General features: G+C 64.6%; 53 protein-coding genes (1 of these 53 running past the window's edge). 14 read left to right on the top strand and 39 right to left on the bottom strand.

All coding sequences use genetic code 11. The annotated features are described in order from the left end of the window. Window positions 1–376, bottom strand: the beginning of a protein-coding gene (locus tag K359_RS0128925; protein ID WP_029082454.1) for a serine protease. The gene continues 995 nt to the left of window position 1, outside the view; 376 of the gene's 1371 nt are visible here — the first part of the coding sequence; the start codon lies at window positions 374–376; the stop codon falls past the left edge of the window. A gap of 111 nt (window positions 377–487) precedes the next feature. On the opposite strand from K359_RS0128925, the gene K359_RS0128920 reads away from it, so the two are divergent. Then, window positions 488–1288, top strand: a complete 801-nt coding sequence (locus K359_RS0128920; RefSeq protein ID WP_029082453.1) for a molybdopterin-synthase adenylyltransferase MoeB — start codon at window positions 488–490, stop codon at window positions 1286–1288. A 241-nt stretch (window positions 1289–1529) separates the two neighbouring features. Here K359_RS0128920 and K359_RS0128915 read toward each other — a convergent pair whose 3' ends face one another. Further along, entirely contained in the window at window positions 1530–2537 is a 1008-nt protein-coding gene (locus tag K359_RS0128915) for an aldo/keto reductase (protein WP_029082452.1), read from the bottom strand. Between the two features lie 120 nt (window positions 2538–2657). Between K359_RS0128915 and K359_RS0128910 the strand changes: the two genes are divergently transcribed. Next, complete coding sequence (locus tag K359_RS0128910) at window positions 2658–3569, top strand: LysR family transcriptional regulator (protein WP_029082451.1); 912 nt, start codon at window positions 2658–2660, stop codon at window positions 3567–3569. A gap of 453 nt (window positions 3570–4022) precedes the next feature. Here the strand turns inward: K359_RS0128910 and K359_RS0128905 are convergent, their stop codons facing one another. Continuing rightward, complete coding sequence (locus tag K359_RS0128905; RefSeq protein WP_029082450.1) at window positions 4023–5027, bottom strand: D-glycerate dehydrogenase; 1005 nt, start codon at window positions 5025–5027, stop codon at window positions 4023–4025. 337 nt (window positions 5028–5364) lie between these two features. Between K359_RS0128905 and K359_RS0128900 the strand changes: the two genes are divergently transcribed. Further along, window positions 5365–5892, top strand: a complete 528-nt coding sequence (locus tag K359_RS0128900; RefSeq protein WP_029082449.1) for an SH3 domain-containing protein — start codon at window positions 5365–5367, stop codon at window positions 5890–5892. A gap of 73 nt (window positions 5893–5965) precedes the next feature. On the opposite strand, the gene irrA is transcribed toward K359_RS0128900, so the two are convergent. Next, entirely contained in the window at window positions 5966–6457 is a 492-nt protein-coding gene (gene irrA / locus K359_RS53255; RefSeq protein ID WP_029082448.1) for an iron response transcriptional regulator IrrA, read from the bottom strand. A 331-nt stretch (window positions 6458–6788) separates the two neighbouring features. Between irrA and fabA the strand changes: the two genes are divergently transcribed. The 3 genes from fabA to fabV all read left to right on the top strand — a co-directional run bounded on the left by fabA (window position 6789) and on the right by fabV (window position 9816). Then, window positions 6789–7310 (top strand): bifunctional 3-hydroxydecanoyl-ACP dehydratase/trans-2-decenoyl-ACP isomerase, encoded by a 522-nt coding sequence (fabA, locus tag K359_RS0128890; protein WP_029082447.1) that lies wholly within the window; start codon window positions 6789–6791, stop codon window positions 7308–7310. Between the two features lie 43 nt (window positions 7311–7353). Further along, window positions 7354–8577 carry a beta-ketoacyl-ACP synthase I gene (fabB, locus tag K359_RS0128885; protein WP_029082446.1) on the top strand — a complete coding sequence of 408 codons (1224 nt, stop codon included), beginning with the start codon at window positions 7354–7356 and terminating at the stop codon, window positions 8575–8577. Window positions 8578–8643: 66 nt separating this feature from the next. Continuing rightward, entirely contained in the window at window positions 8644–9816 is a 1173-nt protein-coding gene (gene fabV / locus K359_RS0128880; protein WP_029082445.1) for an enoyl-ACP reductase FabV, read from the top strand. 223 nt (window positions 9817–10039) lie between these two features. On the opposite strand, the gene K359_RS0128875 is transcribed toward fabV, so the two are convergent. From K359_RS0128875 to rimP, 11 genes are all read right to left on the bottom strand, one after another. After that, the gene (locus K359_RS0128875) at window positions 10040–10636 is read right to left on the bottom strand and encodes a glutathione S-transferase family protein (protein WP_029082444.1); all 597 of its coding nucleotides are present in this window, start codon (window positions 10634–10636) and stop codon (window positions 10040–10042) included. A gap of 122 nt (window positions 10637–10758) precedes the next feature. Continuing rightward, entirely contained in the window at window positions 10759–11211 is a 453-nt protein-coding gene (locus K359_RS0128870; protein ID WP_029082443.1) for a GNAT family N-acetyltransferase, read from the bottom strand. A gap of 126 nt (window positions 11212–11337) precedes the next feature. Beyond that, window positions 11338–12072: a superoxide dismutase gene (locus tag K359_RS0128865; RefSeq protein ID WP_029082442.1), complete on the bottom strand. Its 735-nt coding sequence runs from the start codon at window positions 12070–12072 to the stop codon at window positions 11338–11340. A 201-nt stretch (window positions 12073–12273) separates the two neighbouring features. Next, a complete protein-coding gene (pnp, locus tag K359_RS0128860) occupies window positions 12274–14430 on the bottom strand; it encodes a polyribonucleotide nucleotidyltransferase (RefSeq protein ID WP_029082441.1) in 2157 nt (718 codons plus the stop codon). Between the two features lie 317 nt (window positions 14431–14747). Further along, complete coding sequence (rpsO, locus tag K359_RS0128855; protein ID WP_016844725.1) at window positions 14748–15017, bottom strand: 30S ribosomal protein S15; 270 nt, start codon at window positions 15015–15017, stop codon at window positions 14748–14750. Window positions 15018–15019: 2 nt separating this feature from the next. Then, window positions 15020–16129, bottom strand: coding sequence for a tRNA pseudouridine(55) synthase TruB (truB, locus tag K359_RS0128850; RefSeq protein WP_029082440.1), 1110 nt, complete (start codon window positions 16127–16129; stop codon window positions 15020–15022). Continuing rightward, on the bottom strand, window positions 16129–16539 hold the full coding sequence (gene rbfA, locus K359_RS0128845) for a 30S ribosome-binding factor RbfA (protein WP_029082439.1): 411 nt from the start codon (window positions 16537–16539) through the stop codon (window positions 16129–16131). Before rbfA ends, truB begins: the two co-directional genes overlap by 1 nt. 174 nt (window positions 16540–16713) lie before the next feature. Continuing rightward, entirely contained in the window at window positions 16714–19407 is a 2694-nt protein-coding gene (infB, locus tag K359_RS0128840) for a translation initiation factor IF-2 (protein ID WP_029082438.1), read from the bottom strand. Window positions 19408–19513: 106 nt separating this feature from the next. Beyond that, window positions 19514–20200 (bottom strand): RNA-binding protein, encoded by a 687-nt coding sequence (locus K359_RS0128835; RefSeq protein ID WP_029082437.1) that lies wholly within the window; start codon window positions 20198–20200, stop codon window positions 19514–19516. A 15-nt stretch (window positions 20201–20215) separates the two neighbouring features. Continuing rightward, entirely contained in the window at window positions 20216–21835 is a 1620-nt protein-coding gene (gene nusA / locus K359_RS0128830; protein WP_029082436.1) for a transcription termination factor NusA, read from the bottom strand. A gap of 3 nt (window positions 21836–21838) precedes the next feature. Further along, window positions 21839–22615: a ribosome maturation factor RimP gene (gene rimP, locus K359_RS0128825; protein ID WP_029082435.1), complete on the bottom strand. Its 777-nt coding sequence runs from the start codon at window positions 22613–22615 to the stop codon at window positions 21839–21841. 347 nt (window positions 22616–22962) lie between these two features. Between rimP and K359_RS0128820 the strand changes: the two genes are divergently transcribed. Together K359_RS0128820 and K359_RS0128815 are read left to right on the top strand one after the other, a co-directional pair. Next, a complete protein-coding gene (locus K359_RS0128820) occupies window positions 22963–24033 on the top strand; it encodes a DUF2336 domain-containing protein (RefSeq protein WP_029082434.1) in 1071 nt (356 codons plus the stop codon). A gap of 239 nt (window positions 24034–24272) precedes the next feature. Beyond that, window positions 24273–25115, top strand: a complete 843-nt coding sequence (locus tag K359_RS0128815) for a phytanoyl-CoA dioxygenase family protein (protein WP_029082433.1) — start codon at window positions 24273–24275, stop codon at window positions 25113–25115. A gap of 111 nt (window positions 25116–25226) precedes the next feature. On the opposite strand, the gene K359_RS0128810 is transcribed toward K359_RS0128815, so the two are convergent. The 17 genes from K359_RS0128810 to murJ all read right to left on the bottom strand — a co-directional run bounded on the left by K359_RS0128810 (window position 25227) and on the right by murJ (window position 40815). Further along, on the bottom strand, window positions 25227–25964 hold the full coding sequence (locus tag K359_RS0128810; RefSeq protein WP_029082432.1) for a tRNA (guanine(46)-N(7))-methyltransferase TrmB: 738 nt from the start codon (window positions 25962–25964) through the stop codon (window positions 25227–25229). After that, window positions 25961–27085, bottom strand: a complete 1125-nt coding sequence (locus K359_RS0128805; RefSeq protein ID WP_029082431.1) for a M20 family metallopeptidase — start codon at window positions 27083–27085, stop codon at window positions 25961–25963. The genes K359_RS0128810 and K359_RS0128805 overlap by 4 nt, the downstream gene beginning before the upstream one ends. Before the next feature lie 190 nt (window positions 27086–27275). Continuing rightward, a complete protein-coding gene (locus K359_RS0128800) occupies window positions 27276–27692 on the bottom strand; it encodes a helix-turn-helix domain-containing protein (RefSeq protein WP_029082430.1) in 417 nt (138 codons plus the stop codon). Between the two features lie 261 nt (window positions 27693–27953). Beyond that, window positions 27954–29567 (bottom strand): apolipoprotein N-acyltransferase, encoded by a 1614-nt coding sequence (gene lnt / locus K359_RS0128795; protein WP_029082429.1) that lies wholly within the window; start codon window positions 29565–29567, stop codon window positions 27954–27956. Continuing rightward, a complete protein-coding gene (locus K359_RS0128790; protein ID WP_029082428.1) occupies window positions 29564–30676 on the bottom strand; it encodes a hemolysin family protein in 1113 nt (370 codons plus the stop codon). Before K359_RS0128790 ends, lnt begins: the two co-directional genes overlap by 4 nt. Before the next feature lies 1 nt (window position 30677). Beyond that, window positions 30678–31175, bottom strand: coding sequence for an rRNA maturation RNase YbeY (gene ybeY, locus K359_RS0128785; protein WP_029082427.1), 498 nt, complete (start codon window positions 31173–31175; stop codon window positions 30678–30680). Between the two features lie 68 nt (window positions 31176–31243). After that, window positions 31244–32239: a PhoH family protein gene (locus K359_RS0128780; RefSeq protein ID WP_029082426.1), complete on the bottom strand. Its 996-nt coding sequence runs from the start codon at window positions 32237–32239 to the stop codon at window positions 31244–31246. A gap of 65 nt (window positions 32240–32304) precedes the next feature. Continuing rightward, window positions 32305–33693, bottom strand: a complete 1389-nt coding sequence (gene miaB, locus K359_RS0128775; RefSeq protein WP_029082425.1) for a tRNA (N6-isopentenyl adenosine(37)-C2)-methylthiotransferase MiaB — start codon at window positions 33691–33693, stop codon at window positions 32305–32307. Window positions 33694–33895: 202 nt separating this feature from the next. Then, the gene (locus tag K359_RS0128770) at window positions 33896–34579 is read right to left on the bottom strand and encodes an HAD family hydrolase (RefSeq protein ID WP_029082424.1); all 684 of its coding nucleotides are present in this window, start codon (window positions 34577–34579) and stop codon (window positions 33896–33898) included. A 5-nt stretch (window positions 34580–34584) separates the two neighbouring features. Next, window positions 34585–35037: a Fur family transcriptional regulator gene (locus K359_RS0128765; protein WP_029082423.1), complete on the bottom strand. Its 453-nt coding sequence runs from the start codon at window positions 35035–35037 to the stop codon at window positions 34585–34587. A gap of 67 nt (window positions 35038–35104) precedes the next feature. Beyond that, window positions 35105–35590, bottom strand: coding sequence for a ribosomal protein S18-alanine N-acetyltransferase (rimI, locus tag K359_RS0128760; protein ID WP_029082422.1), 486 nt, complete (start codon window positions 35588–35590; stop codon window positions 35105–35107). Further along, the gene (gene tsaB, locus K359_RS0128755; RefSeq protein WP_029082421.1) at window positions 35587–36282 is read right to left on the bottom strand and encodes a tRNA (adenosine(37)-N6)-threonylcarbamoyltransferase complex dimerization subunit type 1 TsaB; all 696 of its coding nucleotides are present in this window, start codon (window positions 36280–36282) and stop codon (window positions 35587–35589) included. Before tsaB ends, rimI begins: the two co-directional genes overlap by 4 nt. Before the next feature lie 88 nt (window positions 36283–36370). Beyond that, the gene (locus K359_RS0128750; RefSeq protein WP_029082420.1) at window positions 36371–36940 is read right to left on the bottom strand and encodes a NifU family protein; all 570 of its coding nucleotides are present in this window, start codon (window positions 36938–36940) and stop codon (window positions 36371–36373) included. 142 nt (window positions 36941–37082) lie between these two features. Continuing rightward, window positions 37083–37577, bottom strand: a complete 495-nt coding sequence (locus K359_RS0128745) for a universal stress protein (protein ID WP_029082419.1) — start codon at window positions 37575–37577, stop codon at window positions 37083–37085. 158 nt (window positions 37578–37735) lie between these two features. After that, the gene (locus tag K359_RS57405; protein ID WP_051346467.1) at window positions 37736–38131 is read right to left on the bottom strand and encodes a hypothetical protein; all 396 of its coding nucleotides are present in this window, start codon (window positions 38129–38131) and stop codon (window positions 37736–37738) included. Window positions 38132–38160: 29 nt separating this feature from the next. Beyond that, window positions 38161–39213: a tryptophan--tRNA ligase gene (trpS, locus tag K359_RS0128735; RefSeq protein ID WP_029082418.1), complete on the bottom strand. Its 1053-nt coding sequence runs from the start codon at window positions 39211–39213 to the stop codon at window positions 38161–38163. A gap of 66 nt (window positions 39214–39279) precedes the next feature. Then, window positions 39280–40815: a murein biosynthesis integral membrane protein MurJ gene (murJ, locus tag K359_RS0128730; protein ID WP_029082417.1), complete on the bottom strand. Its 1536-nt coding sequence runs from the start codon at window positions 40813–40815 to the stop codon at window positions 39280–39282. A 298-nt stretch (window positions 40816–41113) separates the two neighbouring features. Here murJ and K359_RS0128725 point away from each other — a divergent pair, with 298 nt between their 5' ends. After that, entirely contained in the window at window positions 41114–42115 is a 1002-nt protein-coding gene (locus tag K359_RS0128725; RefSeq protein ID WP_029082416.1) for an adenosine kinase, read from the top strand. Between the two features lie 124 nt (window positions 42116–42239). Here the strand turns inward: K359_RS0128725 and K359_RS0128720 are convergent, their stop codons facing one another. After that, complete coding sequence (locus K359_RS0128720) at window positions 42240–43934, bottom strand: AMP-binding protein (protein WP_029082415.1); 1695 nt, start codon at window positions 43932–43934, stop codon at window positions 42240–42242. A gap of 163 nt (window positions 43935–44097) precedes the next feature. Beyond that, entirely contained in the window at window positions 44098–45291 is a 1194-nt protein-coding gene (locus K359_RS0128715) for a serine hydrolase (RefSeq protein ID WP_029082414.1), read from the bottom strand. A 347-nt stretch (window positions 45292–45638) separates the two neighbouring features. On the opposite strand from K359_RS0128715, the gene K359_RS0128710 reads away from it, so the two are divergent. Next, window positions 45639–45962, top strand: coding sequence for a hypothetical protein (locus tag K359_RS0128710; RefSeq protein WP_029082413.1), 324 nt, complete (start codon window positions 45639–45641; stop codon window positions 45960–45962). 170 nt (window positions 45963–46132) lie between these two features. Next, window positions 46133–47623 carry an NAD-dependent succinate-semialdehyde dehydrogenase gene (locus K359_RS0128705; RefSeq protein ID WP_029082412.1) on the top strand — a complete coding sequence of 497 codons (1491 nt, stop codon included), beginning with the start codon at window positions 46133–46135 and terminating at the stop codon, window positions 47621–47623. Window positions 47624–47718: 95 nt separating this feature from the next. On the opposite strand, the gene K359_RS0128700 is transcribed toward K359_RS0128705, so the two are convergent. Together K359_RS0128700 and K359_RS0128695 are read right to left on the bottom strand one after the other, a co-directional pair. Then, entirely contained in the window at window positions 47719–49323 is a 1605-nt protein-coding gene (locus K359_RS0128700) for a sensor domain-containing diguanylate cyclase (protein WP_035977294.1), read from the bottom strand. A 205-nt stretch (window positions 49324–49528) separates the two neighbouring features. Further along, window positions 49529–50428 (bottom strand): amino acid ABC transporter substrate-binding protein, encoded by a 900-nt coding sequence (locus K359_RS0128695; RefSeq protein ID WP_029082410.1) that lies wholly within the window; start codon window positions 50426–50428, stop codon window positions 49529–49531. 205 nt (window positions 50429–50633) lie between these two features. On the opposite strand from K359_RS0128695, the gene K359_RS0128690 reads away from it, so the two are divergent. Next, entirely contained in the window at window positions 50634–51257 is a 624-nt protein-coding gene (locus tag K359_RS0128690; RefSeq protein WP_245284747.1) for a GntR family transcriptional regulator, read from the top strand. Between the two features lie 66 nt (window positions 51258–51323). Continuing rightward, window positions 51324–52694 carry an FAD-binding oxidoreductase gene (locus K359_RS0128685; protein ID WP_029082408.1) on the top strand — a complete coding sequence of 457 codons (1371 nt, stop codon included), beginning with the start codon at window positions 51324–51326 and terminating at the stop codon, window positions 52692–52694. Between the two features lie 142 nt (window positions 52695–52836). Here the strand turns inward: K359_RS0128685 and K359_RS53245 are convergent, their stop codons facing one another. From K359_RS53245 to K359_RS0128670, 3 genes are all read right to left on the bottom strand, one after another. Next, entirely contained in the window at window positions 52837–54081 is a 1245-nt protein-coding gene (locus K359_RS53245) for a hypothetical protein (RefSeq protein WP_156928704.1), read from the bottom strand. A 135-nt stretch (window positions 54082–54216) separates the two neighbouring features. Further along, entirely contained in the window at window positions 54217–55032 is an 816-nt protein-coding gene (locus K359_RS0128675) for a hypothetical protein (RefSeq protein ID WP_156928703.1), read from the bottom strand. Window positions 55033–55273: 241 nt separating this feature from the next. Continuing rightward, window positions 55274–56068 carry a crotonase/enoyl-CoA hydratase family protein gene (locus K359_RS0128670; RefSeq protein ID WP_029082406.1) on the bottom strand — a complete coding sequence of 265 codons (795 nt, stop codon included), beginning with the start codon at window positions 56066–56068 and terminating at the stop codon, window positions 55274–55276. A gap of 406 nt (window positions 56069–56474) precedes the next feature. Here K359_RS0128670 and K359_RS61615 point away from each other — a divergent pair. Further along, on the top strand, window positions 56475–56726 hold a 252-nt coding region (locus K359_RS61615), incomplete at its 3' end, for a helix-turn-helix domain-containing protein (protein WP_029082405.1).

The following is a 56726-nucleotide window of genomic DNA, read 5'->3' as shown; positions in this document are numbered from 1 at the left end:
CGCCCTCCTGCTTCCGCCGCGCGGTGTTGGCGAGCGCGCCGCGCTCCTGCGGGTTCAGCACGCCGGTCGGCTTGCCGCCGCTTTTCTTCTGGAATTCCTTGATCGCATTGACCATGCGCTCGCTGACGTCGCCTGATATCGCGCCGTTATATTCGCCGACCCAGGCGAGGTCCGATTGCAGCGCCAGCCGCTCCGCCTGCGCCATCGCGTTGGCGGTATCCTCCGGCTTCTGCAACGCAGGGCGTATCGGCACGGTTGTCACGGTCTTCGGCTTGGCGCCTGCGGTTGACGGCGGTGTCAACTGGGCCTGCGCGGCACCCACGCCTGCGAGCATCACGCCTGCGACCATCAATGTTGCCGAAAGCACCGATCTCATGACAAATCCGCCGGGAATGACCGAAACCATTGACGTCCACGCAATTAAGCACATCTGCTTGGTCGGCAACAACCGCGCTCCGGTTCAGGGTGCAGCGCGCAGGAAGTCATCATGCTGAGTGCCGACGAACTCGAACGCTATGCCCGCCACATCGTGCTCCGCGAGGTGGGCGGCCCCGGCCAGAATGCGCTAAAGCAGGCGTCCGTGCTGGTGATCGGCGCCGGCGGTCTCGGCGCGCCGGTGCTGATGTATCTGGCGGCTGCCGGCATCGGCCGGCTCGGCGTGATCGACGACGATATTGTCTCGCTCTCCAATTTGCAGCGCCAGATCATCCATGCGACGCCTGACATCGGCAAGCGCAAGGTCGACAGCGCGGCGGCGCAGATCCACGCGCTCAATCCGCATGTGACGTTCGAGGCCCATCCGGTGCGGCTTACCGCCGACAATGCGATGGCGCTGATCGGAAATTACGATCTCGTGCTCGACGGCTCCGACAATTTCGAGACCCGTTATCTCGTCGCCGACGCCTGCTTCCTCGCGAAGCGGCCGCTGATCACGGCGGCGCTAGGGCAGTTCGACGGTTCGCTGACCACGATCCGCGCGCACGAGAAGAATGCGCAAGGCGTGTTCAACCCGACCTATCGCTGCCTGTTTCCGGAGCCGCCGCCGCCGGGCACGGTGCCGGCCTGCGCCGAGGCCGGCGTGATGGGCGCGCTCGCCGGCGTGATGGGATCGATGATGGCGCTGGAGGCGATCCGCGAGATCGTCGGCTTCGGCGAGGGCCTGGTCGGCCGCCTCCTGATGGTGGATGCGCGTGCGATGCGGTTCGAAACCTTGCGCTATGTGCGCGATCCGCAGAACCCGCTCAACGGTGATGCGCCTGGCATCACCGATCTGAGCGGGCATCGCTGATCTAGAGCGTGATGCGATTGGGTTGAATCGGCTTACCGCGATTTCGGTCCACCTCTCCCCCTTCGGGGAGAGGTCGGATTGCGCTCGGCGATGCGAAGCATCGTCCGGTACAATCCGGGTGAGGGCACTTGCTCTCTCGATAGACCGCAACCCCTCACCCGATTTGCTGCGCAAATCGACCTCTCCCAAGGGAGAGGTGAACCTTCGATGCCGCCCCAGCTCAACCTAATCTCATCATGCTTCAGGACGCTGCTGCGGGCTTCTCGCTGTCCATGTGCCGGAGGTGCTCCTCCGGATAGCGTCCGCCGGCGGCAGCGCCGGGCGGAAATGCGTCGGCCAATGCGGCAAGATGCGCCGCGGTCAGCGTCACATCGAGCGCGCCGAGCGCTTCGCTCAACCGTTCGCGCCGCCGTGCGCCGACCAGCGGCACGATGTCGTTACCCTGCGCCGCGACCCAGGCAATCGCGACCTGCGCCGGAGAAGCGCCGATCTCGGCCGCAATGACACGTAGCCGGTCCGCGAGCGCGAGGTTGGCGTCGATGTTGCCGGCCTGGAAGCGCGGGCTCAGCAAACGGAAATCCTTCGCGGCCGTACGCTCCTTCGACCAGTGCCCGCTGATCAGCCCGCGCGCCAGCACGCCGTAGGCTGATATGCCGATGCCGAGCTCGCGGCAGGTGTTCAGGATGTCGCTCTCGATGCCGCGCGACACCAGCGAGTATTCGATCTGCAGATCGGCGACCGGATGCACCTTGTGGGCGCGGCGGATGGTGTCGGAGCCAACCTCTGATAGCCCGATATGTTTGATCCAGCCGGCCTTGATCATGTCGGCCATCGCGCCGATCGTGTCCTCGATCGGCACGTTGGGATCGAGCCGCGCCGGACGGTAGATGTCGATATGATCGATGCCGAGCCGCTGCAGCGAATAGGCGGCGAAATTCTTCACCGCGGCGGGACGGCTGTCATAGCCGAGAAAGCCGTAGTTGCGATCGCGCAGCGCGCCGAACTTGACGCTGATCTGCAGATTGTCACGGCTGCCGCTCTTCAGGGCCTCGCCAATCAGCATCTCGTTATGGCCCATGCCGTAGAAGTCGCCGGTGTCGAGCAGCGTGATGCCGGCTTCGAGCGCGGCATGGATGGTCGCGATGCTCTCGCTGCGATCGGTGGGGCCGTAGAAGTCGGACATGCCCATGCAGCCGAGGCCGATCGGCGAGACGGCGGGGCCGGTAGAACCGAGTTTGCGTGTGTCCATGGTGGAACTCCCTAGACAGCGCGGCGGGTGATCCGCCGCCAATACCGCGGCTGATATGGGCCGGCTCGAGTCCGCCGATAAGCTGGACAATCCCGAATGGCTTGTTCACTATATCGAACAATGCAGGATTTCGACCTCCGCGACCTCGACGCCTTCGTGGCGGTGGCGCGCACGCGCAATTTCCGGCGCGCCGCGCTGGAGCAGCGCGTCTCGGTTTCCAGCATCAGCCAGCGCCTGCGCGACATGGAGGAGCGGCTCGGCGTCCGCCTGATGAACCGCACCACGCGGAGCGTCTCGCTGACCGAGGCCGGCGAGTTGCTGCTTGCCCGTGTCGCGCCGGCGATCGCCGATGTCGGCGACGCCATCACAGAGGTGCGCGGCCTGCGCGCCGAGCCGTCGGGGCGGCTCCGCATCAACGCGCCGCCGCCCGCGGTCGATCTGGTGCTGGCGCCGATGATTGCGCCGTTCCTCGCCAAACATCCGCAAATCGATCTCGATATCGTCGCCGAGAGTGCGTTCGTCGACATCGTCGCGCAGGGCTTCGATGCCGGCGTGCGCTATGGCGAGCATCTGGCGCAGGACATGGTGGCGGTCCCGCTCGGTGCGCAACAGCGCTACGCGGTCGTGGCCTCCAGCGACTATGTCGCGAAACATGGCCGGCCGACGCATCCGAAAGATCTGCTGAAGCACGCCTGCATCCGCACCCGCTTCGGCAGCGGCGCGATCTTTGACTGGGAGTTCGAGAAGAACGGCCGGGTGGTGAAGGTCTCGCCGCCGGCCAGGCTGATCGCGACCTATCTCGGCCTCGCGCTGCGCGCAGTCCATGACGGCGCCGGTTACTGGGCGACGTTCGAGGGTTATGTCCACTACGGCGTCAAATCAGGCGCGCTGGTCAGCGTGCTCGACGACTGGTGTCCGCCATTTGACGGACCGTTCCTCTACTATCCCAGCCGGCGCCAGCCGCCGCCCGCGCTCGCCGCGTTCGTGTCGTTCGTCGCCGACTGGCGCAAGCAGGCGCGGCGGAAGAAATAGGACGGGCCGTCACCACATCGTCGTCCCGGCCTAGTGCGCAATTGCGCACGGGAGCCGGGACCCATACTCCGCAGCGGAAGTTGGGAGCGGGACTCGTCGTTCCAGCACTGTGAAACAATGACTATCGGTGGTTATGGGTCCCGGCCTGCGCCGGGACGACAGCGAGCGTTGGTTTCAAGTTGCCTGGTCGAGCGCTGGCTGCACCGGCTACTTTGCATGGGGTTGTTTTCGATATTTTGGCAGCTCGCGCCTCATCCGGGCTACGGATTCTCTCTTCTCCTTCCCCCTGAAAGGGGGAAGGTCGGGATCCGGGTCCGGCCACAGGCGACGCTGCAAGTGGAGGGGGCAGATCCCCACCCGCTTTGCCCTGACGAGCAAAGCGACCTCCCCTTTTCAAGGGGAGGTTGGAGCTGCGTGGCTTGGATGGAGCGCGGCGTAGTCCCGGCTACGAAATCACAGCATGCTCGGCAGCACGCGATCCGGCGGCTTGTGGGCGTCGAGGAAGGTTCGGATGTTGATGATCACCTTCTCGCCCATCTCGACGCGCCCTTCGATCGTGGCCGAGCCCATGTGCGGCAGCAGCGTCACCTTGCCGGCCCTGGCAAGCCGCACCAGCTTCGGGTTCACCGCGGGCTCGTGCTCATAGACGTCGAGGCCCGCGCCGCCGACATCGCCGGCTTCGATCAGCTTGATCAGCGTGTCCTCGTCGATCACCTCGCCGCGCGCGGTGTTGACGATGTAGGCCTCTTTCCGGATCAGCTTGAGCCGCCGCGCCGAGAGCAGATGGAAGGTGGCCGGCGTGTGCGGGCAGTTCACCGAGATGATGTCCATCCGGGCCAGCATCTGGTCGAGGCTTTCCCAATAGGTTGCCCCGAGCTCTTCGGCGATCATAGGCGCCACCGGGCGGCGGTTGTGATAGTGGATCTGCAGGCCGAAGGCCCGGGCACGGCGCGCCACCGCCTGGCCGATGCGGCCCATGCCGATGATGCCGAGCCTCTTGCCCCCGATGCGGTGGCCGAGCATCCAGGTCGGCGACCAGCCCGCCCAATGCTGCTTGCCTTCGGTCAGGATCGAGGCGCCCTCGATCAGGCGCCGCGGCACCGCAAGGATCAGCGCCATGGTCATGTCGGCGGTGTCCTCGGTCAGCACCTTCGGGGTGTTGGTCACCGTGATACCGCGCGCATGCGCCGCCGTGACGTCGATATTGTCGACGCCGTTGCCGAAATTGGCGATCAGCTTCAGCTTGCAGTCAGGCTGATTGATCACGTCCTCGCGGATCATGTCGGTCACGGTCGGCACCAGCACGTCGGCGGTCCTTGCCGCCTCGGCGATCTGTTCCGGCGCCATCGGCGTGTCGTCGAGATTCAATCTGGCGTCGAACAGCTCGCGCATCCGGGTCTCGATCGAGTCCGGCAGCTTGCGGGTGACGACGACGAGAGGCTTTTTCTTCACCGACATGTCCTGCTTTCATGAGGCGCACGGCTTGCCAAAAAACAAACCGTTGAGGCCTCATTAACCCGGTTGTTCGACACTGCTGATAGCCGCGCTGTCCCGGCGTTTCCTTCGCGTTTCCTAGGGTTCCCCGATACTTGCCCCGGCTTTCGTCAGGGGAAATTCGGGTGTTCTGGCTCTTAAGGCCTTCCGTTCTCTCTAGCAGAAGGCCGGGCCAAGACAAGAACCCCTCGGACGTGGGGTGCGGGAGCGAACGGCGCAGGGGGCCCGAGTTTTTGGGCGTTTGTATCGGTTGCAACTCGCCGAATGCGGGTTGGGCATCTCGGCAGGAGACGAGTTGATGGTGGCGTTCTGGCGTTTCGGTTCGTTGGTGGCGCTGGTCGGCAGCATGCTGAGTGCGTCGGTCATGCCCGGACATTCCGCCAAGGATACCAACCCGACCACCAGCGGATTGCCGATCCCGCGCTATGTCAGCCTGAAATCCGATCATGTGAACGTCAGGGCCGGCCCGACCAAGGACAATGACGTCGCCTGGGTCTACACGAGGTCGGGACTGCCGGTCGAAATCACCGCCGAGTTCGAGAACTGGCGCCGGGTCCGCGATTCCGAGGGTGCCGAGGGCTGGGTCTATCATTCCCTGCTGTCCGGCCGCCGCACCGCCGTCGTCACGATGAAGAACAAGGACGACTTGGCCTCGCTGTACGACCGTCCCGACGCCACCACTGCGATCGCGGCCCGCCTGCAGGCCGGCGTGGTCGCGCAGGTCAAGAAATGCGCCAACAACTGGTGCCGGGTCACCGGCAACGGGTTCGACGGCTGGATCGAGCAACAGCGCCTCTGGGGCGTCTATGCCGACGAGAAGGTGGACTGACCTTCCCCATCCCCAAATGACAATGGCCGGGACGAGCCCGGCCATCACAACTCAAATCCGTCGGTAGGACGCCTCAGCGCTTCTTGCGCAGGCGCACAACCATATCGACGCGGGAAATCTCGAAGCCTTCCGGTACGTCCGGCATCTTCGTGAGCATCAGATTCGGGTCGGGAATGTCGACCAGCTCGTGGTTATGCTCGAGATAGAAGTGGTGGTGCGTCGACACGTTGGTGTCGAAATAGGTCTTGGTGCCGTCGACGCTGACCTGGCGCAGCAGGCCGGCATCGGTGAGCTGGTTGAGCGTGTTGTAGACGGTCGCCAGCGACACCGGAACCTTGGCCAGCGTGGCTTCCTCGTACAGCATTTCAGCGGTCAGGTGGCGGGCACCCTTGCCGAACAGCAGCCAGCCCAGCGCCATACGCTGGCGCGTCGGCCGGAGACCGGCAGACTGCAACATCTCGTTGACGTCATGCCACGGGCAGCCGGTCAGGGCAGGGTGGTGCCCAGTGCCCCGCGCAGCCGGGTGTACGGCGTCATCGTTCACAGCCGGTACTTCTTCGTTCATATCCACTCTATGCACCCAACTCAGGCAATATTCCTCATAAATATAAAAAGGATGCCTATCAGATGCAAGTTTTTCGCAACTAGAACGAATCCAAGCTGCGGTAGAAACCGAAGGAGAAGCGGTAATTTATCATAGGAATGCCGCTTTGCCGCCCAGTTAGCCCTATGTTAGAGCGCGCGCGGACCACATATGCGCTTTCGGCAGAGATAACAGGCCGGAAGCGTGCCCAGGTAGCGCCAAGATACGGGACAGGATATTTCCGGTTCCCGTGGGTAGATTTAAGGTCCGACCAGGCAAAAGCGCTTCATCGGGACATGAGAGGTGGAAGAGGATGCTGGATCGGCGCGGCGGTTACGAATACGAGGATTTGCTCGCTTGCGGGCGGGGTGAGCTTTTCGGTCCCGGCAACGCCCAGTTGCCGCTGCCGCCGATGCTGATGTTCGATCGCATCAGCGATATCTCGCAAACCGGCGGCGAGTACGGCAAGGGGCTGGTGCGCGCCGAGCTCGACGTGAAGCCGGATCTCTGGTTCTTCGGCTGCCATTTCAAGAACGATCCCGTGATGCCGGGCTGCCTCGGCCTCGATGCCATGTGGCAAATGGTCGGCTTTTACCTCGGCTGGATCGGTGGCGAAGGTCGTGGCCGCGCGCTCGGCCTCGGCGAGCTGAAGTTCTCCGGACAGGTGCTGCCGCAAGCGCGCAAGGTTGTGTACAACATCGACATCAAGCGCGTGATGCGGTCAAAGCTCGTGCTTGGAATTGCCGACGGGTGGCTTTCCATGGACGACGAGATTATCTATCGCGCCAAGGACTTGAAGGTCGGGTTGTTCAAGCAGGGCACGGCGCCGTCTTGAGCAGGATCATCATGCGGCAACATAAAGGCAGGGCGAGGCGAACATGAGGCGGGTTGTCATCACGGGGATGGGGATTGTCTCATCCATCGGTAACAACACCCAGGAAGTGCTTGCGAGCCTCTACGAGGCAAAGTCGGGCATTTCGCGAGCGGAGAAGGCCGCAGAGCTCGGCTTCCGTTCGCAGGTGCACGGTGCGCCGACACTTAATCCCGCAGAGGTGATCGATCGCCGCGCAATGCGGTTCCTTGCCGAAGGTGCGGCCTGGAATCACGTCGCGATGGAACAGGCGATCCGCGACGCCGGCCTCGAGGAGAACGAAGTCTCCAACATCCGCACCGGCATCATCATGGGATCCGGTGGGCCGTCGACGCGCACGCTGGTGGAAGCCGCCGATATCGCGCGCGCCAAGGGCCCGAAGCGCGTCGGTCCGTTTGCGGTGCCGAAGGGCATGTCCTCGACCGCGTCGGCGACGCTCGCGACCTGGTTCAAGATCAAGGGCGTGAACTACTCGATCTCCTCGGCCTGCGCGACGTCGAACCATTGCATCGGCAACGCCTATGAGACGATCCAGATCGGCAAGCAGGACATCATCTTCGCCGGCGGCTGCGAGGAACTCGACTGGACGCTGTCGGTGCTGTTCGACGCCATGGGCGCGATGTCCTCGAAATACAACGACACGCCGGCCACCGCGTCGCGTCCCTACGACATCAGCCGCGACGGTTTCGTGATCGCTGGCGGCGCCGGCGTCGTGGTGCTGGAAGAGCTCGAGCACGCCAAGGCGCGCGGCGCGCGCATCTATGGTGAGGTCGTCGGCTACGGCGCGACCTCGGATGGTTACGACATGGTCGCGCCGTCGGGCGAGGGCGCCGAGCGCTGCATGCGCATGGCGATGTCGACGGTGGACACGCCGGTCGATTACATCAATCCGCACGCCACCTCGACGCCGGCCGGCGATCCGCCGGAGATCGAGGCGATCCGCAAGGTGTTCGGCAGCGGCGACAAGTGCCCGCCGATCTCGGCGACCAAGGCGCTGACCGGGCATTCGCTCGGAGCTACCGGCGTGCAGGAAGCGATCTACTCGCTGCTGATGCTGAACAACGGCTTCATCTGCGAAAGCGCGCACATCACCGAGCTCGATCCGGTGTTCGCCGACATGCCGATCGTGCGCAAGCGCATCGACAACGCCAAGCTCACGACCGTGCTGTCGAATTCGTTCGGCTTCGGCGGCACCAACGCCACGCTGGTGTTCAGGCGGCTTGATGCGTGATTTCGCCTCCCCTTGCTTGCTGAGGGAGCGAATGGGGACATTGCAACGATCCGGAATGGGGTGGGAATGATTATCGAACCGCGCGTGCGAGGCTTCATCTGCACGACGGCACATCCCGTCGGCTGCGCCACCAATGTTCGCGAGCAGATCGCCTATGTTCTCCGTCAGGGCCCGGTCGCGGACTGCCCCAAGCGCGTCGCCGTGCTCGGCTGTTCGACCGGCTACGGTCTCGCGAGCCGCATCGTCGCGACCTTCGCTGGCGGCGCCGACACCATCGGCGTGTCGCTGGAGCGCGAGCCTTCGGAAAAGAGAACCGCCAGCGCCGGCTGGTACAACAACCGCGCCTTCGAGATCGAGGCCGAGAAGATCGGACGGTCTCCGCTCACGCTGGAGGGCGATGCCTTCTCCGACGAGCTGAAGCAGAACTTCATCGAGCGTGTGCGCGAAAAATTCGGCCAGCTCGACCTGCTAGTCTACAGCATGGCGGCTCCCGCCAGGACCGATCCCGACACCGGCAAGACCTATCGCTCGGTCATCAAGCCGCTCGGCGCCCCCGTCGAGATTAAGACGCTCGACACCGAGACCGGCGAGGTCTTCCAGGCCACCCTCGAGCCGGCGACCGAGGATCAAACCGCGGCCACGGTCGCGGTGATGGGCGGCGACGACTGGAAGCGCTGGATCGACCAGCTCGCGGATGCCGGCGTGCTGGCGCCGGGCTTCCGGACGCTCAACTACACCTATATCGGCAGCGAACTGACCTGGCCGATCTACTGGAACGGCACGCTCGGCCGCGCCAAGGTCGACCTCGACCGCAAGGCGGAAGCAATCCGGGGCCGGCTCGGTCCGGACGCGGCCCGCGTCGTCGCGCTGAAGGCTGTCGTCACCCAGGCGAGCTCGGCCATTCCGGTGGTGCCGCTCTATGGCACGGTGCTGTTCAAGGTCATGAAGCAGCTCGGGCTCCATGAGGGCTGCATCGAGCAGATCGACCGGCTGTTCCGCACCCGCCTAGGCAAGGGCGTGGAGCTTGATAACGAGCAGCGCATCAGGGTCGACGACTGGGAGCTTTCGCCCGAGGTGCAGACCGAGGTGTCGCGGTGCTGGCCGCTGCTCACCACCGAGACGCTCGGCGAATTGGCCGATCTCGGAGAATACAAGAGCCAGTTCCTCCGCCTGTTCGGCTTCGGCATCGACGGCGTCGACTACACGCAGGACGTCGATCCCCGCGTCGTGCCAGCGTAGGCCCGTTTGGGAGTCCACTGCTTCATTCGGCTATTCTCCTTCCCCCTGAAAGGGGGAAGGTCGGGATGGGGGCCAGCCGCAGGCGAGGCTGTCAGCGGAGAGAGCAGATCCCCACCCGCTTTGCTCTGGCGAGCAAAGCGACCTCCCCTTTTCAAGGGGAGGTTGGAGCAGCCCAACTCGAACATTCGATGATCTCGTTCATCCGGGCTATGCGACGACGTCTTCACCCCGCCGCGATCTTCTCCGCGCGCTGGAACGCCGGCCGCGCCACGCAGCGCTCGATGTAGGCCTCGAAGGACGGCCGCGGCGGCACCATCTTGAACACGCGAACTGCAAAATTCAGGCCCGCGCCGATCGCGATGTCGGCGGCCGAGAACTGATCGCCAAGGATCCACGGTCCCTTCTGCAATTCGGCATCGAGCACGTCGAACACCTGGGGTGCGCTGCCCCAGGATGCGGTGCTGGTCGGCACCTCGAGCTTGGTGAAGAGCTGGATCAGCGCCGGCTCGATGCAGCTCGGCGAGAAGAACAGCCACTGCAGATAGCGTGCGCGCTTCGGATCCGTCACGGCCGGCGCGAGCTTTGTCTCCGGATAGCGGTCGGCGATATAGGCGCAGATCGCCGCCGCCTCGGCGAGTTGCGCGTCGCCGTCGGTCAGCGCCGGCACCTTGCCCATCGGGTTGATCTTGAGGAAGTCCGGCGACTTCTGCGCGCCCGTGCTGATATCGGTCAGCACCCGTTCGTAAGCGAGGCCGGATTCCTCCAGCAGCCAGATGGCGGAGAATGAGCGCGAGCGCGGCGACCAGTACAGCTTGATCATGGTGCGAACCCTTTCTTCGGCGTGGACGAGCAGTGCCTGTTCATCGCGCGCCTCGCGCAAATTGGCAACGCAAGACGCATGAGACAAAACGCGCGTGAGTCTGGATCGATTGCCTTGGGCGCCTATCGCTTCTTCCACCGATAGTGCTTCATCATGAAACCGGTCACCGGATTGGGTGCTTCCTTCTCGAACACAAAGCCCTCGCGCTCGTACCAGCGCCAGGCCTTGTCGTTCTCGCGGACGCATTTCAGCCAGATCTCGTCGGGCAATTGCTCACGGGCGAAGGCGAGCAAATGGCGCCCCAGGCTGCAGCCTTGATGGCTTGGCGCGACCATCAGCTGGTCAAGCAGCAAGGTCGGCAGATGCAGTGCCAGCATCGCGGCGATCCCGCCGCGATCGTCGGCGACGAACAGGCTCCAGCCATTGTCGATCTCGCGGCGCAGGCGCGCGCGCAGATCGCTCAACAGGCTATCGCTCCGTGGTGTGAGCCCGGTCGAGGTCCAGCTCTCCATCCAGATGCGCGCGATCTCGTCATATTCGCCGGGGCGGCCGGGCCGGATGGTCGGCAGCGTCATCGTCGGTTTCTCCGGGCGCATAGCCTGGTCTTCCCAAGAAAGAAGGCCCCACAAGAAAGCCCCGCGAGCGTCTCGCGGGGCTTTCAAATCTAGCGCGGCCGCTTGTGGCTAGCGAGCCTTACCGGCTCATACCCCGAGCGTGCCGGCCTTTGCTGCCGCATAGCGCTCGGCCACGGCCTTCCAATTCACCGTGTTCCACCACGCCTTGAGGTAATCGGGCCGGCGGTTCTGATAGGTCAGATAATAGGCGTGCTCCCAGACATCGTTGCCGAGCAGCGCGCGCTTGCCGTCTATGATCGGGTTGTCCTGGTTCGGCCGCGTCTCGATCGCGAGCTTGCCGTCCCTGGTCACGGTAACGAACACCCAGCCGGAGCCGAACACGCGCCCACCCGCGGCATTGAAATCGGTCTGGAATTTCTCCATGCCGCCGAGGTCGCGGTCGATCGCGGCGAGCACTTCGCCGTCAGCCTTGCCGCCGTTCGGTCCCATGATCTGCCAGAACATCGTGTGGTTGGCGTGGCCGCCCATGTTGTTGCGGACACCGGTGCGGATCGCGTCCGGCACATTGCCGAGATTGGCGAGCACGTCGGTGAGCGGTTTCTCCGCGATCTGCGGATTGTCCTTGGCGAAATTGTTGAGGTTGGTGACGTAGGCCTGATGATGCCGGTCGTGATGGATTTCCATCGTCCTGGCGTCGATATGCGGCTCCAGCGCATTGGTCGGGTAGGTCAGCGGATCGATCTTGAACGGCCCGCTGGGCGCCTGCGCCGCGGCCTGTGCGAAGGCTGTGCGCGACGAGGCGGCGGCCGCGGCGATGCCGGTCGCTGCGATGATCAGATGGCGTCGGGACATCAAGGACATCGTGGTTCTCCGTGCTGGGAAGGCGCCTGATATTAGGCGCAAGTTGTGAACGGGTTCCAGCAATGCCGGTCACAATGCCGGGTCAAAACCGCGCATTGCGATCAGCGGAGATTGATTTGCGTCCGACCTCTACAAACTAAAAAGGGCGGCCACCGGGCCGCCCTTTTCGTCACAGTCGATTTGGTAACAATTTGCCTTGGCTTACTCGCCGGCAGCTTCGCGCGGCGCCGGTGCGTCGGGCTTCTGCTTGGCTTCGAGGTCCTCGCCGGTCTCCTGGTCGACCGCCTTCATCGACAGGCGGGTCTTGCCGCGGTCGTCGAAGCCGAGCAGCTTGACCTTGACCTTGTCGCCTTCCTTGACGACGTCCGAGGTCTTCTGCACGCGGCTGGCCGCGAGCTGGCTGATGTGGACGAGGCCGTCCTTGGCGCCGAAGAAGTTCACGAACGCACCGAACTCCATCACCTTGACGACGGTGCCCTCGTAGATCTGGCCGATCTCCGGATCGGAGGCGATCGACTTGATCCACTTGATCGCAGCCTTCATCGCCTCGCCGTCGTTGGAGGCGACCTTCACGGTGCCGTCGTCCTCGATGTTGACCTTGGCGCCGGTCTTCTCGACGATCTCGCGGATCACCTTGCCGCCGGTGCCGATCACTTCGCGGATCTTGTCGGTGGCGATCTTGAAGGTCTCGATGCGCGGTGCGTATTCGCCGAGCTCGGCGCGCGCCGCGGTCAAGGCCTTGGCCATCTCGCCGAGGATGTGGATGCGCCCTTCCTTGGCCTGGCCAAGCGCAACCTTCATGATCTCCTCGGTGATGCCCTCGATCTTGATGTCCATCTGCAGCGAGGTGATGCCCTGGTCGGTGCCGGCGACCTTGAAGTCCATGTCGCCGAGATGATCCTCGTCACCGAGGATGTCCGACAGCACCGCGAAGCGCTGACCTTCGAGGATCAGGCCCATGGCGATACCGGCCGTCGGCCGCTTCAGCGGCACGCCGGCATCCATCAGCGACAGCGAAGCGCCGCAGACCGAAGCCATCGAGGACGAGCCGTTCGATTCGGTGATCTCGGAGACCACGCGGATCGTGTACGGGAACTCGTGGTGCGGCGGCAGCACCGGGTGGATCGCGCGCCAGGCGAGCTTGCCGTGGCCGATCTCGCGGCGCTTGGTGCCGCCGAGGCGACCGGTTTCACCGACCGAGTAGGGCGGGAAGTTGTAGTGCAGCAGGAACGTTTCCTTGTAGGTCCCCGACAGCGCGTCGATGTACTGCTCGTCCTCGCCGGTGCCGAGCGTGGTCACGACCACGGCCTGGGTCTCACCGCGGGTGAACAGCGCCGAGCCGTGGGCGCGCGGCAGCACGCCGGCTTCGGCGATGATGTTGCGCACGGTCTTGGCGTCGCGGCCGTCGATGCGCTTGCCGGTGTCGAGGATGTTCCAGCGGACGATCTTGGCTTCCAGTTCCTTGAAGACGCCGGCGACGCGGAGCTTGTCGTATTTCGGCTCCTGGCCTTCCGGGAAGAAGTGCGCCAGCACCTTCTCCTTGACGGCGCCAACCGCGGCATAGCGTTCCTGCTTGACCGGGATCGCATAGGCCTTGCGCAGCTCCTGCTCGGCAATGCCGAGCATTTCCTTCTCGATCTCCGAATTGTCGATCGTGGTGACTTCGCGCGGCTCCTTGGCGGCCTTCTCGGCGAGCTCGATGATCGCGTTGATCACCGGCTGGAAGTGGCGGTGGCCGAACATGACCGCGCCGAGCATCACGTCTTCGTTGAGCTCCTTGGCTTCCGATTCCACCATCAGCACGGCGTCGGCGGTGCCGGCGACGACCAGGTCGAGCTGGGTCTCGGTCATCTCGTCGAGCGTCGGGTTGAGCACGTATTCGTCATTGGCGAAGCCGACGCGTGCGGCGCCGATCGGGCCCTTGAACGGCGCGCCCGACAGCGTCAGGGCGGCGGAGGCAGCCACCAGCGATACGATGTCCGGATCGTTCTCCATGTCGTGCGACAGGACGGTGACGATCACCTGGGTCTCGTTGCGCCAGCCGTCGACGAACAGCGGACGGATCGGGCGGTCGATCAGGCGGGAGACCAGCGTCTCCTTTTCGGTCGGACGGCCCTCGCGCTTGAAATAGCCGCCGGGAATGCGGCCTGCGGCGTAGGTCTTCTCCTGGTAGTCGACGGTGAGCGGCAGGAAGTCGACGCCTTCGCGCGGCGACTTCGCCGCGACGACGGTGGCGAGCACCACGGTCTCGCCGTAGGTCGCCAACACGGCGCCGTCGGCCTGGCGGGCGATCTTGCCGGTTTCTAGTTTAAGGGGACGTCCACCCCAGTCGATCTCGACGGAATGCGAATTGAACATTTCGGTTTTCTTTCATGGTTTCACGAAAGCACGGCGCCCTGAAACACAAAGACCATGCCAAGACGGCGAGACACTGATGCGCTGTCGCGACCAGTATCCGGCGATCCTGCCATGGTCCCTGGATTTCGGATGGCGTCCATCCTTTCGGTCATCTGGGCATCTTGCCCGGTCCAGCGGCCGGATTGCTGCTGAACGCTAGTGTGCATGGCGCGATTGCCATGCTGGTGCGCATGATCATCTTTCGACAATTCGAAAGCCCGAGTTCACGGACGATCATGCGAAAACGCGCGCGAACCCCGCGCGCGTGCTTCTCAAAATCAACGACGGATGTTGTGCTTCTCAAGCAGCGCCTTGTAGCGCGCCTCGTCCTTGCGCTTGATGTAGTCGAGCAGGGAGCGACGCGTCGACACGAGCTTCAGGAGGCCGCGGCGTGAATGGTTGTCCTTCACATGGCTCTTGAAGTGCTCGGTGAGGTTATTGATGCGTTCCGACAGGATCGCGACCTGAACCTCGGGCGAGCCGGTGTCGCCGGCTTTGTTGGCATTCGTCTTGATGACTTCCGCTTTGCGTTCCGCGGTAATCGACATCGTCAGTTACTTTCATTGTTGCGAGCCGGACTGGCGGTCAGTCCGTTCAGGTTGAACACGCGCTTGGGGATGAGTTCGCCATTGCCAATTTCGGCAAGCGCGAGAAGTCGGCCTGCCACCGTGACATAGACTGTGCCGCTAGTATTGGGCGCATCCCGTCCGCGCAACAAAACGGCCTGGCCCCTGTGGAGCCTTGCCGCATCAGCCCGTGTGACGGCCAGTGCCGGGATGTCGTCCAGCGCGGTCTCAACGGGCAAAAGCGCGTCGGCGAGGCTGCCCTCGCCAGACGCGGCTCTATTGCACAAAGCCTCCAACTGTTCCAGCGGAATCATGTCCGCTTCGGTAAACGGACCGACCAGGGTCCGCCGCAGCGCGCAGATATGGCCGAAACAGCCCAGAATCCGGCCCATATCGCGGGCCAGGGCCCGGACATAGGTTCCCTTGCCGCACTCGGCCTCGAACACGGACTGGCCGTTATCTCCATGTTCCACAAGGGTTAATTCGTGAATCTCGACCGGGCGGGGCTTCAGGTCCACGGTCTCGCCGTCGCGCGCCAGATCATAGGCGCGCTCGCCCTGCACCTTGATCGCCGAATATTGCGGCGGGATCTGCTCGATCACCCCGGTGAAGCGCGGCAGCAGGTTCCGGATCGAATCGGCAGTCGGCCGGCTCTCGCTGGTCCTGACGGCTCGTCCCTCGGTGTCGTCGGTGTCGCGTTCCTCGCCCCAGCACACCGTGAAGCGGTAGCGCTTGCGGCCGTCCATCACGAACGGCACGGTCTTGGTGGCCTCGCCGAGCGCGATCGGCAGCCCGCCGGAGGCGAGCGGGTCGAGCGTGCCGGCATGGCCGGCGCGCTTGGCCTGGAACAGGCGCTTGAGCACGGCGACCGCCTGGGTCGAGGTCATGCCGATCGGCTTGTCGAGCACCACCCAGCCATGGACGTCGCGCTTGTCGCGGCGCGGCTGCTGGTTCTGCTTGCCCTGCCTCTGGCGCGGGTCGTTGTTGGTGCGGCGCGGCTCGTCGCTGCGCTGCCCGGCAAAACCATCCCGCTCAGCGTCGCGCGCGTCGGAATCCTTCGCGTCGGCAACGCTGTTGGTCGTCATCACAGTCATCACTCGTCGTCCGAATCGGGTGCAAGGTCTCGCTGCACCGCAGGTGTTCGCAATAGTTTCTCGATGCGTTCCGCCTCGTCGAACCGCTCATCGACGCGGAAGCGAATGTCGGGTGAAAATTTCAGGTTGACGCGATGCGCGATCTCGCCGCGCAGGAACTTCTTGTTGCGCTCGAGCGCGGCGATCACCGTGTCGGTGTCGCGGCCGCCGAGCGGCATCACGTAGATCGTCGCGAGCTTCAGATCCGGCGACATTCGCACCTCGGGAACGGTGATGATGTGGCCTTCGAGATCGGGATCGTGAACCTCACCCTGCGACAGAATCTCGGCAACCGCATGGCGAACCGTTTCGCCGACGCGCAGTTGACGTTGTGAGCCGCCGGGGCTGGAACTCTTCTTTTGACGGGGCATGACCTTCTTCCAAAACCGTCGCGCCCGCAGGCCGTGGCCGCGGGCATCAATGTCTTAGCTTTGCTTTCAATCAGACAATGCGCGGGTGGCCGGACTAAAGTCCGGCCACGTCGTCGCATTTTCAGTTAAATGGACCCAACGCTTAGTAAGATCTGCGCTTCGTAAGATTTGGACTTACAGAGAGCGCTGGATCGTCTCGACGCGGTAACATTCGATCACGTCGCCGACACGCATGTCGCCGTAGTTCTCGAACGCCATGCCACATTCCTGGCCGGCGACCACTTCCTTCACTTCATCCTTGAAGCGCTTCAGCGTCGACAGTTTGCCTTCGTGCACCACGACGTTGTCGCGGATCAGGCGCACATTGGCGCCGCGTTCCACGGTGCCGTCGGTGACGCGGCAACCTGCGACCTTGCCGACCTTGGAAATGTTGAACACTTCCAGGATCTGCGCGTTGCCCAGCATGGTTTCGCGCAGCGTGGGCGCGAGCAGGCCGGACATCGCCTTTTTGATGTCATCCACGAGGTCGTAGATGATGTTGTAGTAGCGGATCTCGATGCCGTTGCGCTTGGCCGCGGCCGCCGCTTCCTTGTTGGCGCGGACCGAGAAGCCGATGATCGCGGCGTTGAAGCCTTCCGCCAGCGTGACGTCGGACTCCGAGATGCCGCCGACGCCGGCATGCAGGATGCGGGCGGCGACTTCGTCGGTGCCGAGCTTTTCCAGCGAGCCCAGGATCGCTTCCAGCGAGCCCTGCACGTCGGCCTTGACGATCAGCGGGAACTCCTTGCGGCCCGCGGTCTTGAGCTGCGACATCATCTGCTCGAGCGAGCCGCGCATGCCGGAGATCGAGGCCGCCGCATTCTCGCGCTTCTGGTGCGCGCGATAGCTCGTGACCTGGCGGGCGCGGGCTTCGTTCTCGACAACGGCGAGACGGTCGCCGGCTTCCGGCGGCCCGTTGAAGCCGAGCACCTCGACCGGCACGGACGGCCCGGCCTCGTCGAGATTCTCGCCCTGGTCGGAGATCAGTGCGCGGACGCGGCCCATTTCGGCGCCGGCCACGATGATGTCGCCGATGCGCAGCGTGCCGCGCTGCACCAGCACGGTTGCGACCGGACCACGGCCGCGATCGAGCTTGGCTTCGATCACGGTGCCTTCCGCCGGACGCTCCGAATTGGTCTTCAGGTCGAGGATTTCGGCCTGCAGCGCGATCATCTCGAGCAGACGGTCGAGATTGGTCTTGTTCTTGGCCGAGACCTCGACGTCGACGACGTCGCCGCCGAGCGATTCGACCTGCACTTCATATTGCAGCAACTCGGTGCGGACGCGCTCGGGCCGTGCATCGGGCTTGTCGATCTTGTTGATCGCCACGATCATCGGCACCTTGGCCGCCTTGGCGTGGTTGATCGCCTCGATCGTCTGCGGCATCACGCCGTCATCGGCGGCGACCACCAGCACGACGATGTCGGTGACCTTGGCGCCGCGGGCGCGCATCGCGGTGAACGCGGCGTGGCCGGGCGTATCGATGAAGGTGATCTTCTTGCCGCTTTCCGGCGAAGTCACCTGATAGGCGCCGATATGCTGGGTGATGCCGCCGGCTTCGCCGGACACCACGTTGGCGTGGCGCAACGCATCGAGCAGCGAGGTCTTGCCGTGGTCGACGTGGCCCATGACCGTGACCACGGGCGAACGCGGCTCGGTGTCGCTGGAATCGTCGACAACGTCGAACAGGCCTTCCTCGACGTCGGAGGCAGCGACGCGCTTGACGCTGTGGCCGAGCTCCTCGGCGATCAGCTGCGCGGTGTCGGCGTCGATCACGTCGGTGATCTTGTGCATCGCGCCCTGCTTCATCAGCATGCGGATGACGTCGACTGCGCGCTCCGACATCCGGTTGGCGAGTTCCTGAATCGCGATGGCTTCCGGGATAATGACTTCGCGGATCAGCTTTTCCTTCGGCTCGTTGGACGCGTGCCCCTTCAGACGCTGGGTACGGCGGCGGAACGAGGCGATCGAGCGCTCGCGCACGTCGTCGGCGTTGAGCGCGGTGGTCAAGGTGAGGCGGCCGCGCTCCTTCTGCGGAGCGGGTTTATGGGTCGTTTTCGGCGCGGCGACCGGACGCACGGCACCGCCGGGGCGGCGCACCATGCGCGGAGCTTCGTCTTCGTCCGCCTCGGCGGCAACCGCCGGGGGCCTCGGCGCGGAGGCAGGGGTACGCGTGGTCGTCGTGGTCGCAGGGCGGCCTGCCGGTGTCCGGGCTGCCGGCGCAGAAGACGCAGGTGCGGCTGCGGCGGGCCGGGCCGGAGCTGCGGCTGGTGCCGCGCCGGGCTTGGCCTCGCCCTCGCCGAAGCGGCGCTTGGCCTCAACCTCGGCCTTGCGCTTGGCCTCTTCCTCGTGGCGGTGGCGCTCCTCTTCCGCCTTGCGGCGGGCCTCGGCGGCTTCGCGCTCCGTCTTCTCGGCAGCCTCGCGGATGGCGCGGCGCTTGGCTTCCTCTTCGGCCTGGCGGCGTTCCTCGACATCGCGCTGCCGGGCGTCGGCAAGCGCATTGGCGCGCGCGGAACGCTCGTCCTCGGTCAAGGTCGGCAGCACCACGCCGGAGCGGGTGTTACGCTGCGGCGGGGCCGCGGGGCGGCCGAGCGGTGGCTTGGCGACAGGGGGCGCCGCAGGCTTTGCAACCACGGGTTCCGGCGCATGCGCCTCGCCCGGGCCGTCGCCACCGACGCGGCGCTTGCCGCGCTTCTCGACCACGACCTGCTTGGTCCGGCCGTGGCTGAAGCTCTGGCGCACGGTGCCCGTCTCGACGCGCGGCTTCAGCGACAACGTCTTGCTCGGGACACTCAGAGTCTTGTCGCCAGGGGTCTTGGTATCAACCATTCAGCAGTCCTAATCTCGTTTCGCTGTGCGTGTGCCGCACAAATCCTTCAACGTCGTCTTTTGCTGAGCATGATCCGGTCGGAAAGACGGCGTCCGCCTTCCCGGATCACGCTCTGGAATTTCTGGCCGCTTCGGCGGTCTTGTCGTCGTCGGCCATCCGGTATCGGACCAGCATCTGGCAGCGTGACAGGAACGTCTTGCTCGCCGGGCCCGCGAGCAGCGCAGCATGTATCACATTTGACCGCCCAAGTGCCAAATCCAATTCTTCCGACGTCAAAACATTGACGACGGGGATTACCGGCGATTCACCACGTTTTTCGCCCCTTTGCCGGACGATCGCGTCCAATTTGCGGATTCCGTCCGCGGCGCCGTCCGAAGCGTGGATCAGGGCTGCAGTTTCGTTCCGGTTGAGTGCGTCCTCGACCTTGCCGAAGCCCGAAACGACCTGACCGGCCTTGGCGGCCATCGCCAGGGCCTCGGTAACGCTGCGCACCAGAAGTGCATCGGTGTCGGTGGGAAGGGTCGGCGCAACGCGGACGTCGCGCTTGAATCCCTTGCTAAATTGGTGACGACGGACCGCTTCCGCAACGCTGCGCCGCGATGCGGACACCCACAATCCGCGGCCGGGCAGCTTGCGCTTGAGGTCCGGGATCACCTCGCCGGTGGGGGCGACGACGAACCGGATCAGCTCGTCGATCGGACGCACCTCGCGGCTGACCGCGCACATCCGCGTGGTCGCGGACTTCTGCGTCCGCGGTCCATCGTCGAGATCGGGGTCAGGCTGAGCGAGCATCCGTGGGCCATCTCCTTAGGTCGCCGCTTCTGCTTCGGCGGCCTCGGCCTCCTCAGCAGCAGCAGGCTTGGCGAGGTCGGCCTCGGTGATCCAGCCGGCCTTCACGCGAGCCTGCATGATCATGGCCTCGGCCTCGTCGCGCGAGACCTCGATGCCATCGAGGAACCCGGCATGCTTGGTCGGCTCGCCGCCTTCCTTGCGCTCGGTCCAGCCGACCAGATCGTCGGTGGCGCAGCCGGCGAGGTCCTCGACGGTCTTCACGTCGTTCTCGCCGAGCTTCACCAGCATCTTCCCGGTCACGCCCGGCACGTCCTTCATGGCGTCCTCGACGCCGAGTTCCTTGCGCTTGGCTTCCAGTTCAGCCTCAAGCTGTTCCAGATATTCGCGGGCGCGGGTCTGCAACTCGGTGGCGGTCTCCTCGTCGAAACCTTCGATGCCGGCGAGTTCCTTGACGTCGACCAGCGCGAGTTCCTCGACCGAGGTGAAGCCTTCTGAAGCGAGCAGCTGGCCGACCACTTCGTCGACATTGAGCGCTTCCATGAACACGCGGGTCGAGTTCTCGAAGTCGGCCTGGCGGCGCTCCGACTCTTCCTGCTCGGTCAGGATGTCGATGTCCCAGCCGGTCAGCTGCGAGGCGAGGCGGACGTTCTGGCCGCGGCGGCCGATCGCCAGCGACAGCTGGTTGTTGGTGTCGGGAACCACGACCTCGATGCGCTCGCGGTCCTCGTCGATCACGACCTTGGCGACTTCGGCCGGCGCCAGCGCGTTGACCACGAAGGTCGCGATGTCGGGCGACCACGGGATGATGTCGATCTTCTCGCCCTGCAGCTCGTTCACCACGGCCTGCACGCGCGAGCCGCGCATGCCGACGCAGGCGCCGACCGGGTCGACCGAGGAATCGCGCGAGATCACGCCGATCTTGGCGCGCGAGCCCGGATCGCGGGCAACCGCCTTGATCTCGACGATGCCGTCATAGATTTCCGGCACTTCCTGCGCGAACAGCTTCGCCATGAACTGCGGATGGGTGCGCGACAGGAAGATCTGCGGACCGCGGGTCTCGCGGCGGACGTCGAAGATATAAGCGCGGACGCGGTCGCCGTTGCGGAACACTTCGCGTGGCAGCATCTCGTCGCGGCGCACGATCGCTTCGCCGCGGCCGAGGTCGACGATCACGCTGCCATATTCGACGCGCTTGACGATGCCGTTGACGATGTCGCCGATGCGGTCCTTGAATTCCTGGTACTGCCGGTCGCGCTCGGCCTCGCGCACCTTCTGCACGATCACCTGCTTGGCGGACTGCGCGGCGATGCGGCCATATTCCAGCGGCGGCAGCGTATCGGCGATGGTGTCGCCGACCTGGGCGCCCGGATTGGCGCGCTGCGCGTCGTGCAGCGAAATCTGGTTCGACGAGTTCTCGACGATTTCGACCACCAGCATGTGGCGGGTCAGGCGAAGTTCGCCCTTCTTGGCGTCGATCTCGGCATGGACGTCGGTCTCGCTGCCGTAGCGGGCACGCGCGGCCTTGGCGATGGCGTCTTCCATCGCCGCGATCACGATGGAGCGGTCGATCGACTTTTCGCGCGCAACTGCGTCTGCGATCTGCAGCAGTTCGAGTTTGTTGGCGCTGACTGCCATGGCTTAGTCTCCTTCGGATGGATCGATCTCGCCACGGCGCGCGCGTTCGGCGGCCAGGCGGTGCTTTTTGGTGTTGGTCGGAGCCGGCTTCGTGCCGGGCGTGTTACCAGGCTTGGGTTTCGGCTTCTGACTCTTCGCGGGATCGCTCTTCCTGGCGTGGGCCGGCTGCGGCGGCGCCAGGCCGAGCTCGCGGCGCAGTTCGCGCTCGGCGGCCTTGCCGCGGCGCATTGATTCCTCGATCAGCTCGTCGGTCAGCACCAGCCGCGCGTCAGAGATGTCTTCCATCACCAGCAAGACCTCGGCGTCCTCGCCGGGGCGCGGATCGTCGCGCTTGATGCGCACCGCATTGCCCTCGACGCCGGCGAGCAGGCCGCGGAACCGCTTGCGACCCTGATGCGCCACCGCCATCTCGATCTTCACGAGATGACCGGTGTAGCGCTCGAAGTCGGAACGGCGCACCAGCGGGCGGTCGATGCCGGGCGACGAGATCTCCAGCCGGTAGGCGCGCTCGATCGGGTCGGCGACATCGAGCACCGGCGACAGCGCGCGCGAGATCGCCTCGCAATCCTCGAGCTGTATCGTGCCGTCGGGCCGTTCCGCCATGATCTGCACCGTGCAGCCGGCGTCGCCCGAGACCTTGATGCGCACCAGGCGATAGCCCATGCCCTGCAGCACCGGGACCGCGACCGCAGCGACGCGCGCCGCGACCCCGGGCTCGACGACGAGCCGCGGCTCGGCGAGCAGTTCGGTGTCCACGGGCGTGGCGGTCGGTTCGGTCATATCCAGTGTCAAAGGCTGTCTAAGGTCTAGAGGCTGCTGAGGTCTGTTGTGTTGTTCAAATGGCCTTAAGTGGCCGCTAACGCTACCTAAACCGAACCCGGCCTCGCTGGGTCCCGTCAGGTAATAAAAAAGAGCGGGTCCCGGGGGGCCCACTCTCCTACGCGATCGTATGAGATACCATAAGTTGCGGTGGATATAGCTCTTTTGCTCGGGGCCGGCAAGGCCTCCGTTTCGGGCGGAACGCGATTTTGCCGCTCCGCGGGGGCAGATTCGACCTAACCCTCCGTTTACGAACGGGACCATAGATTGCCGAAAACCGGCAGAAGCCGCCGGTTTGGACAAGGCTCATGACGACAGCCCCTGCGCTGATCCCGGAACTCGACGACATCGTTCGCCGCGGCGACCCCAAGCGCCGCGCCGAGGCCGCACGGCGGCTCGGCGAGCTGTTCCTGCAGGGCGCCGGGAGCTTTCGCCCCGACCATATCGACCTGTTCGACGGGGTGCTGACCAGCCTGGTCCCGCATGCCGAGCTCGCGGCACGGATCGATCTCGCCGAACGGCTCGCGCCGCTCGCCAATGCGCCGCGGCACCTAGTCGGGCAACTCGCTCGTGAGGATGATGTCGCGATCGCGGGCCCGCTGCTGCGCAAGTCGCCCGTCATCGACGATCGGGTGCTGGTCGAGATCGCCAATGCCAAGGGCCAGGGTCATCTGCTTGCGATGGCCGAGCGGCCAAAGCTTTCGACCGCGCTGACCGATGTCATCATCCGTCGCGGCGATCGCGATGTGATCCGATGCGCCGCCAGCAATGCCGGCGCCGCGTTCTCCGACGATTCCTTTGCGACGCTGGTGCGTCGCGCCGGCCAGGACGGCGTGCTGACGCTGAGGATCGGACGCCGCGACGATCTTCCGCCCGAACATTTGAAGAGCCTGCTGGCCGGCTCGATCGACGTGATCCGCCGCCGGTTGCATAGCGTCGCCAAGCCGGAGCGGCAGGCCGAGATCAAGCTGGCGATGAACGAGATCGAAGGTGTGGTCGCTGAGGTCGTCGGCCGCGATTTGGCAGCCGCGCTGCGCGCGATCCTGGCGCTGCATCGCGCCGGCGAATTGAACGAGGCCGCGGTGGCAGGCTTCGCAACGGCGTTCAAATACGAGGAATGCGTGGCGGCGCTCGCCGCGATGACCGGCGTCAAGATCGTCACGCTCGACCGCCTGATCTCCGGCGATCGCTACGATCCGATCCTGATCGCCGGCAAGACGATCGGCTTCGAATGGCCGACCGTGCGCGCCCTGATCCTGATGCGGCTCGGCGCCAACCGCGTGCCGTCACCGGCAGATATCGAAGGTGCGCGGGTGAACTTCGTTCGCCTGATGCCGTCGACCGCGCAGCGCGTCGTGGATTTCTGGAAGTCGCGGTAGGCACGCCAACAAGCTCTTGATTCCGTCATCCCCGCGCAACGGCTTTGCCGTTGTCGCTGGAGGAGCGCGCTTTTGCGCGCGTCTCGAAGGATGCACGGCCACAGTCGGGCCGTCGACCTTTCGAGACGGCCGCGTTGCGGCCTCCTCAGGGTGACGGTACCAGCAAAACACCTCGCAAACACAAAGCGTTCCGCTATGCTTTCCGCAAGGCGCGACACAGTGCCAATCGGGAGATCGCCATGCTGACGGACGCCGACATCCAATCGCACGCCGCGCGGATCCGCGACGACGGATACACGGTGATCGAGCGCGCCGCCTCGCCGGAGTTGGTCGAGGGATTGAAAGCGGCGGTGCTGCGGATCGAGAGCGAGCACAATCTCGGCCCCGCCAGGACGTCGTTCGAGGGCTTCAAGACGCTGCGCATCAACAACCTCCTGACCTATGACGATCTGTTCTGGGAAGTGCCGCTGCATGAGAACGTGCTGCCGGTGGTCGAACGCGTGCTGGACAAGGAATGCCTGCTGTCGTCGTTCTGCTCGCTGGTGCTCGGTCCGGGCGAGGTGGCGCAGCCGATTCACGAAGACACCCAGTTGATCCAGCTGCCGCGGCCGCACATCCCGATCACGATCAATGCGATCTGGGCGCTGTCGGATTTCCGCGACGACAATGGCGCGACGCGGATCATTCCGCGCAGCCACAAACTCGATTCGTCGCCGGAATACGGCAAGGATTACGACGCCATCACTGCGACGATGCCCGAAGGCAGCGTGATGCTGTTCGACAGCGCGCTGTGGCACGGCGGCGGCGCCAACACCAGCGACGCCAGGCGCTTTGCGTTCTCCTGCGCTTATTGCTGGGGCTGGATGCGGCAGCAGGAAAATTTGCAGCTCGGGATTCCGCGCGAGACCGCGGCGCGCTTTCCGCGCCGCCTGCAGGAATTGTGCGGCTACAGCGTCTACAAGGGCCAGTTCGGCCACATCGACAATCACGATCCGATCGGGCTGCTCGGTCGCGAGCGCGGCAAGCGCATGGTGTGGGAGGCGACCGACGTCAGGAAGGCGCGGCTGGCTGGGCAGGGATAGCTCTTTCGTCATTCCGGGGCTCGCGTAGCGAGAACCCGGAATCTCGAGGTTCCCCGATGCGCAATTGCGCATCTGAGGTTCGATGCTACGCATCGCCCCGGAACGACGATGCTAAGACGTGCGACGAAATCGCAGATACGCCGCCTTGCGCCCTTCGCGCTCGGCCTTGGCGCCGTAGCGCGTCATCGTGTAGTTGGGCCACGGCTGCTGCCAGTCGATCGCGCGCTCGGCGAGCCAGGCAAAGTCGGGCGAGCGCATCAGATGTGCGAGCGTCCAGGCGCAATAATCGTCGATGTCGCTGACGAAGCGGAATTCGCCGCCCGGCGGCAGCAATCGTGTCATGGCAGCGACCGTCGCATCCTGCACGAAGCGCCGCTTCCAGTGCCGCCGCTTCGGCCAGGGATCGGGATGGATCAGGTCGATGCGCGCCAGCGCGCGCGGCGGTGCCCAGGCCAACAGCTCGGCCGCGTCGCCGGCGAACAGGCGGATGTTGCCGATATTCCGCGCCTCGATCTGAGTCAGGATCTTCGCCATGCCGTTGACATAGGGCTCGCAGCCGATGAAGCCCGTCGCCGGAAATGCCTGTGCTTCTGCGATCAGATGCTCGCCGCCGCCGAAGCCGATCTCGAGCCTTACATCCCCGATCCCGTCATCGAACAATTCGGTCAGCGTCGCAGGCGCGGGGCCAGCGATGTCGAGCGCCAGATGCGGCAGCAGATTGTCGATCAGGTCGGCCTGGTGCGCGCGCAGCTTGTGGCCCTTGCGCCGCCCGAAGAACGAGCCGCGCGAATGCGCCATCGCGCCGTCGTCGGATGGATCACGATCATTGTCGTCAGGCGCAGATATCATCGCAGCGTTTGATAGAGGCGGTGGAGCAGCCGCGCGCGCGGCTCGATCGACGAGACATAGAGCTGCTCGTAATGGGTATGCGCGCCCTTGCCGTCGACGCCGAGACCGTCGAGGGTTGCGGTATGCGGTGCGGTGAAATTGCCGTCGGAGCCGCCGCCGGTGAAGACATCGAGCAGCTCGAAGCCGAGTTCGGCGGCAAGCTCCCTGGCGTGTTCGTAAAGCGCGGCGCCGGCGTTGCTCTTCTCGTAGGGCGGACGGTTCAATTCGCCTGTCACCTTCACGCTGACGCCCTCGGTGCGCGAGGTGATTCCGAGGATCTTCGGCACCAGCTCCTCGGCGTCGGCGATGGTCGGCACGCGCAGATCGACTTCCGCATAGGCCTCCTCGGCGATCACGTTCGGCTTGGTGCCGCCGCGGACGACGCCGACATTGACGGTGATGCCGCGCTTGAGATCGTTCATCGCCTCCAGCGCCAGGATCACATGGCCGAGCTCCCGTATCGCGCTGCGGCCGTCCTCGGGGCGCGTGCCGGCATGCGCCGGCGCGCCCTTGATATGAACGTCGAAGCGCGCGACGCCCTTGCGTCCGGTGACGATCTTGCCGCCGTCGCGCGCGGGCTCGGTGACCAGCACGTATTTGGCCTTGCGGCCCTCGGCCTCGATCAGCGCTCGCGAGGTCGGGCTGCCGATCTCCTCGTCCGAAACGTAGAGCTGGGTGATGCCGAGCGGCGGGCGCGCGTCATCTGCGCAGATCTGCCGGAACGCATGATAGGCGAGATAGGCGCCGCCCTTCATGTCGTAGATGCGGGGGCCGAACGCGCTGTCGCCTTCGATCTTGAATGGTAACCGGTCGATGAATCCCATCGGATGAACTGTATCGAGATGGCTCAGCACCAGAATGCCCGGTGCGTCCTGCCCCCAGGACGAGCGTGCGACCAAATGATCGCCGCAGCCGTCACGTCCCGCAATGCGTTCGACTTTGGCCGGCAGGTCGCGATAGCCCGAGGCCACGAGATCAGCCAGTCTGTTGACCTGATCCGGCCGCTCCGTCGGTGACTCGATCTCGACCCAGCGGCGAATGCCGTCGAGAATCGACGTGGTTTCGAACGGGTTGCTGGACATGTTGTTGTTGCTGCCTGTGAATTCGCTTTATCATTCAGCGCACGCGAGCATGATCCGGAAAAGCGCGAAGCTTTTCTCCGAAAAGATCATGCTCAAACAACGAGCTAAAGCGCGATGACTGATCGCGCCTTAGCGTGCGCCGGAATGACATATTCCAGATTTGACGATCTCTCAAACGGATATGGCCGGATCAGGCCTGTTCGGACGCCTCGCGCGCCGCGATCTGCTCGACCAGTTCGACGATGCTGCGGCGGAGCTTGGCGTCGGCGATGCGCGTGAAGGCGCGGGTCAGGGCCAGGCCTTCGGCGGTTGCCAGAAAATCGGAGACATAGCTCGGCGAGGCGCCCTCGCTGAAGCCGTTCTCGGTCCTGACGCCGCTCGGGCCGCCGTCGAACAGGAAGGAGACCGGCACCTGCAGGATTTCGGAGATCTGCTGCAGCCGGCTGGCGCCGACGCGATTGGTGCCCTTCTCGTATTTCTGCACCTGCTGGAACGTCAGGCCTAACGCCTCGCCCAGTTTCTCCTGACTCATGCCGAGCATGATACGTCGCATGCGGACGCGGCTGCCGACATATTTGTCAACAGGATTGGGCGCTTTGGTGGACATTTCCAACTCTCCTAAGGGATTGCGCGCCCGTGGCTGAGGCAAGTTGGAAGTGGAGTATGCCTCAGGCGCCGGTGCCGTCAAATCCTGCAAGGAGGATCGGGACGAAATGCGGACAATTTGCGCAAAGGGGCTGACTTGGCTTGTGATTTCGCGTGGACCCGTACAATGCGAAGTGCACGGTCGATCTGTCAACTGGTGGAATCGCGCTGAGGTAAATTTCGACACTTTTTCGGGTTCGGCGACAACTGCCGATATCTGTGGTCAGGCCTTTCGCCTCACAAAACGGCGCCGCAGCACGAACGCCAGCGCTGTGATCACAATCACAGCGGCGGGGATGTTCCCGATGCGCGCATAGATCGTCGGCGCCAGGGCCGTGGGCAGGCCGGCATCGAGCACGCCTTCGATGCCGAGCCCAAGCTGTGCAACGATCCGCCCAACCGGGTCGATGATGGCCGAGACGCCCGTATTGGCGGCGCGCACCATCGGCAGGCCTTCCTCGATCGAGCGCAGCCGGGCCTGCTGCAGGTGCTGATAGGGGCCGGTCGAGATTCCGAACCAGCCGTCATTGGTGACATTGACGATCCAGCCGGGACGGTCGTCGCGGCTCACCACATTGCCGGGAAATATCGCCTCGTAGCAGATCAGGGGCAAAGCGCGCGGCGCGTTCGGAATGTCGAGGGTCCGGCGGATTGTGCCCGGAATGTAGCCGCCCTGCATCTTGGTCAGCTGCTCGAAGCCGAGCTTCTCCATCCAGTCCTGGAACGGCAGATATTCGCCGAACGGCACCAGATGCAGCTTGTCGTAGACCGCGAGCACGCTGCCATCATGGTCGATCACGTAGATCGAATTGTAGGCGCGCGTGACGCGGACGCCGGGCGGCAGATCGGGCGCACGCACTGAACCTGTGATCAGCACGGTTCCCTTTGGCAGCAGCTCGGCAATCTGCGCCATCGCATCGGCTTCCTTGGTCAGGAAGAACGGAAACGCGGATTCCGGCCAGATCAGGATGGTGGAATCGCTCACGCCTGTGGAGTGCGGCCCCGAGGCCCGATCCGACAGAGTGAGATATTTCTGCATCACCGCCGCCTTGGCGGAGTAGTTGAACTTGGCGTCCTGCTGCAAATCGGGCTGCATGATGCGGAGCTTGACGCCGTCGACCATCCTGGTCGGCTCCTGTGAGAGACGGACTGCGCCGAACGCCAGCATCGCCGCCAGAACCAGCACGGCTGCGACCGGTGCGCGCCACGGCTTGCGGCCGCGTGAGGCGCCGTCGATCAGCACGGCGGGGCTCGCGAAGATCGCGACCGCCAGGAACGTCATGCCCCACAACCCGATCAGCGACGCCGTCTGGGCGAGCGCCAATGGCTCGGTCAGCGCGTAACCGAACGCATTCCACGGAAAGCCGCTCAGGAGATGACCGCGCAGCCACTCCGATATCGTCAGGCTGACGGCGAGCGCCAGCACGCGCGAGGCATCGCGCGGCCAGATCAGCCGCGCCAGCGCGAAACCGAAGGCGGTGAACAGCGCGAGATAGGCGGGCAGGCCGAGCACGGCGAACGGCGTCAGCCAGGCGAAGGTCTGCGCATCGACGAAGAACGCGTAGCCGATCCAGTACAGGCCCGGCACGAAGTAGCCGAGGCCGAACCAGAAACCGGACAGCGCCGCCGCGGGCACGCCGCGCCAGCGCCCGGCGGCACTGCCGTCGATCAGCCAGACCGCGATGGAAAAGGTCAAAAACAGAACGGGCCAGGCGTTGAACGGCGCCATCGCCAGTGACGACAGCGCGCCGGCTGTGAGTGCGAGGACGGCGCGCTTCCATCCCCAGGTCAGGATGACCGCAAGGCCGATCGATCGGAGCCGGTCGGAGAGCCTCACTGCGGTCCGGCTCCCTCGCCGGGCGGCGGCAAATTGTCATTCGCCTGTGGCGTTCCGGAGTCCGGGGACTGCTCGCGGCGCCGCTCGCGCTCCTTGCGCGGCGTCGGCCGTTCCTTGCGCGCGCTGATTCGCACCCGCTTGACCCGTCGCGGATCGGCGTCGAGCACCTCGACCTCGTAATTGCCGGGCCCCGAGATCACCTCGCCGCGCACCGGCAGCCGGCCGACAAACGACACCAGATAGCCGCCGAGCGTCTCGACCTCCTCGCCGGCCTCGCCGATCACGAAATCATCGCCGATCACCGAGCGGACATCGTCGAGGCTGGCGCGCGCGTCGGCGATGAAGGAGTTGTCGGCCTGCCGAACGATCGACGGCGGTTCGTCCGAATCGTGCTCGTCGTCGATCTCGCCGACGATCTGCTCGACGATATCCTCGATCGACACCAGCCCGTCGGTGCCGCCATATTCGTCGACCACCAGCGCGAGATGGATGCGCGAGGCCTGCATCTGCGCCAAGAGGTCGATCGCGCGCATCGACGGCGGGATGTAGAGCAGCTTGCGGATGATATTGGCGTCCGCCAGCGGCAGTGCGAGATCGACCGTGCGCAGGTCGAGCCCTGCCGGGAACGGCTTCTTGCGCTTCGTCTTGGTCGCGTCGGTGACGCGCGCTCTCGCGGTCATGAAGGCGAGCAGGTCGCGGATATGCACCATGCCCTCGGGGTCGTCGAGCGTCTCGTTGTAGACGACGAGCCGCGAATGCGCGGCGCTCTCGAACAGGCTCATCAATTCGCCGAGCGGAATGTCGCGCTTGACCGCGACGATGTCGGCGCGGTGCACCATGACGTCGGCGATCCGCCGCTCGTTCAGCGACAGGATGTTGCGCAGCATGGTGCGCTCGATCGCCGAGAAGCCGACATCGTCGGGCGTCGAGGCGTCGAGCACCACCTGCAGGTCGTCGCGCACCGAGCCGGCCTTCCAGCCGAACAGCGTACGGATCGCGCGCACCAGCCAGCCTTCGGCGGGCGCACGTTGCACCTCGCCTTCGTGCACGACGGCGGGCAGGTTGCCCACGTTGCGCGGATTGTCGTGCGTTGGTTCGGAATCCGGCATGTCAGGCGGTCCGATCCGCATAGGGGTCGGGAATGCCGAGAGAAGAGAGGATCTCGCGCTCGAGCGCCTCCATGTCCTCGGCATCGTCGTCGTTCTCGTGGTCGTAACCGATCAGATGCAGGAAGCCATGCACCGCGAGATGGCTCAAATGATGGTCGAACGGTTTCTGTTCTTCATCGGCCTCGCGCCGCGTCGTCTCATAGGCGATCGCGATATCGCCGAGCATGCGCGGGGCATCGTCCTCGCCGCCGGCGCCTTCGGGCTGCAGCGCCGGAAACGACAGCACGTTGGTCGGCTTGTCGATGCTGCGCCAGTTGGCGTTGAGCGTGCGGATGCCGGCGTCGTCGGTCAGCATCACCGCAAGCTCGGCGTCGGCGACATCGGCATCGGCGATCGCGGCGGCAGCCTCGATCGCGCGATGGATCACCGCGTCGGCGTCGGGCTCGGCCTGCCAGCAGTCGGCGGTGACGAGAACCTCGGTTGCAGGAAGAGCAGACACGGTCGTTTCAAAATCTGCGTTATGGCCGGAACCCGCGTCGTGCGGGCTCGCGGCCGAAGCTATTGGTCTCAAGATCTGGCGTTTGCCGGCTTTTGCGGCAATCCCTCATAGGCGGCCACGATGCGCGCCACCAATTCATGGCGGATCACGTCCTCGGCCTTGAAATGCACCTGGGCGATGCCCTCGACGCCATCGAGCAGCTTCACGGCTTCCGTGAGCCCCGAAGCCTGGCCATGCGGCAGGTCGACCTGCGACGGGTCGCCGGTGACGATCATCCGGCTGTTCTCGCCGAGACGTGTCAAGAACATCTTCATCTGCATCGTCGTGGTGTTCTGCGCCTCGTCGAGGATGATGGCGGCATTGGTCAGGGTGCGGCCGCGCATGAAGGCGAGCGGCGCGATCTCGATCTCGTTGCCTTGCAGCGCGCGTTCGACGACGCGGGCATCCATCAGATCGTACAGCGCGTCATAGATCGGGCGCAGATACGGATCGACTTTCTCCTTGAGGTCGCCGGGCAGGAAGCCGAGCCGCTCGCCGGCCTCGACCGCGGGCCGGGTCAGGATGATGCGATCGACCTCCTTGCGCTCGAACAGTTGCGCCGCATGGGCGACCGCGAGCCAGGTCTTGCCGGTGCCGGCCGGACCGACGCCGAACACCAGCTCGTGCCGCTTCAGCGCGCGGATGTAGGAATCCTGCGCCGCGGTGCGGGCGCGCACCGGACGCTTGCGCAGATTGATGGTCTCGAAGGTCGGCTTGGCGGTCTTGTTGTCGAATTCGAACAGCGATCCCTGCGCGATCACGGCGCGGATCGCACCTTCGACCTCGCCCTGATCGAGATCGTGGCCCTCGACGGCCTGCGCATAGAGCGTCTCGAGCACCCGCCGCGCGGCGTCGCAGCCGTCGCGGGAGCCTGCGATGGTGAGGTGATTGCCGCGGGAATCGACCACGACGCCGAGCCGCCGCTCGATCAGCGCCAGATTCTGTCCGTAGGGGCCGACCAGTGCGGATGCGGCGCGGTTGTCGTCGAAATCGATGACGACCTGGGTCTCAGGTGGAATTTGCATGTCGCGGTCAGGTTTGCGGCTGGGAGCAAGCGAAGGCGAATCCGATGCGCTTTTGGGCAAGGATTTCAGGCTCCAATGGTCTGCGAAATGAAATTTGGTGCGGCTGTCGTGGCCAGCTCGCCGATCAGGCTGTAACGCTCGAGGCTGTCGATCCTCACGGAGCGGACCTGGCCGATAATGTCAGGCGATGCCATCACATGGGCAGGCTGCAGATAGGCGGTGCGGCCGACGATCTGTCCCGGATTGCGCGCGGCGCGCTCGAACAGCACTTCCACCGTCGTGCCGATCGCGGCCCGGTTGAAGGCCGACTGCTGGCTGTCGATCAGTTCCTGAAGCCGCCCCAAGCGCTCGTCCATCTCGGCTGCTGACACCGTCTCCCGCATCTCCGCCGCCGGCGTGCCCGGCCGTGGCGAATACTTGAATGAATATGCCGCAGCGTACCCGATTTGCGTGACAAGCGCGAGAGTGGCGGAAAATTCTTCCTCAGTCTCTCCGGGGAAGCCCACGATAAAATCTGATGAAAAAGCAATGTCTTGCCGCGCGGCACGGAACCGGTCGATGACGCGCCGGTAGTCATCGGCGGTATGTTTGCGGTTCATGGCGGCGAGGATTCGGTCCGCCCCCGATTGCACCGGCAGGTGCACGAACGGCATCAGCTCGGGCAAATCGCGATGCGCCGCGATCAGCTCGTCGTCGACGTCGCGGGGATGGCTGGTCGAATAGCGCAGCCGTCTGACGCCGGGAATGGTGGCGAGCCGCTGCAACAATTTGCCGAGCGGCCAGACGCGGCCGTCGGGACCTTCGCCGTGATAGGCGTTGACGTTCTGTCCGATCAGCGTGAATTCGCGCACACCGTTGTCGGCGAGCTGCTTGACGTCGTCGATGATCCTGGCGACCGGACGCGAGACTTCCGCGCCGCGCGTATAGGGCACCACGCAGAAGGTGCAGAACTTGTCGCAACCTTCCTGCACCGTGACGAAGGCGGAGATGCCGCGGGCGCGGATCGCATCCGGCTTCGGCTGCGGCAGGAAGCCGAACTTGTCCTCGACCGGGAATTCCGTTTCCAGTGCGCGGCCGTTTTCCTCGGCGCGCTTCAGGAGCGCGGGCAGATGATGATAGCTCTGCGGCCCGACCACGATGTCGACGGTCGGCGCACGATGGATGATCTCGGCGCCCTCCGCCTGCGCGACACAGCCTGCGACCGCGATCTTCATCTCGCGGCCCTGGCGCGCGGCCTCATCCTTGGCGACCCTAAGCCGCCCGAGTTCGGAATAGACCTTCTCCGACGCCTTCTCGCGAATGTGGCAGGTGTTGAGGATCACGAGGTCGGCGTCATCGGCGCTCGCGGTCTCGACAAAGCCCTCGCTGGCCAGCGTGTCCACCATGCGCTGCGCATCGTAGACGTTCATCTGGCAGCCATAGGATTTGATGTGCAGCTTGCGCGGCGTCGTCATGGAACCCTGAATGCGAAAAGGAAACGGCGCCATCGGGGCGCCGGGGCTGAAATATAGCTTAAACCGGCGAAAAGCCAGCTTTTCACCCCGTCATTCTGGGATGGTCCGAAGGACAAGACCGCAGATGCACAATTGTGCATCGGGGAATCTCGAGATTCCGGGTTCGCTCCCCACGGTCGCGCCCTGGAATGACGGAGTGGGCTCAGCCGGCGATCTGGACTTCAGCCCCGATTTTAGCGATCAAATCGGGCAATTGGCGCATATCGGCGAATGTGACGGCGGCGCCGGCCTGGCGCAGCAGGTCCTCATGATCAGCCGTGCAGTGGCTGCCGCCGTGGAAACCGAGCACGGTCATTCCGGCGGCGCGGGCGCCGGTGACGCCGGCCACGCTGTCCTCGATCACGACGCAGCGCGAAGGGCGCGCGCCCATCTGGGCGGCCGCGAACAGGAAGAGATCGGGGGCCGGCTTGCCGCGCTTGACCTGCGTGGCGGAGAAAATATGCGGCGCGAGCTGGTCGTAGAGCCCGGCGCAGGTCAGGCCGTGATGGATCTTTTCCGGCGTGCCGCTCGACGCCACGCATTTCGGCAATTCGAGCGCGGCGATCGCGTCGCCGACATGCGCGATGGCGCTGAGATCGTCGGCATAGAAGCTCAGCGTCGCATGCTTGACGTCGGCCTCGAATGTGTCGGGCAACGCACGGCCGATCTCGCTCTCCACGATCCGCCGCGCCTCGCGGTCGGACACGCCGAGGAAGCGCTTCAGCACGCCGTCCGGCGTGATCGGAAAGCCGTGACGGGTCAGCGTCTCCGCATGCGCGCGACACGAGATCACCTCGCTGTCAACGAGCACGCCGTCGCAATCGAAGATGACGAGATCGAAGCCCACCCGGTTTACGACTTGCTGTCTTCGTCGAGTGGGACGCAATAGAGCTCGAGACGGTGATCGACCAGCTTGTAGCCGAGTTTGCGTGCGATCTCGGCCTGCAGTTTCTCGATTTCCTCTGAGGTGAATTCGATCACCTTGCCGTCGCGCAGATTGATCAGGTGGTCGTGATGGCTCTCGGGCATCTGCTCGTAGCGCGCGCGGCCCTCTCGGAAGTCGTGACGCTCGATGATGCCGGCGTCCTCGAACAGCTTGACGGTGCGATAGACCGTCGAGATCGAAATCTTGTCGTCGACCGCGACGCAGCGGCGGTACAGCTCCTCGACATCAGGGTGATCCATGGCCTCCGCCAGCACCCGCGCGATCACGCGGCGCTGTTCGGTCATGCGCATGCCGGTCGCGGCGCAGCGCGCCTCGATGCCGGTATTTTTATGCGCAGGCGGGATTTTCACCGTGGTCATGGGTTTCAGGCCGTATTCTTCAAACCTTGGGTGGCAGAGCGGGGGCTTTTCTGCCATCGCGCGGATGTTACGACAAGTCGCGCCGCATCAGAAGTGCGTTCAAATGTTCCCCGCCGGGCTGCTTGTAATAGCGTTCGCGGCGGCCGATCACGCCGAATCCGGCCCTTTCATAGAGCCGTCGCGCCGGCTGATTGTTCTCTTCCACCTCGAGGAAGATGGTGCGGATGCCGCGGCCGGCAAGATGGCCGAGATGGGTCAAGAGCAGGTCGCGCGACAGGCCGCGCCCGCGCTGATTGGAATCGATCGCAATCGACAGGATTTCCGCTTCGTCCGCCGCCATCCGCGACACGGCGAAGCCGATCACCTTGCGTCCCTGCCGCAGCCGGTGCACCAGCGTGTTGCGCTCGGTCAGCATCGTTTCGAATTCGCCTTCGCCCCAGCCGCGGTGAAACGACGCGCCGTGCAATTGCGCGAGCCGCGCCGCGTCACGCAGGGATGCGGGCTCGACCGCGGGCGTGCCGCCGCCCCACCATCGTGACAGCCAGCCGGTCATGTCGATGGCGGCGTGCTGACTTCGAGGCGATCCTTCGGCGGCTTCGCGTCGGGTGCGCGCAGATAGAACGGCCGCGGCGGTGCAGTGTCGGGATCGACGGCCGCGCCGACCCAGGCAACCCAGGTAATGTCAGGCGCTGGCTGCCTGTCGACCTTGACCGGCGGCGTGGCGTCCGCAGGCCAGCGCTCGGCAAGGATATTTGCGGCGTTGCCGACCAGATGCAGCGCGCCGAACTGTGCGGCCTCGAGCGCTTCCGCGATCGGCGCAACCTTTGGCTTGAGCATCAAGCTGCCGTCGCCGCCCACCAGCTGGAAATAGACGTGGTCGTGCCGCGCATCGATCGCCGAAAGGATCGCGTGCTCGCCATTCTCGGCAACCACGGGCGCGGCGTAGGCCGCGAGCGTCGACAGCCCGACCACCGGCTTTTCCGCTGACAGCGCGAGGCCGCGCGCTGCCGAGAGGCCGACGCGGAGGCCGGTGAAACTGCCGGGGCCGGTGGTGACGGCGATGCGGTCAAGCCCTGCAAAGCCGATGCCGCTCTCTTTCATCACCCGGGCGATCAGCGGCATCAGCGCCTCGGCATGGCCGCGCTGCATCGCCTGGGATTCGATGGCGATGGTATTGCCTGAGGTGGTGTCGAGCACCGCCGCGGAGCAGGCGTCGAGCGCGGTATCGATGGCGAGAATCATCATGGGAGGGCGAATAGCGAATGGGGAATGGCGAATTGGCAATTACAGGAGAACGCTATTTGCCATTCGCCACGCGCCATTCGCCGCTCCATCACATCGGCCGGACTTCCTGCACGTCGGGCACGAAGTGCCGCAGCAGGTTCTGGATGCCGTGCTGCAAGGTCGCGGTCGATGACGGGCAGCCGGCGCAGGAGCCCTTCATGTTGAGATAGACGATGCCGTCCTTGAAGCCGCGGAAGGTGATGTCGCCGCCGTCATTGGCGACTGCGGGACGCACGCGGGTCTCGATCAGGTCCTTGATCTGCTCGACTGTTTCGGCGTCTGCCTCGTCGAAGAACTCGTCTTCCTCATCGCGTGCGTCGTCGCTTCCAGCGGTGCCGTCGGCGAGCAGCGGCGCGCCGGACATGTAGTGCTCCATGATCGCGCCGAGGATCGCGGGCTTGAGGTGCTGCCAGTCGCCGTCCGCCTTCGTCACGGTGACGAAGTCGGCGCCGTAGAACACGCCGGTGACGCCGGTGACGGCGAACAGCCGTTCGGCAAGCGGCGAGCGCGCGGCGGATTCCGGCGATGAGAATTCCATGGTGCCGCTGTCGAGCACCGTGCGGCCCGGAATGAATTTCAGGGTGGCGGGATTGGGTGTGGCTTCGGTCTGGATGAACATTTGCTGTCTCCGGCGTCGCCGGTTCAAGGCCGGCGCGTTGGGTTCCCCTACCAGATGGCAATTAAAAAGCCCGCGATCAAGCCGCAAAACCGCGGTTCCAGGCCCGCATCCATGCTCTGGAGCGGTTTCGGAGCCGATAACGCTAGGACAGGGCGTCGATCTCGGCGTCAGACAGGCCGCCGGGCACGATGGTCACGGGGATCGGGAATGCCCCCACGGTCTTGGCCATGGTGGTGATGATCGGCCCGGGCCCCTCGGCGCCCGGATTGGCGGCCAGCACCAGCATCGCGATATCGACGTCCTTTTCGATCACGTCGAGGATCTGCTCGACAGGGTCGCCCTCGCGAATCACCCGCTCCGGGGTGATCGCGGCGATCCCGTTGGCGCGGCCGGCGGCGCGGTCGAGCGCCTCGTTGGCGGCTTCCTCGGCCTCCGCGCGCATAATGTCGGCCACCCCGAGCCATTGCTGGTTCTGGTCCTCGGTCTCGATCACCCGCAGCATCAGGACGCCGCCGCCGACCCGGATGGCCCACCGGCTGGCGTAATAGACCGCACGGTCCCATTCCGCCGTGTCGTCAACGATGACGAGGCATTTCGGCTTGTGACCTGTCTCGTAGCTTCGTCGCTGGGTGGTCATGCATGTCCCGGTGCTGGCCACGAGCATGATCCGGAGCCGGAGGCCGCGTCAGCGAAAAGTGTGAAGCGGTTTTCCGAACCAGATCATGCTCAAACAAGGCCCATGGTGCCACGGCGCGGCCGTTTCCGACAAGCGGCGTTGCAGCGTCGGAGCGCGTTCTAGCTTGCGCGATCCCACGGGATAGGAGCGGGCGCCTTCGCAAGTGCGACACTGGCCTCATCGGCGTGGGCGACCGCAATGATGTGCCGATACTCGAACGGCAACTCGGTTCCGAGCCAGAATTGATCGTTTTCTGCGATCGAGTTGGGCTGGTTGTCCAGCATCCCGATATAGCCGGTCGGGGTACGTTCGCGGACGATCACCCACATTCGCTCCACGGCCCCGTGTTCGTCACCCTCGACGGCGATCTTGAAGATCAACTTGGCGAGGTCGCCGGGCTGGAGAAGGCGCCGCAGCGCCAGATCCGGGATGTGAAAGGTTGCCGGAGCCGCGCGCTGGTATTCCTCGCCATCTTCAAGACACCAGCCGTCTCTGACGTAATCGGGTGTCCTCACGAACCTACAGCGTTCGTTGAACGCTCTCCCTAGCGCGGGCGGATGAAGCCGACGATGTCCTTGGTGATGCGCATGGTCTCGTCGGCGATGCCGCGGGCGCGGTTGGCGCCGTCGGCCAGCACTGCGTCGACATGGCCGGGATCGGCCACCAGCTTCTTCATCTCGGAGGCGATCGGCGCCAGTTTTGCGACGCACACCTCGACCAGCGCGTTCTTGAAGCTGGAGAATTGCCCGCCGCCGAACTGCGTCAGCACCTCCTGCTTGGAGACGCCGGCGAGCGCGGCATAAATGCCGACCAGATTGTCGGCCTCGGGCCGCGGCTCCAGGCCCTTCTCCTCCGACGGCAGCGGCTCCGGATCGGTCTTCGCCTTGCGGATCTTCTGCGCGATGGTATCGGCGTCGTCGGTGAGGTTGATGCGCGAATTGTCCGACGCGTCCGATTTCGACATCTTCTTGGTGCCGTCGCGCAGGCTCATCACCCGGGTCGCCGGCCCCGTGATCAGCGGCTCGGGCTGCGGGAAGAGCAGACCGTCGGCAAAGCCGTGGCCGCGGATCGAATCCGCGAAGTCGTTGTTGAACTTCTGCGCGATATCCCGCGATAGCTCCAGATGCTGCTTCTGGTCCTCGCCGACCGGCACATGGGTGGCGCGGTACAGCAGGATGTCGGCGGCCATCAGCACCGGATAATCGTAGAGACCGATGGAGGCGTTCTCGCGGTCCTTGCCGGCCTTCTCCTTGAACTGCGTCATGCGGTTCAGCCAGCCGATCCGGGCCACGCAGTTGAAGATCCAGGTCAGCTCGGCATGGCCGGCGATCTGGCTCTGGTTGAACACGATGTGCTTCCTGGCATCGATACCCGAGGCGATGAAGGCCGCGGTCACCTCGCGGGTGTTGCGCGCGAGCTCGGCCGGGCCCCCCCAGACCTCGACGCCTTGCGTGATCGCATGCATGTCGACGACGCAATAGATGCAGTTATGGGTCTGCTGCATCTTCACGAAGTTGACGATGGCGCCGAGATAGTTGCCGAGGTGCAGATTGCCCGTCGGCTGGACGCCTGAGAAAACCCGTTCAACGAACGCCATGGTCTCGATTCCCGGAAATGGTCGGCTTTGCGGCGTCGTTTGCCATTTAAGCCCAGCGTGCGCAAGTCAGGCGGGGCGCCTTTGCCTGACGGCGTTAACCGCCTCGCGCCAGCCGGTGACGCCGAAAAGCTGCAAGAACAGCCCGTAACCGGCGATGCCGGCCACAATCAGCGTGAGGAGGGCGGCCGCCTGCACGAAACCGTGGCTGCCCGCCAACAGCGCACCCGCCGCGAGCCACAACAGGGCGCCCATCGCAAGCGCTGCGCCCAGGATGCGCGGCAGCCGGCGGCGCGCATCGGCGTCGATCGAGAAGCCGAAGCTCGCGGCGCCCTTGCGGATCAGCGCCAGCGCATTGCTCCAGGCGCCGAGCGCAATGCCCGCGGCAGTTCCGCTCGCCCCGAAGATATGGCCGAACAGGAAGGCGGCCGCGATCGCAACAACGATGGCCTTCAGCGTCGCCAACAGCGGCGTCAGCGTGTCCTCGCGCGCGAAAAACGCCGGCGACAGCGCCTTCACCAACACATGCGCCGGCAAGGCCAGCGTCAGCCAGATCAGGGCCTGCGCGGTGGCCGCGGTATCCTCTGCGGTGAATGCGCCATGCTCGAACAGCATCCGCACGATCGGGCCGCTCAGCAGCAACAGGCCGAGCGTCGCCGGCAGCGTCAGCCCGGCCGCAAGCTCGAGCGCGCGCGATTCCGCATGCGCGATTGCGCTAGATTCGCCGCTGCGCACGGCGCGCGTCATTTCCGGGATCAGCACGGTGCCCATCGCGACGCCGACAATGCCGAGCGGCAGCTCGAGCAGGCGGTTGGCGAAATAGAGCCAGGACACCGCCGATGGCGAAGTGGACGCGATCACCGCGCCGGCCACCATGAGCCATTGCGGCGCGCTGCTCGCGACCATGCCGGGGATCGCGCGGCCGAGAAAGCTGCGCATGTCGGGATCGAAGGAGACGCGGAGCGGCGAGGCGAGTCCTGCGCCGCGCAGTGCCAGCATCGAGAGCTGCAGCAAGCCGGCGACGCCGATGGTTGCGGCCATCACCAGCGCGGCCTGCACCGGCTCCTGTTGCCGCACCAGCAGCACGGCCATCACTGAAATCAGCGCGATGTTGAACAACAGCGGCGCGAACGCGGTCAGCGCGAAGCGGCCCTGCGCGTTGAGCAGCGCCATCATCACGGTGACGGGACCGGCGAAGGCGAGATAGGGCAGCATCAGCCTGGCGATGTCGACGGCGAATTGCAGCGTGTCGCGGCCGACGAAACCCGGCGCGATCGCCGCGATCACCAGCGGCATCACGACGCCGATCACGAGCGCGGCCGCGATCACAGCGGCGCTGATCGTGCCGAGCACGCGGCCGGCAAAGGCGCGCGCGGCCGCTTCGCCATCGCTGTCGCGAACCTTGAGCCAGGCCGGCACCAGCGCCGCATTCAGCCCGCCCTCGGACAACAGCCGCCGCACCACATTGACGAGCTGAAACGCCGCCAGGAAGGCATCCGCCACCGGACCCGCGCCAAGCAGCGCCGCGATCACGGAATCGCGCACGAAGCCGAGCAGTCGCGAGGCCAGCGTTCCCGAGGAGACGGTGAGGAAGGAGCGGAACATGGGGTCTGTATAGCAGCCGCGTGCCTTGCTGCCAGCGCCACTCTACCAGCCCCGTCATCCTGAGGTGCGAGCCTCTTCGGCGAGCCTCGAAGGATGAATCGGCCACAGGCCGGGCCGTGCATCCTTCGAGACGCGCTACGCGCTCCTCCAGCGACAAAGGCTTCGCCTTTGCGCGGGGATGACGGGTTAATAGGGTGTGGTCCCGATCGATTCGTTCCGAACAGCCCTGCTTGCTGCCCTAAGGCGTAACGTGATAGGTCGCGGCTCTTGTTGGGTGGCGTTAACACAGGGCAGGTCTATGGCTGACGCAAAATATGACGTTCTCGGGATCGGCAATGCGATCTTCGACGTGCTGGTGCAAACCGACGAGGCATTCCTTGCCCGTCACGGCATGACCAAGGGCTCGATGCAGCTGATCGACGAAGCGCGCGCCACCGCGATCTACAGCGACATGGGGGTAGCGACCGAGGTGTCGGGCGGCTCGGCCGCCAACACCATCGTCGGCGTCGGCAATCTCGGCGCCCGCGCCGCCTATGTCGGCAAGGTCAAGGACGACCAGATCGGCCGGCTCTATGTCCACGACATCCGCGCCGCCGGCGTCACCTTCGACACCGCGCCGGCCAAGGCCGGCCCGGCCACCGGCTGCTGCTACATCCTGGTGACGCCGGACGGCGAGCGCACCATGAACACCTATCTCGGCGCCGCGCAGGACCTGACGCCGGACGACATCGATCCAGCGCAGATCGCAGCCGCCAGCATCATCTATCTCGAAGGCTATCTCTGGGATCCGAAGAACGCCAAGGACGCCTTCGTGAAGGCGGCGACGATTGCGCATGGCGCCGGCCGCCAGGTCGCGCTGACGCTGTCGGATTCGTTCTGTGTCGATCGCTACCGCGACGAATTCCTTGATTTGATGCGCAAGGGCATCGTCGACCTGGTGTTCTCCAACGAGTCCGAGCTGCACTCGCTGTACCAGACCTCGGATTTCGACACTGCGCTGAAGCAATTCGGCAAGGACACCAAGCTCGGCGTCGTCACCCGTAGCGAGAAGGGCTGTGTTGTCGTCTCGAAGGATGGCGTCGTGTCAGCGCCGGCCTATCCGATCGACAGGCTCGTCGACACCACCGGCGCCGGCGACCTGTTCGCCGCCGGCTTCCTGGTCGGCCTCGTCCGCAATGTCGGCCATGAGAATGCCGGCCGTCTCGGCGCGCTCGCGGCGGCCGAGGTGATCCAGCACATCGGCGCGCGGCCGCTGGTGTCGCTGAAGGATCTGGCGAAGGGGAAGGGGCTGTTGGTTTAGCCGCAGCTTCACTCGTCATAGCCGGGCTTGACCCGGCCATCCACGTCTTTCTTGCCGTGGAAACCAAGACGTGGATGCCCGGGTCAAGCCCGGGCATGACGATGTTGAGATAGCGCGCTCGCTTTTAAGCCGTCTTCGCCGCCTTCAGCCCGAGCCGCTGCTCCACCGCGTCGCGCATCACGAATTTCTGGATCTTCCCCGTCACCGTCATCGGGAATTCCTCGACGAACTCGACGTAGCGCGGGATCTTGTTGTGGGCGATCTGGCCCTGGCAGAAGGCGCGGATCTCGTCGGCGGTCAGCGTCTCGCCTTGTCGGACCCTGACCCAGGCGCACAGCTCCTCGCCATAGCGCGCGTCGGCGACGCCGAAGATCTGCACGTCCTGGATCTTGGGATGGCGGTAGAGGAATTCCTCGATCTCGCGCGGATAGAGATTCTCGCCGCCGCGGATCACCATGTCCTTGATGCGGCCGACGATGTTGCAATAGCCCTCGTCGTCGATCACGGCGAGGTCGCCGGTGTGCATCCAGCCATTGGCGTCGAGCACGTCTGACGTTTTTTCCTTCTCGTCCCAATAGCCGAGCATGATGCTGTAGCCGCGGGTGCAGAGCTCGCCGCGTCCGCCGCGCGGCACCACCTTGCCGTCGAGATCGACCACCTTGACCTCGACGTGCGGATGGATGCGGCCGACGGTGGAGACGCGGCGCTCCAGCGGATCGTCGGTCGCGCTCTGGAAGCTCACCGGGCTGGTTTCGGTCATGCCGTAGGCGATCGTCACCTCGCGCATGTTCATCTCGGTGTTGACGCGCTTCATCACCTCGATCGGGCAGGGCGCGCCTGCCATGATGCCGGTGCGCAGCGAGGACAAATCGAAGCGCGCGAAGTCCGGATGGTCGAGCTCGGCGATGAACATGGTCGGCACGCCGTACAGCGTCGTGCATTTTTCCTGCGCGATCGTGGTCAGCGTCGCCAGCGGATCAAAGCCTTCGCCCGGGTAGACCATGGTGGTGCCGAGTGTCACCGAGGCGAGATTGCCCATCACCATGCCGAAGCAGTGATAGAGCGGCACCGGAATGCAGATGCGGTCCTGCTCGGTCAGGCGCATGGCGCGACCGGTGAAATAGCCGTTGTTGAGGATGTTGTGGTGGGTCAGCGTCACGCCCTTCGGTGAGCCCGTGGTGCCGCTGGTGAATTGAATGTTGACCGGATCGTCGAACTGCAGGCTGTCGCCGAGCGCCGCAAGCTGCTCGCGATGGCGCTCGCCGCCCATCTGCGACGCCTGCTCGAACGGAATGGTGCCTGGTGCCGCCGGGCCGCCGATCTGGATCACGGCGCGCAATTGCGGCAGCCGCACCGATCGCAACTGGCCGGGCTCCGATGACGCAAGCTCGGGCAGCAGCGTGTTCAGCATCTCCATATAGGCAGAGGTCTTGAACGCGGTCGCCGTCACGATCGCGGCGCAGCCGACCTTGCCGAGCGCGAATTCGAGCTCGCTCAGCCGATAGGCCGGATTGATGGTGACGAGGATCAGTCCGGCTTTCGCGGCGGCGAATTGCGTCAGCGTCCATTCCGGCCGGTTCAGCGACCAGATGCCGATCCGCTCGCCGCGTGTCAGCCCGAGCGCAAGGAAGCCTGCCGCCAGTGCCTCGACGTGACAGGCGAATTCGTTCCAGGTCCAGCGCACATTGTGGCTGGGCGAGACCAGCGCCTCGCGGTCGCCCCATCGCGCCCGTGCGCGGTCGAGGCTGCGGCCGATGGTTTCACCGAGCAGCGGCGTATCGGAAATGCCGCAGACATAGCTGTCTGCTTTGGGTGCCAGGGTCCCGGGTGCCAAGATCGTCCTCCTCGTGGTCGTGTTCGTGTAGCCGCACTTTTTTGTGCAATCTTAGTCGTTTGGCGCCGACAGGACAGGCCCGACCTATGGCGGGCATGAAAAATCCCTCCCCGCGAGGGGAGGGATTTTCCGCTGCTTGATCGGAACCTCAGGCCGCCCGCTGTCCGCTGCCGGCGTCGAGCCCGGCATAGATGCCCTTCTCGAAGCCTGCGAAGGCCTCCAGGCTGTGCATGTCGGCGAACGGCAGCAGCTGGGTCAGGATCACGCCGCAGACGTCGCGCGACGGATCGATCCAGTAATAGGTGTTGGCAAGGCCCGCCCAGGCGAGGCTGCCGGGGCTGCGGCCTTCCGGCGTCTTGGCGGTGTTGATCAGGAAGCTCAGCCCCCACTTCTTCACCTGATCGGGATAGAGGTCGACGTCGTTGGTGTAGGGCGGCGCCGCCGTCGTCATCTTGACGACATTGATGTCGCCCATCTGGTTCTGCCCCATGGCCGCGACGGTCTCGGCCTTCAGCAGCTGGTTGCCGTTGCCTTTGCCCTTGTTGAGGATCATCTGGCAGAACTTGATGTAGTCGGCCGCGGTCGAATAGAGGCCGCCGCCACCCATGTGGAATTCAGGGTTCTGCTCGAGCTCGAACGGGATCGCCGCCAGCGCGCCGTCCTCGCCGCGCGCATGCATGCCGACCAGCCGCTTGCGCATGTCGTCGGATATCTTGAAGCCGGTCTCGCTCATGCCGAGCGGCGCGAACATGTTGTCACGCAAATAAGCATCGAGCTTCTTGCCGCTCGCCGCCTCCACGGCCTTGCCGACGAAGTCGATATTGATGCCGTATTCCCAGCGTGTGCCGGGCTCGTTGGCGAGCGGCGTCTTCAGCGCGGCATTGAGGCACGAGATGATCCCGGGCGTGCCGGTCTTTTCCATGTATTTGCCCATGTCGGCGTTCCACAGGTCGTAGCAGAAGCCGGCGGTGTGGGTCATGAGTTGGCGCAGCGTGATCGGCGTTTTCGCCGGCCGCAGCTTTGGCTCGCCCTTGGCGTCGAAGCCGTCCAGCACCTGTGGTGCGGCGAGATCGGGCAGCAGCTTGCCGATCGGCTCATCGAGCGAGAGTTTGCCCTGCTCGACCAGTTGCATCGCGCCCGCGCAGGTCACCGCCTTGGTCATCGAGGCGATCCAGAACACGCTGTCCGCCGTCATCGGATCGCTCTTGGAGAGGTCACGGTTGCCGAACGCGCCCTGGTAGATCACGTCCTTGCCGGTGGCCGCGATTGCGACGACGCCGGGAATCTCCTTTGCCTCGCTCTTCTGACGCAATACCTGATCAATCTGAGCCTTGCTTTGCATTGGGGGCTTCCTCCGGTGGGGTTTATTGTTTTGAAGTGGGCGGATCATCCTCCCGCTTTTCCGCTCCCGCAAGGCGGGCGCGCTGCGATGATGTCGCGATGTCGTGAAGGCCGGATGGCAGGAACGGTCCTGCTCAGCGGATGTTCACCACGCGCTCACATTTTGCGGTGGACTCCGCGCAAGTCCCGGTGACCTTCGGGGCGGGCCACGGTAACGTGATCGGCAAATTGATTTTCGCACGTGATTTTTTGCAATAACGCATTCAGATCGCTGCACAAACGGTGCGGCGGATTGGGATGGATTTGACGAAAAGATTCGTCATTTCGCGCCTTGCGGGGACGCAGCAAATGATTTCGACATGGAGTGAATGGAAGCGCTATCCGCGGCCGGGCCGCGGCGAGAACATCGAGGCGCCGATCAGCCCGGGTCTGTACGAAGTCCGCTACGCAGGTACCGGCGCGCTGCACTCATTCGAGGCAGTCGATAATGTCGCACAGGCGCTGGCGCTGCTGCAGACCGGCGCCAAATCCTGGTTCGGCCGCCGCGATGCGCGGGCGCAGGCCGACCTCGAATACCGGACCTGTGCGACCTCGAGCAAGGCGGATGCCAAGGCCGCCGCCGAGCGCATGATCGGCCGCCGCGAAACCTATATGTCCGGCGGCGCGCTCTGACCGCGCGCAACGCCGCGTAGCTCCGCGCCAGCTCTCTCTATTCCTCGACGCAGGGTCGCGCCGGCCGCCGGTGCATCGCGGCGCGTTCCGGCCTATATAGGCCGCGAATACCCCCAAGAGAAAATCCCGGGAAATTCGAGTAAATCCAAGGAAATTCGAGGAGTAACGCCATGACCCCGCCCGTTGCCGCACGCGCTACGCAATCCGCAGCCTCCCTCCAGGACCGCCTGAAAGATCCGTCGCTGCTGCGCGACCGCTGCTACATCGACGGCGCCTGGGTCGGCACGCCAGAATTTGCCGTCAACAATCCGGCCACCGGCGCCGAACTGATAAAGATCCCGCAGTTGAGCGCCGATGATGCGACCCGCGCCGTCGAGGCCGCCGAGCGCGCATTCCCGGCCTGGGCCAAGCTGACCGCCAAGCAGCGCTCCAACATTTTGCGCAAATGGTTCGACCTGATCATCGCCAACCGCGAGGACCTCGCGCTGATCCTGACCTCCGAGCAGGGCAAGCCGCTGGCGGAAGCGCTCGGCGAAGTCGACATCGGCGCCGCCTATGTCGAATTCTTCGCGGAGGAAGCCCGCCGCGTCTATGGCGAGACCATTCCGACCCAGCGTCCGGATGCCCGCCTGCTCGCGATCCGGCAGCCGATCGGCGTCTGCGGCGCCATCACGCCGTGGAATTTCCCGAACTCGATGATCACGCGAAAAGTGTCGCCGGCGCTGGCGGCGGGCTGCACAGTGCTGAAACCCGCCAACGAGACGCCGCTGTCGGCGCTCGCGCTGGCTGTGCTGGCCGAGAAGGCCGGCGTGCCCAAGGGAGTGCTCAACATCGTTACCGGTGATGCGCCGCCGATCGGCAAGGTGCTGTGCGAGCATCCGGCGGTGCGCTTCGTCGGCTTCACCGGTTCGACCAACGTCGGCAAGATCCTGTACCGGCAGGCGTCGGTCGGTGTGAAGAAGCTCGGCCTCGAACTCGGCGGCAACGCGCCCTTCGTGGTGTTCGACGATGCCGATATCGATGCTGCCGTCGAAGGCGCCATCGTCTCGAAGTATCGCAACATGGGGCAGACCTGCGTCTGCGCCAATCGCATCTACGCCCAGGACAAGATCTACGATCAGTTCGTCGAGAAGCTGTCGAAGAAGGTCGCGGCGATGAAGATCGGTGATGGCACCGAGCAAGGCGTAACCCAGGGCCCGCTGATCAACATGAAAGCGATCGAGAAGGTCGAGCGCCATATTGCCGATGCCGTGAAGGGCGGCGCCAAGATCGTCACCGGCGGCAAGCGCTCGTCGCTCGGCCGCAGCTTCTTCGAGCCGACCGTGCTGTCGGATGTGCGGCCCGACGCGCTTGTTGCGCAGGAGGAAACCTTCGGTCCGCTCGCACCGGTGATCCGCTTCAAGGACGAAGCCGACGTGATCGCGATGTGCAACGCCTCGCCGTTCGGCCTCGCTTCCTACTTCTATTCGCGCGACATCGGCCGCGTCTGGCGCGTCGCCGAAGCGCTGGAGTCGGGCATGGTCGGCGTCAACTCCGGCCTGATCACGACCGAGGTCGCGCCGTTCGGCGGCGTCAAGGAAAGCGGCCTCGGCCGCGAAGGCTCGCGCCACGGCATGGATGAATATGTCGAGATCAAATATGTGATGATGGCGGGAGTTTAACCCTAGTAACCCTTGCCGATCCGTCGTCCGGCGATTGCCGGGCGACGGAACCTCGACGTGGTCGCGGCCCTCGCCGACCATCTCCGGCCGCGATGCTACTCCGCAGCCAGCGGAGCCGGCGTCGGCGGCGTCCAGCATACGCAGCAATTCCGCCCCAGCGCCTTCGCCTGATACAGCGCCTGGTCGGCGGCATTCATCAGCGCTTCCGTGCCAGCCATGCTGAGCGAGGCTTCGGCGATCCCGATGCTCGCCGTGATCTGGAACGGTGCATCACGCACGCGCAGCGTCTGGGAGGCGATGCGCTTGCGGACGCGCTCCGCAACGATCCTGGCGCGCGACAGATTCGTCTCCGGCAGCACGATGGCGAACTCCTCGCCGCCGACCCGGCCGACAATGTCGGATTTCCGCTTGCCGTGCAGGCAGGCGCCGACCATGGCCTTGATCGCCTCGTCGCCGATGGCGTGGCCATAGCGGTCGTTGACGTTCTTGAAGTGATCGATGTCCACCATCAGCACCGACATCGCGCGGTGGTAGCGCTGGAAACGGCTCCACTCGGCATCCAGCGTGAACAGGAAGTGCCGCCTGTTGAACAGACCGGTCAGCGGATCGGTGGTCGCGAGCCGCTCGAGTTGCTCCGCATTCCGGATCAGATCGGTGACGTCGTAATAGGTGATCATGCGGCCGCCACCGGCCATGGTGGTGCAATGCGCCCGGAGGCGGCGGCCGTCGGGGGTCTGCAACTCGCGGACATGATCGCCCGCCTTGACCTCGGCGATCCGTTTGCTGGCAAAGCCCATGAGCTCCTTCGGCGATGCATGCGGATCGACCGCCCGCCGCGCGCGGGTGATCAACGCGGCATAGGTCGGGCGTGTCGCCGCCTCCTGTTCGTCGATCTCCCAGAACAGCCGTACTTTCTGATTCATGAAGGTTGCCCTGAGATCGGCGTCGAGCAGCAGCACGCCGTCCTGCACGGTTTCCAGCGCGTCGCGCAGCGCCTTCAGCTCATCCGACTGACGGACGATATCGGTGACCTCCACATAGCTCAGCATCCGGCTGCCGTCGGGCAGCGGCGTGCATTGCATGCGGATGACGTCGCCCTTGCTGCGACGCAGATCGAGCCGAAAACTCTCGTTCCGCGCAACGCGCTCGATGCGCTCTGCGACATAGGGTTCGATCCGGTCTGCCGGAATCTCGTAGGCGCCGGTATCGCGGCCGTGGAAGATCAGCTCGGCAAAGGAGGGATGCCGGTCGGCGACCGCATCCGACAGCGCCCACATTCGCCGGAACGCCTGGTTGATGAAACGGGCATTCAGCCTCGGGTCGAGCAGAACGATGCCGAGCGGCACCTGATCGAGCGCCGCCCGCAGGGCCAGCATCTGGCGGCGCACGGCATGATCTCCGCCGGGTTCGGCTGATGCCTTCTCATTCGACGCCGCGCTGTCGGCAGCGTGCTGCAGTTCGAAGGTGACCCCGATCTGCTTTTCGGATTGCCAGGTCCGCCTGCAGGCAAGCACCGCGCTTTCGCTGGCGATCGAGAGCTGGAAGTGCTCGGGAATCCCGAGCCCGCTTTCCAGTTCGATGGTCGCGCCATCGTCGGTGATCCGGCGCACCACGCAATCGATTGCGGATTGGCCGAAGTTGAAGATGACCTTGGCGGCGAGCAGCGTGCGGCCGCGGATTTTGAGATTGGGTACGGACATGGCGGCGTTTCCCAATGAGGAGCCGCTATTCGAAACTCACAGACGTTACAATGGCCCGAGGTTTCTTCTTGGGAGTTCGGTTCCTGCCTAACATGCGGTTGACGGGAACCGGTGATTTTGCCGCAACAGCGCCGTGTTCGCGCGGTTTGGGACGCGTCGTTGAGAGGCTTGCCGGGATCCGTTCGGCCGCCGGACGGACGTTCTCTCACACGCCCTTGTCGTTCGGATTGGCGACCGCGTCCTTCAGCGGCGCGGTCATCGGGAAGTTCAGGTTCACGTTCTTCGGCGGGATCGGCCGCGTGAACCATTTTGCGTAGAGCTCGTGGAATTCGTTGCTCTTCATCATGGCCACCAGCGTCTTGTCGACCAGGGCCTTGAACTCCGGATCGCCCTTGCGGATGATCAACCCGTAGGGCTCGGTGCGGAGGCTGTCGTCGATGATGCGCCAGTTCGCGGGATTGGGGCTGCCCGCGATCAGGCTGGCGAGCAGGATATCATCCATCACGAAGGCATCGCTGCGCCCGGTGGTCAGCGCGAGGAACGAGGCGGCATGATCCGGCGTCAGGATGTTCTTGGTCTGAAAGGTCTTGGCCTGGGCGCGCGCGCTCAACAGGCCGATCGAGGTCGAGCCTGAGGTCAGCGAGACCGGCCGGTCGGCGAGATCCTCGAAGGTCTTGATCGGCGCGTCCTTCTGCACCACCGCGCGGATGCTCGACACGAAGATCGTGGTGCTGAAGGCCACCACCTTCTGCCGCTCCAGCGTGTTGGTGACGGGACCGCAGACGATGTCGATGGTGCCGTTCTCGATCAGCGGGATCTGGGTGGAGAGCTGGATCGGCTGCAGCCTGGTCTGCAGCGAGGGCAGCTTGAGCTCGCTCTTCACCGCATCGACGATCCGCGCACAGAGGTCCATCGCGAAGCCGACCGGCTTCTGGTTGTCGTCGAGATAGGAGAACGGGACCGAGACGTCGCGGTGCCCGAGCCGGATCTCGCCGGCGTCGCGGATCTTGGCCAGCGTGCCGCCGGCCGATTGGGCTTGCGCCGAGGCGGATACCGCAATTGAAAGAAAAGCTATGTAAATCAACTGCTTGAAAGTCTGATTCATCAGATGGCTCTCGACCGTCGGCAGAATTGGATATGATAAGACCAGATTTTATACATGGCATTGCATAATCGGCAAATCGATTTTATACAATCGTGACATGATCGGATATCATGGCCGGGTCACCCAGCGAGAGAGCAGCCGGATGGAACCTGCAACCGCAACAAGCCCTCGAGCGGCCGGACCCCACGGTTCCGCGCCGGACGCCGTGCGCGAAGCGCTGCGGGCTGCGATTAGCTCGGGCGAGCTCGCGCCCGGATTGCAGCTGCGTCAGGACGAACTCGCCGCGCGGTTCGGGACCAGCCGCATCCCGGTGCGCGAGGCGTTGCGCCAGCTCGAGGCCGAGGGTTTTGTCACGTTCCTGCCCAACCGCGGCGCGGTCGTCTCCGACCTGTCGATCGACGAGGTGATCGAGCTGCTCGAGATCCGGATCGCGCTCGAATGTCATGCGTTGCGCTTGGCGATCCCCGCCATGGGCGAGATCGATATCGAGGAAGCGACGAAAATCCTCCGCGCCTACGACACTGAGCCTGATCCGGCGCAATGGGGCGCCTTCAACTGGAAATTCCACGCCACGCTCTACGCGCCGTGCAATCGCCCGCGCCTGCTCTCAATGATCGAGGCGAATTACGGCCATGTCGGCCGCTTCACACGGGCGCTGGTGTCGCAGGCGACCGGCAAGGAACGTCCGCAACGCGAGCATTACAAGTTGCTCGAATTCTGCCGCGACGGCGAGGCCAAGAAGGCGGTCCGGCTGCTGCGCGAGCATATCGAGGAAACGCAGAAGACGCTGCGCTCGGCACAGCGTCAGGCGTTACGCGATCCGGGCTAGCTCCACCTGATCGCTCGGACAATTTGAATCGTCGCAGGCCCCGTTGCGGCCTTTGGGAGACTACGCGTGAAGACCAATGACGTCGAAATCCTGGTGATCGGTGCGGGCATCGTCGGCATCGCCACGGCCTATTACCTCGCGGTCCAGCACAAGCGCGCGCGTCTGCTCATCGTCGACGAGGGCCAGCCGATGGCATTGACCTCGGCGCAGTCGGGCGAGAACTACCGCAACTGGTGGCCGCATCAGACGATGGCTGATTTCACTGACCATTCCACCGACCTGATGGAGGAGATCGCGCGCCGCAGCGACAACCGCATCCACATGACGCGGCGCGGATATCTCCTGGTCACGCGCGAGGAGCGACCTGAGGAATTGCTGCAGCAACTCTACGCCGGCTATGGCGAGCAGGCCGCAAAGCTGATCCGCTTGCATGAGGGCGTAAGCCGCGGCTATCTGCCGCCGCATTCGGCGGACTGGCAGAGCGCGCCCGATGGTGTCGACGTCCTGCTTGGCCGCGATCTGATCGCGGCGCATTACCCGTCCTTCGACAAGGAGGTCGCGACCGCGCTGCACATCCGCCGTGCCGGCGACATCAGTGGCCAGCAGCTCGGCCAGTACATGCTGGAGACCATGCGGCCGCTTGGTGCGCAATTCCAGCAGGCAAAAGTCGTCGGCATTGCAAAGACCGATCGCTTCGCCGTCGATGTGCTGGCCGATGGCGCGCGACAAACCATCAAGGCCGACATCATCGTCAACGCGGCGGGCCCGTTTGCGGCGCATGTCGCCGCGATGCATGACGAGCAGCTTCCGATCGTCAACGTGCTGCAACAGAAGATCGCGTTCGCCGACCGCAACCGCGCGGTCGACCGCAGAATGCCGTTTGCGATCGATCTCGACGGCCAGACCCTGGCCTGGTCCGATGACGAGCGCGAGGCGCTTGCAGCGGCGCCGGAATTTTCGCGCCTGCTGCAGCCGATGCCGGGCAGCATCCATTGCCGGCCCGACGGCGGCGATCACGGCGAGTGGATCAAGCTCGGTTGGGCCTTCAACGCCGAGCAGACCACGGAGCCGGCCCGCGAGCCGGAGCTGAATCCATATTTTCCTGAGGTCGTGCTGCGCGCGGCGAGCCGGCTGCAGCCGCGGCTCGCGCACTATCTCGGCGCGCTGCCGCGCGACCGCGTGCACTATGGCGGCTACTATCCGATGACGAAGGAGAACTGGCCGCTGATCGGCGCGGCGAAGACATCGGGCGTGTTCTTGGCCACCGCGCTGTCCGGCTACGGCACGATGGGCGCGTGTGCCACTGGCGATCTCTGTGCCCGCGCCGTCGTCGGCGCGCCCGTGCCGGCCTTTGCCCGCAGCCTTTCGCTCGCGCGCTATCAGGACAAGGCGCTGATGGACGAGCTCGCGGCCAGCGAGAGCCGCGGATTGCTGTAGCTTAAACCCGACCTTCGTGGCCCGGATGCAGCCAACGGGTCGCGCAAACGCGCGCCCGATGACAGGCTCCGCGAAATCCGGGATTGTAACCACGGACGCTCCCGGACGCGCTCGGCTTCATCCGCGCCCGTCGCGCGCGCACTCAATGGCTATCACTGCCGATGAGCGCCCTGATGCGCCTTGCCGGGGGCCCGAACAAGCTGGCCAAGGGCGTTCTCACCCGTTCCGGCAGCTTCAGCCAGAGGTCGCGGGCCTTGCCCGAGATGAGCGGATGCGGCTGTGGCGACCGCAGCTCAATTGGTGCGGTAAGAGGCAGGTGCGGTGTCAGTGCCGACCAGCTCTGTTGTTGCGCATCGATACGCACCAGCGCGAATGTCGGCCGCCGCTCGCGCGGTGGACCAAGCGTGCTGGCTTGCTCGATCGCCTCGTCGATGTCGCTGACAAATCGGTGGTAGCCATACGCGCCGCCTAGAATGACGTCGTGATAGGCGCGATCGACCATTTTTTGCAGGCTGGGTACGTCGGCGAGCCGCTTCAGCACGTCATCCAGATTGCTGTAGTCCTTTCGGAGCGGAATGTAGTGTTCGTCGGGCCTGATCACGTTGGAGTAGGATCCCTCGAACAACACCAGCCCGGTCTTCAGTCCAATCGCCTCGAAGATCTTCGGGCTCATCTGGCCCATGCTGACATTGTTTTCATGCGGAGCGACGACGCGCCGGTAAAGCTCGTCATCGCTGAGATCCGGCTGCTCCTTCGCCATCGCCAGGACAGCGTTGCGAATATCGCCCCATGCGTCGAGGACATTGGCGCCGCTCTCGGTGCCAAGCATCGCTCTCGTATCCGTCATGAAAGAGAACCAGGCGGAGCCGTTGACCCGCTTGTCTTCCTCCCATTCGATGTCGTGGGGGAGATTGCGAGCGGCGCATTCAGCCTTCATCCGCTGCGCGATAGTGGATTTTTCGAATCCCAATTGCCCGTACCAGATCGGCAGCTTTCTTCCACGGTAAGCGAGCCAGAGGCGTCGTTCCGCCAGCGGTGTGGCCAGCTCGAACGGCAGTTCGTCGGGAACATAGCCCGTCAGGCAGGATCTGAACTTCACGTTCGGCAGTTCGTCGGACGGATAGAACTTTTCGACAAACGGTTTGGGCACGGTCGTGAAGATCGTGTCGACGCCGAGCTTCCTGATCAAGGCGCACGCCTTCCGCGGCATGTCGTATTCGTCCTGGATCAGCAGCACCTTGGGTCCGCTGAAGCTGGACACGAGTTCCACGAACGAGGGCGACATCGTTTCGAACGGCATGCGCACCGAGAAATGAATGACGAGCGCATCGAACAATTCGAGAGGAAAATCGGCCTTGCAATCGAACGTCGCGGCGGCATAGGCCACGTCATGCCTCGAATGGCGCTGGATCGCCATCAGGTGCTGACGGACGAATTCGGTGGCCAGGGCATTCGGGTCGTAGAGAACGAGAATGCTGTGCGATCTGGTGTGAATGACGCTATGCATCGGCTGGCCGCTGCCTCAACGATCTCCGGAATGCCGGTCTCGCAGAATGGAAATGGCCGGCGTCGGCCAATCGAACGGGTTGCCATACCGCGTGAGATAGTCCTCGACGGTCGGGAAATAGTACAGGAGATCGGATGGTCGGAATTGCCCCTCCAGCAGTGCCGTAATGAAGACAACTCTTGAAGCGTTGAGTTGTTCCGTCGCGCCGATGATCGCGATCGCATCAGGCGGAACCGGCTTGCCCGATGCGATATCGTCAAAGCTCGCGATGCAGGCGATGCCCAGGGTCGGATCGATTGCCAGATGCGGTGTCTTGCCGGGCTCGCTCAGGAACAGCATCTGATGATTTCCGACGGCGCCTCCGTCCCAGCCGACAAAGGAAAGCGGCCTGCGATCTGCTTCGCCGAGGAGAAGACGCGAGAAGTAATAGGTCAGCAGGCCGTAGTTCGAGCAGTCGAGATGCTCCGAGCGCAGCAGCTCACCGTATTCCTGCGACGGACATCCTTTGCCGTAGGGCCTGAGATTATGCGCTGCAGTTGAGGCAAATACGTATAAAAGGTCCGCTCGGGTCAGGCTCGACCAGGATTGCGGCAGACAGCGCTGCATGTGTTCCAGCGCCGTCGCTGAAACATCCTGAAGAACATCCGGTCGCTCGGACATCGCATCGCCGGTGATTGCGCCGAGGCGAGGCAATTCGACGATCTTGATCTGGGATAGTGCGCGCGTTGTCCGTAGCGAAGTTATTTTTTTTGCGAAACGAAGAAACATTTTGAAATTGAAGGCTGGCGGAAATATTTCGCTCCGCCTTCTTACTTCAATAAGCCGCTCCATGACAGTCGCCGCCCCGGGATTGTGTCATCTCAACGATGCAATTCGGCGAGCGGGTTGTCAGGTTAAAAATCGGCAAAGCTTCTCATGGCAGCATGTGATCTTGTCCTACGGCGTGATCACACTTCCCGCGCGCGCGGCGCAACGTGCTGATCGCTCACCTGAATCGGCTTCACGCCCGCGACAGGCGCTGCGGCCTCTGCTGCGTGGAGAGGTCGCCTCGCATGTGCGGAAGCAGATGATCCTATTCATTGCCGAAGGCGCCGTGACGACCGACGCCGGAGGCGAAGCGCGTTGCGCCCGACAGCGTCTCACCCGAGGCGATCACATCGAGCCCGCCGCGCATCTCGTTCCCGATCGCCTCCTCCTCGTCGAGGTCCCACTGCCGCAGCGCCGAGAGGCGGTCGGCGCGCATGCAGTTCTGCGGGAAGCGGGCGATGTCATTGGCAAGCGCGATCGCGTGCGCGCGCGTCTCGCCCTTCGGCACCAATCGGTTGGCGAGCCCCATGCGATGCGCCTCCGCGCCGCCGACCGGGCGTCCGGTGAGGATCAGATCGATCGCCTGCGAATGGCCGATCAGCCGCGGCAGGCGGATGGTGCCGAGATCGATCAGCGGCACGCCGAAGCGGCGGCAGAACACGCCGAAGATCGCGTCCTCGGCGACCACGCGCATGTCGGCCCACAGCGCGAGCTCCATGCCGCCGGACACCGCAAAGCCCTCGATCGCGGCGATCACGGGTTTCGAAAGCCGCAGCCGGCTCGGTCCCATCGGCGCGATCGTGTTGTGGCCGCCGATCTCGCGCTTCTTGTTGGGGTCGCCTGCCGCCACCGCTTTCAAATCGGCGCCGGCGCAAAAATAGCCGCCAGTGCCGGTGAAGACGGCGACCGATGCGCTTGCGTCGGCATCGAAGGCAAGGAACGCGTCATACAGCTTGCGCGCAGTGGCGCCGTCGACGGCGTTGCGGCAATGCGGACGGTTGATGGAGACGATGGTAACAGGGCCATCGCGCTCGACGAGCACGGTATCGGCATCGGACATGGGGCGCTCCCTGGCTGTTCTTGTTGTGCCCGGAGAGTGACATCAGTGGCGAGGTGCGCGCAATCCCGCGAGTACGAGCGTAATTTCCGTGGGGTGGGAAAGCGAGGCTGGCACTGCGCTTCCCGTCATCCCCGCGCAAAGGCTTCGCCTTTGTCGCTGGAGGAGCGCGTAGCGCGTCTCGAAGGATGCCCGGCCCGGCTGGTGGCCGGCGGCCCGCGAGGCTCGCTTTCGCGAGCACCTCCAGCGACAACGGCAAAGCCGTCGCGCGGGGGTGACGGGATGAAGGGCTGCGTCGTCGATGACGATGGTAGCTAGAGCATTTTCCGACCGGAATGAATCGGGTGGGGATTCCCAAAACGGCGCGAGTCAGATTCAAGCTGCATGCTGGCGAGGGAGGCCAGCATGTATGGCCAGGGCGCTTTCGGTTGATCTTCGTCAAAGGGTTATAGCCGCGATTGACGGTGGCATGTCCTGTCGACAGGCTGCTGAGCGCTTTGGTGTCAGCGCGGCCAGTGCGATCCGCTGGCGCGGTCGCCTCAAGGAAGTTGGCGACATCGTTCCTAAACGCCAGGGCGGTGACCGCAAATCGCAGCGCATCGAAGCGCATTCGCAATTGATTCTGGAGGCAGTGACAGCGAAGCCGGATATCACGCTCGCC

This window comes from Bradyrhizobium sp. th-b2 (assembly GCF_000426785.1).
In the GTDB taxonomy this organism is placed as follows: domain Bacteria; phylum Pseudomonadota; class Alphaproteobacteria; order Rhizobiales; family Xanthobacteraceae; genus Bradyrhizobium; species Bradyrhizobium septentrionale.
Note: the sequence above shows the minus strand (reverse complement) of the source record. Positions and strands in the feature narration are given on the sequence as shown.

What these genes read in the sequence shown, in the direction of transcription:
- K359_RS0128920 (WP_029082453.1), top strand. Translation starts at nt 488, where the DNA reads ATGCTGAGTGCCGACGAACTCGAACGCTATGCCCGCCACATCGTGCTC.
- K359_RS0128915 (WP_029082452.1), bottom strand. Translation starts at nt 2,537, where the DNA reads ATGGACACACGCAAACTCGGTTCTACCGGCCCCGCCGTCTCGCCGATC.
- K359_RS0128910 (WP_029082451.1), top strand. Translation starts at nt 2,658, where the DNA reads ATGCAGGATTTCGACCTCCGCGACCTCGACGCCTTCGTGGCGGTGGCG.
- K359_RS0128905 (WP_029082450.1), bottom strand. Translation starts at nt 5,027, where the DNA reads ATGTCGGTGAAGAAAAAGCCTCTCGTCGTCGTCACCCGCAAGCTGCCG.
- irrA (WP_029082448.1), bottom strand. Translation starts at nt 6,457, where the DNA reads ATGAACGAAGAAGTACCGGCTGTGAACGATGACGCCGTACACCCGGCT.
- fabA (WP_029082447.1), top strand. Translation starts at nt 6,789, where the DNA reads ATGCTGGATCGGCGCGGCGGTTACGAATACGAGGATTTGCTCGCTTGC.
- fabB (WP_029082446.1), top strand. Translation starts at nt 7,354, where the DNA reads ATGAGGCGGGTTGTCATCACGGGGATGGGGATTGTCTCATCCATCGGT.
- fabV (WP_029082445.1), top strand. Translation starts at nt 8,644, where the DNA reads ATGATTATCGAACCGCGCGTGCGAGGCTTCATCTGCACGACGGCACAT.
- K359_RS0128875 (WP_029082444.1), bottom strand. Translation starts at nt 10,636, where the DNA reads ATGATCAAGCTGTACTGGTCGCCGCGCTCGCGCTCATTCTCCGCCATC.
- K359_RS0128870 (WP_029082443.1), bottom strand. Translation starts at nt 11,211, where the DNA reads ATGACGCTGCCGACCATCCGGCCCGGCCGCCCCGGCGAATATGACGAG.
- K359_RS0128865 (WP_029082442.1), bottom strand. Translation starts at nt 12,072, where the DNA reads ATGTCCTTGATGTCCCGACGCCATCTGATCATCGCAGCGACCGGCATC.
- pnp (WP_029082441.1), bottom strand. Translation starts at nt 14,430, where the DNA reads ATGTTCAATTCGCATTCCGTCGAGATCGACTGGGGTGGACGTCCCCTT.
- rpsO (WP_016844725.1), bottom strand. Translation starts at nt 15,017, where the DNA reads ATGTCGATTACCGCGGAACGCAAAGCGGAAGTCATCAAGACGAATGCC.
- truB (WP_029082440.1), bottom strand. Translation starts at nt 16,129, where the DNA reads ATGACTGTGATGACGACCAACAGCGTTGCCGACGCGAAGGATTCCGAC.
- rbfA (WP_029082439.1), bottom strand. Translation starts at nt 16,539, where the DNA reads ATGCCCCGTCAAAAGAAGAGTTCCAGCCCCGGCGGCTCACAACGTCAA.
- infB (WP_029082438.1), bottom strand. Translation starts at nt 19,407, where the DNA reads ATGGTTGATACCAAGACCCCTGGCGACAAGACTCTGAGTGTCCCGAGC.
- K359_RS0128835 (WP_029082437.1), bottom strand. Translation starts at nt 20,200, where the DNA reads ATGCTCGCTCAGCCTGACCCCGATCTCGACGATGGACCGCGGACGCAG.
- nusA (WP_029082436.1), bottom strand. Translation starts at nt 21,835, where the DNA reads ATGGCAGTCAGCGCCAACAAACTCGAACTGCTGCAGATCGCAGACGCA.
- rimP (WP_029082435.1), bottom strand. Translation starts at nt 22,615, where the DNA reads ATGACCGAACCGACCGCCACGCCCGTGGACACCGAACTGCTCGCCGAG.
- K359_RS0128820 (WP_029082434.1), top strand. Translation starts at nt 22,963, where the DNA reads ATGACGACAGCCCCTGCGCTGATCCCGGAACTCGACGACATCGTTCGC.
- K359_RS0128815 (WP_029082433.1), top strand. Translation starts at nt 24,273, where the DNA reads ATGCTGACGGACGCCGACATCCAATCGCACGCCGCGCGGATCCGCGAC.
- K359_RS0128810 (WP_029082432.1), bottom strand. Translation starts at nt 25,964, where the DNA reads ATGATATCTGCGCCTGACGACAATGATCGTGATCCATCCGACGACGGC.
- K359_RS0128805 (WP_029082431.1), bottom strand. Translation starts at nt 27,085, where the DNA reads ATGTCCAGCAACCCGTTCGAAACCACGTCGATTCTCGACGGCATTCGC.
- K359_RS0128800 (WP_029082430.1), bottom strand. Translation starts at nt 27,692, where the DNA reads ATGTCCACCAAAGCGCCCAATCCTGTTGACAAATATGTCGGCAGCCGC.
- K359_RS0128790 (WP_029082428.1), bottom strand. Translation starts at nt 30,676, where the DNA reads ATGCCGGATTCCGAACCAACGCACGACAATCCGCGCAACGTGGGCAAC.
- K359_RS0128780 (WP_029082426.1), bottom strand. Translation starts at nt 32,239, where the DNA reads ATGCAAATTCCACCTGAGACCCAGGTCGTCATCGATTTCGACGACAAC.
- miaB (WP_029082425.1), bottom strand. Translation starts at nt 33,693, where the DNA reads ATGACGACGCCGCGCAAGCTGCACATCAAATCCTATGGCTGCCAGATG.
- K359_RS0128765 (WP_029082423.1), bottom strand. Translation starts at nt 35,037, where the DNA reads ATGACCACGGTGAAAATCCCGCCTGCGCATAAAAATACCGGCATCGAG.
- rimI (WP_029082422.1), bottom strand. Translation starts at nt 35,590, where the DNA reads ATGACCGGCTGGCTGTCACGATGGTGGGGCGGCGGCACGCCCGCGGTC.
- tsaB (WP_029082421.1), bottom strand. Translation starts at nt 36,282, where the DNA reads ATGATGATTCTCGCCATCGATACCGCGCTCGACGCCTGCTCCGCGGCG.
- K359_RS0128750 (WP_029082420.1), bottom strand. Translation starts at nt 36,940, where the DNA reads ATGTTCATCCAGACCGAAGCCACACCCAATCCCGCCACCCTGAAATTC.
- K359_RS0128745 (WP_029082419.1), bottom strand. Translation starts at nt 37,577, where the DNA reads ATGACCACCCAGCGACGAAGCTACGAGACAGGTCACAAGCCGAAATGC.
- trpS (WP_029082418.1), bottom strand. Translation starts at nt 39,213, where the DNA reads ATGGCGTTCGTTGAACGGGTTTTCTCAGGCGTCCAGCCGACGGGCAAT.
- murJ (WP_029082417.1), bottom strand. Translation starts at nt 40,815, where the DNA reads ATGTTCCGCTCCTTCCTCACCGTCTCCTCGGGAACGCTGGCCTCGCGA.
- K359_RS0128725 (WP_029082416.1), top strand. Translation starts at nt 41,114, where the DNA reads ATGGCTGACGCAAAATATGACGTTCTCGGGATCGGCAATGCGATCTTC.
- K359_RS0128715 (WP_029082414.1), bottom strand. Translation starts at nt 45,291, where the DNA reads ATGCAAAGCAAGGCTCAGATTGATCAGGTATTGCGTCAGAAGAGCGAG.
- K359_RS0128710 (WP_029082413.1), top strand. Translation starts at nt 45,639, where the DNA reads ATGATTTCGACATGGAGTGAATGGAAGCGCTATCCGCGGCCGGGCCGC.
- K359_RS0128705 (WP_029082412.1), top strand. Translation starts at nt 46,133, where the DNA reads ATGACCCCGCCCGTTGCCGCACGCGCTACGCAATCCGCAGCCTCCCTC.
- K359_RS0128700 (WP_035977294.1), bottom strand. Translation starts at nt 49,323, where the DNA reads ATGTCCGTACCCAATCTCAAAATCCGCGGCCGCACGCTGCTCGCCGCC.
- K359_RS0128695 (WP_029082410.1), bottom strand. Translation starts at nt 50,428, where the DNA reads ATGAATCAGACTTTCAAGCAGTTGATTTACATAGCTTTTCTTTCAATT.
- K359_RS0128675 (WP_156928703.1), bottom strand. Translation starts at nt 55,032, where the DNA reads ATGGAGCGGCTTATTGAAGTAAGAAGGCGGAGCGAAATATTTCCGCCA.
- K359_RS0128670 (WP_029082406.1), bottom strand. Translation starts at nt 56,068, where the DNA reads ATGTCCGATGCCGATACCGTGCTCGTCGAGCGCGATGGCCCTGTTACC.